Origin of the sequence: Corallococcus sp. AB038B, from assembly GCF_003668955.1 — a bacterium.
Lineage (GTDB): Bacteria > Myxococcota > Myxococcia > Myxococcales > Myxococcaceae > Corallococcus > Corallococcus exiguus.
This window is the reverse complement of the sequence record NZ_RAWO01000008.1, coordinates 339,429-396,850: the sequence shown is the minus strand read 5'-3', so window position 1 is coordinate 396,850 and position 57,422 is coordinate 339,429. Positions and strand designations below refer to the sequence as shown.

The following is a 57,422-nucleotide window of genomic DNA, read 5'->3' as shown; positions in this document are numbered from 1 at the left end:
CCATCAAGAAGATCCTTCCGACGATGGCGGAGGATGACGAGTTCATCACGATGTTCATCGACGAGGCGCGGATCAGCGTTCAGCTGAACCACGCCAACATCGTGCACATCCACGAGCTCGGGAAGCACGAGGACGCGTACTTCATCGCCATGGAGTACGTGGCGGGTCGTGACGTCCGCACGCTCCTGGAGCGCTACCGCCGCCGCAAGGAGATCATGCCCACCGCACAGGCGGTGTTCATCGTCTCCAAGATGTGCGAGGGCCTGGACTACGCGCACCGCAAGAAGGACGCGCGCGGCCAGGACCTGCACATCATCCACCGCGACGTCTCTCCGCAGAACATCCTCGTCTCGTACGAAGGCGAGGTGAAGATCATCGACTTTGGCATCGCCAAGGCCGCCAACCGTTCGCAGAAGACGCAGGCCGGCATCCTCAAGGGGAAGTTCGGCTACATGAGCCCGGAGCAGGTCCGGGGCATGCCCATCGACCGGCGCAGCGACATCTTCGCGGTCGGCGTGCTGCTCTACGAGATGCTCACGGGCGAGAAGCTCTTCGTGGGCGAGTCCGACTTCTCCACGCTGGAGAAGGTGCGCAACGCGGACATCCCGCTGCCGCGCGAGTTCAACCCGAACATCTCCGCGGGTCTGGAGAAGGTCGTCCTCAAGGCGCTCGCGCGCGAGCCCGAGGACCGCTACCAGTGGGCTTCGGACCTCCAGGAGGACCTGATGCGCTTCCTCCTCGCGGGGGACGCCATCTACTCGTCGAAGCACCTGTCCGGCTTCATGAAGGAGGCCTTCGCCGAGGACATGCTCCGCGAGGCGGAGAAGATGGAGCGCTATGCCTCCGTTGAGCGCCCGGACCAGATCGAGCACTCGGGTGTGACGCTGCCTCCTCCAGTGGCCGCGCCCCCCCGCGCGACCTCCCAGAAGAGGTCGCCAGCGCCTTCGGCCACCGGTTCTCCGGTGGGTCGCGCCTCCACTGCGCCCGCACAGCCCGCGCCTGGCTACATCCCGCCGCCCAGCGCTGAAGAGCTGGCGGAGATGGATGGCGCCGCGGACAAGACGCAGATTGTCGACTCCACGCACACGTTCCGCGCCCCGGAGACGCGGATCGCGGACAGCAGCGTCGTCGTGGACGACAGCATCACCGGCCGTTCGGAGAACCCCATCGACCGGGCCGGGCACCACACGAGCGCGTCTCCCTACGCCCAGGACGAAGGAAGGGGCGGCAAGGGCAAGAGCGGTCCCAAGTCCCAGGTCATCATCGGGGACGAGGGCGGAGAGGCCTACGCGGGGGCGACCATGATTGGTCCGGCTCCGACGGCGCCGCCTTCGCGCTCCCGCGGTGGCTCGGCGGCTCCCGTGCTGGATCCCGAGGAAGAGGAGACCACGGGCAACCTCACCGTCCCGGTAGGCTCCCGCCACAACGGCCTGCGCGCCCAGGCGGCCGAGGAGGACCCGGACGGCGCCTACGACGACCAGGGCGACGAGTACGAGGGCGACGGACAGGAGGACTACGGAGACGAAGGGCAGGACTCGGAAGAGCAGCCCTACGACGACGAGGCCGACGGTCCGGCGACCATCCCCCAGAAGGCTTCCAAGATGGCGAAGCCGGCCCCGGCCGCCAAGGTCCAGAAGGCCAAGGCGCCCGCTGGACCGAAGAAGCCTCTGCCCAAGCCCGCCATCATCGGCATGGCCGCGGGCGCGGCCCTGCTGCTCCTTGTCGCGGTGATCTTCGTGGTCCGTGGCTCGTCCACGGGCTCCGTGAACTTCGTCGCGCCCGTGGGTGCCACCGTCCTCGTGGACGGTGAAGCCGTGAACGCCAATCAGGTCATCGAGCTGTCCGCGGGCATCCACAACGTGACCGCCTCGGCTCCGGGCTATCAGCCCGTGACGCAGCAGATCGAGGTCACCGCCGGACAGGCGGCGGCCCCCATCCTCCTCAGCCTGAGGGTGGCGGATGCGCCGAAGCCTCCGGAACCCAAGCCTCCAGAGATCAAGGATCCGCCGCCTGCTACGCCGCCGGTGGTGGTGGACAATACGCCGCCCACGACGCCGGAGACGCCCCCGGACAAGCCCGTCGAGCCCCCCGCGCCGAAGACGTTCACCGCCCTGTTCGAAGGACAGGAGGGCGCGGAGATCACCGTCGACGGCAAGTCGTTGGGCAAGCTGCCCGGCGCGAAGCTCGGCGACCTGGAGATGGGCAAGAAGTACACGTTCACGGCGAAGCGCGCGGGCTTCAAGCCGTTCTCCGGCGACTTCACGTCCAGCGGGAACACGGAGGTGCGCGTCGCCGTGGACATGGTGGAGGAAGCGCCGCCGCCCGAGCCCAAGCCGAAGCCCCCGCCTCCGGAGCCGAAGCCCAAGCCTCCTCCCGTGGCCGTGACGCCGACCCCGAAGCCTCCTCCGGAGCCGAAGCCGAAGCCCGCCGCTGCCGCGATGGGCAAGTTCGCCTGCAGCACGTCGCCGACGGGCGCTCAAATCTGGGTGGATGGGAAGAACACGGGTCGCTTGAGCCCCGTGACGCTGGGCAATCCGCTTTCACTGCCGGTGGGCAAGCGCAAGGTCGTCTTCAAGCTCAACGGCAAGTCGACCAAGCCCCAAGTGGTGGTCATCGAGGCGGAGGGCGTAGCCAAGCTCATCAACGTCCCGGTGAATTGAACGGACGCACTGCGCCATGGGGCATCTTGTGCCCCTGGCGATTGTTGAGCAGGGATGTCAGGGGGCAGGCTATGACGCCTCGCCCACGACGCTCCTTACGTTGAGGTGATGTGTTCATGAGCACGACGTCCACTCGAGGCAAGCCCGACGCTGGCCCCGCGCAGCAGCCTTTCACCTATCCCCTTCGCCAGGAGTTCGTGGAGCCCGACTGGCGGCGCATCCCGGGCTACAAGGACGTCACCGCGGCGGAGTGGGAGAGCTCGGTGTGGCAGCGCAAGCACACCGTGAAGAACCTGCGCGAGCTGCGGGCGACGCTCGGGGCGCTGCTGCCGGACGACCTGGCCGCGAGCATGGAGTTGGACCAGAAGGAGCGGGCGACGATGTCCATCCTCGTCCCGCCCCAGATGCTCAACACCATGCACCTGGAGGACCTGTGGAACGACCCGGTCCGCAGGTACATGTTGCCGGCGCTCGCCGACCGCCGCACGGACTGGGCCAACCACCCGCGCGCCAGCCGTGACAGCCTCCACGAGGCGGACATGTGGGTCGTCGAGGGCCTGACGCACCGCTATCCGACGAAGGTGCTGGCGGAGATGCTGCCCACGTGCCCGCAGTACTGCGGCCACTGCACGCGCATGGACCTGGTGGGCAACGACGTCCCGCAGGTGTCCAAGCACAAGTTCGCGACGGGGCAGAAGGAGCGCTACGAGCAGATGCTGGACTACCTGCGCCGCACGCCCACCGTGCGCGACGTGGTGGTGTCCGGCGGCGACATCGCGAACCTGCCCATCCAGGCGCTGGAGCCGTTCGTCAGCGCGCTGATGGACATCCCGAACATCCGCGACATCCGCCTGGCGTCCAAGGGCCTCATGGCGCTGCCGCAGCACTTCCTCCAGGACAGCGTCCTGGCCGGCCTGGACCGGCTGGCGAAGAAGGCCGTGGAGCGCGGCGTGGACCTGGCGATGCACACGCACGTGAACCACGCGCAGCAGCTCACGCCGCTGGTGGGCAAGGCGGTGCGCAAGCTGCTCGACATGGGCTTCCGCGACGTGCGCAACCAGGGCGTGCTCTTGCGCGGCGTGAACGACAGCCCGAAGGCACTGCTGGACCTGTGCTTCACGCTGCTCGACCACGCGAAGATCCTGCCGTACTACTTCTACATGTGCGACATGATCCCCAACAGCGAGCATTGGCGGCTGTCGGTGGCGCAGGCTCAGAAGCTCCAGCACGACATCATGGGCTACATGCCGGGCTTCGCCACGCCGCGCATCGTCTGTGACGTGCCGTTCGTGGGGAAGCGGTGGATCCACCAGGTGGCGGAGTACGACCGCGAGCGCGGCATCTCCTACTGGACCAAGAACTACCGCACGAGCGTGGAAGCGAACGACGCCGACGCACTTGATCGGAAGTACGAGTACTTCGATCCCATCGACACGCTGCCGGAGTCCGGCCAGGCGTGGTGGCGGGATCAGCCCAAGGCGGCGTAATGGATTCCTCCGTGGGCGCCATCGCGCCCCAGTCGTCTCCCCGTCCCTCGCTGAGTGCCGAGGGGCGGGCCCGGTTGTTTCCCTCCGCGACCGACGCGGAGTGGACGGACTGGCGCTGGCAGCAGCGTCACTCGGTGCGCAACCTGGAGCAGCTGGAGCGCTACGTGCGCCTGACCCCGGATGAGCGCGCCGGGGTGCAGGAGACGTCCTCGCTGTTCCGGATGGGCATCAGCCCTTACTACCTGTCCCTCATCGACCCGGAGCACGCGCTGTGCCCCGTGCGCATGCAGTCCATTCCGGTGCGCGCGGAGGCCCGGGTGCGGCCCGGGGAGCTGGAGGATCCGCTCGGCGAGGACAAGACGCGCCCGGAGGAGTGCATCGTCCACAAGTATCCGGACCGGGTGCTGTTCCTGGCCCTGGATACGTGCTCGGTCTACTGCCGCCACTGCACGCGGCGGCGCATCACCAAGGGCGGTGAGGCGGAGCTCACCAAGGACCAGATGCGCCGGGGCATCGACTACGTGCGCAACCACCCCGAGGTGCGCGACGTGCTCATCTCCGGAGGAGACCCGTTCCTGCTGAGCGAGGACCGGCTGGAGTCGCTGCTTGCGCCGCTGAGCGAGATTCCGCACGTGGAGATGATCCGCATCGGGACGCGGGTGCCGGTGGTGCTGCCCATGCGCGTGACGGACTCGCTGGCGCGCCTGCTGCGCCGCTACGCGCCCGTCTACGTCATCACCCACTTCAACCACCCCAAGGAAGTGACGCCGGAAGCACGCGAGGCGTGTGAGCGGCTGGTGGACCATGGCGTGCCGGTGGAGAACCAGGCGGTGCTGATGCGGCAGCTCAACTCGGATGCGCGCATCATCAAGGAGCTGTCGCACGTGCTCCTGCGCAGCCGCGTGCGCCCGTACTACCTGCACCAGATGGATGTCGCGGAAGGCTGCGAGCACCTGCGCACGCCCATCGCCAAGGGGCTGGAGATCCTCCAGCAGCTTCGCGGGCACACCAGCGGGCTCGCGGTACCGCACCTCGCGGTGGACCTGCCGGGTGGGGGCGGGAAGGTCACCCTCCAGCCCGACTACGTCATCGAGCGTGGCGAGCGGGAGACCCTGTTCCGCAACTACAAGGGACAGACGTACGCGTACCCGGAGCCGGAGGAGACGGACTGCTCCTGCCCGTACGACGAGGTGTGGCAGGCGCGGTCGCGGGAGCTGGGCTTCCGAGGCCGCTGACGGCCCCGGAGGATGCCGGGCGCCGCGGGGCTACTTGCGGCGCTTGGAGGACTTCCGGCTCATGCCCTTCGCCGTGCCGGCGCTGTCGCCAATCTCCACGGTCGGCGCACCCGCCGAGCTGTCCAGGCTGCCGTCGACGTCGACCGAGGGCTCAGCACCGTCCGCGGACTCCAGCTCCACGGGGTCCGAGTCGCTGAAGCCCTGCTGGATGTGGACCTCGCCGTCGCCCTTGCGCTTCTTCGCCTCGGCTTCCTTCTCCGCCTTGGCCTTGTCGTCGAGCCGCTTGGCCTCGTTGGCGACGCGCTGGTTGTCATCGGGGTCCATCCGGGCCGTGAAGCTGGCGAACTCCTTCGCGGAGACGCCGTGCTTCTCCAGGACCTTGGCGGATTCCTTCTGCTGGTCTCGGATGGCCTGGCCTCGCTCGGCGTTGCTCATCTCCGACGGCTTCCGGTTGCCGTGCTCCTCGTTCACCTTCGCCTGGGCCGCGGCCTCATCGCGCTGGATGGCCGCCACCTTCTCCGGCGTCAGGCCTTCCTCCTCCGCGAGGGCAGGGGTCGCCAGGACGAGCGACGAAGCAGCGAGCATCAACGAGAGACGGGTGGTCATGGGGAGGCTCCTCAATCCGACCCATCATAGGCACGGAGTCAGAGCCAGCGCATGGCGGGTTCTTCAGGGCGCCTGACACCGCGTGCAGCCGTCGTTCGCGCCCGCGCACTGCTCGCGGGCCCTGGCGCAGCGCGGCGGCAGGTCGTCCCTGTCCGCCTGCTGCTCCACGAGGCCGCAGAGTTCCTTCGCCGTGGCGCACGTCCGTGTGGAGACGTCGCACTGCTCGGCGCAGGTGAGGTCGTCACCCTGCTCGCGGGCGCGGAGCTCGTCGAGGCGGGCCTCGATGCCGTCGATGGTCGCGTCGTCGTCTCCGGCCACCCGGGTGTCCACGTGCTTCGCGCAGCCTGCCAGCGCGATTCCCGCGATGAGGAGGGCCAGCCATGACCGGATCGCTCGCATGGGCCTACCCATATGCGCCCGCTCGAGGCCGCGTCCAGTCAGCGGCGTTCCGGGGAGCGCATGCGGCGCTCGGGGCGGGGCTCCGGTTCAGGGGGACGGCTCCAGTAGAGCCAGGCCGTCAGGGCCAGGAGCGCGGCCACGGCCAGCCTCCGCAGCCATTCCTCCCGTGCCCTTCGGGGCGAGTCCGCGTCGGCCTGGGCGGCCTTGTCCAACGCGGCTTCCACTTCGGGCCCCAGGGCATGCATCCGCCGGCACAGCCAGGCCACGGGCGCGAGCGGCACCGGCACGGGCGCGGTGTCCTTCTCCACGGCCATGGCCAGCATGCGCTCCCAGGCGGTGGCTTCCTCCGGGCTCTCCGGGGACCTCGCGGGCTGTCCCAGTTGACGGGCCAGGGCCACCGCCGAGCGGAGCAGCAGCACCGAGAAGGCGTCGCTTGAAGTCCCGTACCAGGCCGCGCACTCCGCCTGGGAGCGGCGCTCCACGAGCCGGCGGACCAACACGGCGGCCGTGCGGGGCTCCAGCGCGCGGAGGGCCTCGGAGAGGACCTCGGGGGACAGGCGGGCGACGTCGGGGACGGAGGCAGTCACTGGGCTCCATTCTGCGGCATCCGCCTGGGGTTTTCGCGGGCTCCTACCGGGGAGAGGTCCTGGCGCCCGGCCGATTTCTTGAGGCGGATCGCTCCGCCCCTAGACTGTTGGACCATGTTGCAACGTGTGGCACTGCTGCTGCTCCTTCTCGCGTCATCGCGGGCGTTCGCCGTGGAGACGATGCGCATTGCCATGGACGACCCCGGCGACGAGGTCCGCGTGAGCGGCCGGGGCCTGGGCTTCGGCCCGGATGCCGAGGACGGAACCTTTGTCGCCGTCACCGCGGGACAGGCCACCGTGCGCCGCCGCAACGGCAAGCTGGAGGTCAACGGGGCTCCCGTCATCGGGGACGCCATCCGCTTCCGTGGCGGGCTGGAGGCCACCGACGCGGGCGGCCCCGGCAACGAACCCCTGAAGGCGGGCAGTGCGCAGGTTCGCGGCGACGTCGTCGTGCGCGTCTTCAAGAACAGCCTCCAGCTCATCAACGTCATCCCCCTGGAGGACTACCTCGCGGCGGTGCTCGGCAGCGAGATGCCCGTGTCCTTCCCCCTGGAGGCACTCAAGGCCCAGGCCGTGGCCGCGCGGACGTACGCGCTGCAGAAGAAGCTGGACGCGTATGGCGCCGCCTTCCACATGGGCAGCAGCGTGCTCCACCAGGTGTACGGCGGCGTGAACCGCGAGGACGCCAAGACGCGCGCCGCCGTGGAGGCCACCCGGGGCGAGGTGCTCACGTACGACCTGGCCCCCATCGAGGCCTACTTCCACGCCTCCTGCGGCGGGCGCACCGAGTCCGGCCAGGACGCCCTCCAGCGGAACCTGCCGTACCTGCAGCCCGTTGACTGCCCCTGCGGCAAGCTGCCCGCCAGCCGCTGGACCGCGACCCTGTCCGAGACGGAGCTGCGCGGCGCGCTGAAGGCCCCACCGGGCGGCATGCGCGTCACCGGCCGCACGCCCACGCACCGGGTGACCCGCGTGACGATGGCGGATGGCACCGCGGTGGACGGCGTGTCGTTCCGCCGCAAGCTGGGCTACACGCGCCTCAAGAGCCTGGACTTCGACGTGGAAGCCTCTGGCAAGAACTACGTGTTCACCGGACGTGGCTTCGGCCACGGGGCGGGGCTGTGCCAGTGGGGCGCCAAGGCCCTCGCCGACCAGGGCAAGGCGTACCGGGAAATCCTTTCCCACTACTACCCGGGCGCCGAGTTCCAGCAGCTCTACTGACGCCCTCGCCGGTTCCGTGAGGACGCGGGGGCTGCTACAAGCGCCAACCCCGTGTCGTCCCTCCTCTCCGACTACGATTTCGAGCTCCCCGAGGCGCAGATCGCCCAGGCCCCGCTGCCCAACCGGGACGCGTCGCGCCTGATGGTCGTCAGCCGCGCCACCGGCGCCTGGAGCCACCAGCACTTCACCGACCTCGCGGACCTGCTGCGTGAAGGTGATCTGCTCGTCCTCAACGACGCGCGCGTCATCCCCGCGCGCCTGCTGGGCCAGAAGAGCGGCACCGGCGGCCGCGTGGAGCTGCTGGTCGTCCGCCCCGCCGCCACGGCCACGCTCACCTCCGCCGCGCTCGGTGGCGCTCCCGAGTCGCTCGAGTGGGTGTGCCTGGGCCAGGCGTCCAAGGGGCTCAAGCCCGGCCAGTCCGTCACCTTCGCCGGGGGCCTGTCCGCCGAAGTCCTGGAGGCACTGGGGGGAGGGGAGTACCGGGTGCGCTTCCATGCGTCGCCGGGCGCCTCGCTCGCCAGCCTGTTGGACGCGGCGGGCCGGCTGCCCCTGCCTCCGTACATCACCCGCGAGCCCGAGGCCGCGGACGCCGAGCGCTACCAGACCGTGTACGCCCGCGCGTCCGGCGCCGTGGCCGCGCCCACCGCGGGCCTGCACTTCACCGAGGATGTCTTCGCGAAGCTCGCGGCGAAGGGTGTGCAGCGCGCGGAGGTGACGCTCGACGTGGGGCCCGGCACCTTCCTCCCTGTGCGCGAAGAGGTGCTGGACAAGCACCACATGCACCCGGAGCGCTTCACCGTGCCAGAGGCCACCGCCGCCGCCGTGAACGCCGCGAAGGCGCAAGGCCGCCGCGTGGTCGCCGTGGGCACCACCGTGGTGCGCACGCTGGAGTCCGCCACCGACCCGGACACGGGCAGGCTGCGCGTGGGCCCCGGCGAGACGGCGATGTTCATCCGGCCCGGCTATGCCTTCCGCCAGGTGGACGTGCTCCTCACGAACTTCCACCTGCCGCGCTCCACGCTGGTGATGCTGGTGAGCGCGCTCCTGGGCCGGGAGCGCACGCTCGCCGCGTACCAGGAGGCCGTGCGCGCGGGCTACCGGTTCTTCAGTTACGGCGATGCCATGTTGGTGAAGGAGTGAGTGCCGTGGTCGACGAGCAGCGCAAGGAGAAGGGCGATACCCGCGTGCCCCCGGGGCTGGTGCGCTTCGAGCTGTTGCACGAGGACGCCAGCGGCACCAAGGCGCGCCGCGGCCGGCTGAACACGCCGCATGGCCCCATTGAGACGCCCATCTTCATGCCCGTGGGCACCGTGGGCAGCGTCAAGGGCGTGGGCCCGGACGACCTGAAGACCCTGGATGCGCAGATCATCCTGGGCAACACCTACCACCTGATGCTCCGCCCCGGAGAGCCGCTCGTCGGGGAGATGGGCGGCCTGCACCGCTTCATCTCCTGGGACCGGCCCATGCTCACCGACAGCGGCGGCTTCCAGGTGTTCAGCCTGTCGGAGAAGCGCAAAATCACCGAGGAGGGCGCCGCCTTCCAGTCGCACCTGGACGGCTCGCGGCACTTCCTGTCGCCGGAGCGCTCCATCGAAATCCAGGAGACGCTGGGCGCGGACGTCATCATGGCGTTCGACGAGTGCCCCCCGTCCACCGAGGACCGGGCCTACCTGGAGAAGTCCCTGGCGCGCACCACGCGCTGGCTGCACCGGTGCGTGAAGGCGTGGGGCCGCGAGCGCTCGTCGCTGTTCGGCATCGTACAGGGCGGCCTCCATGAGGACCTGCGCAAGCGCCACGCGGAGGAGATCTGCGCGGTGGACCTGCCCGGCTACGCGCTGGGGGGCTACTCCGTGGGCGAGGCGCCGGAGGCCATGCACGCGGGCGTGGCCTACTCGGCGCCGCTGCTGCCCCGGGACAAGCCGCGCTACCTGATGGGCGTGGGCACGCCGCTGGACCTGGTGACGTGCGTGGAGCACGGCGTGGACATGTTCGACTGCGTGTTGCCTACACGGTGCGCTCGCAACGGCCTGCTCTTCACCTCGGAGGGCAAGGTGGTCATCCGCAACGCGGCCTACGCCAAGGACCCCCGGCCGGTGGACCCGGCGTGCTCCTGCTACACCTGCCGCACGTTCAGCCGCTCCTACCTGCGGCACCTGTTCGCGGCCGGAGAAATCCTGGCGATGCGGCTCAACACGCTGCACAACCTTCACTACTTCCTGGACCTGATGGCCCAGGTGCGCCGCGCCATCGCCGAGGACCGCTTCGCCACGTTCGCCCGGGACTTCCGGGCCAAGGCCGTGGCGCAGGAGGCCGAACGCAAAGGTGGTCGGTGAGCGGGCAAAGGGATTGCCGCGCTTCCGGCGTTCACTTGCTCACATGGGGCGCCCTTGCTAAGAGGCCACCCTTTCGGATGTTTTGACCCCACCCGTACGCCGGGTCGGGGCCGGTTTCCCGAGTCCTCCCTTCCAAACGACGAGGCAGTACGTGGCTGACAGTTTCCTGATTCTCGCGCAGGCCGGGGCCGGTTCCCCCCTGGGGACCTTCGGCTTCCTCGCCGTGCTGGTGGCCATCATGTACTTCGTGATGATCCGCCCCCAGCAGAAGCAGCTCAAAGAGCACCGCAACCTGCTCGCGGGGCTGAAGAAGGGGGATGACGTCGTGACGTCCGGCGGCATCCTCGGACGCATCCACCAGGTGGACGACTCCACCGTGACGGTGGAAATCGCCAGCGGAGTGCGCGTGCGCGTGCTCAAGACGGCTGTCAGTGCGAAGGGAACCGTTCCGGTGGCGGGCGCCCCGGCGGCTGCCCCCGCTGAGAAGAAGGAGGAGAAGTAATGGACCGCGGCTGGTGGTGGAAGTTCGGAATGATCGTCGCGGTGACGCTGGGAACGATCTGGTTCCTCGTCCCGACTTACTACTCGCTGGTGGTCCTGGACCGCGCCGAGCGCAACAACATCGCCGTGCTGGAGCAGCGGCTGCCCGCGTGGGCGCCCCCCGCGAAGTACCGCCTCAACCTGGGGCTGGACCTGCAGGGCGGCATCCACATGGTGATGCGGGTGGACACCAAGACGGCCCTGCAGAAGCGCACCGAGCGCCGCGGGACGCAGATCGCCACCTACGTCAACGACAAGAAGCTGGGCGAGGTGACGGCGGACACGGACCCGGAGCGGCTGCAGCTGGTGCTGACCGCGAAGGACCCGGGCACCATGGACGCCATCCAGAAGGAAGTGCTCGCCACCTTCACCGACTTCACCGTGGAGTCCCGCAACGGCGGCACGCTGGTGCTCAAGCCGGACGAGGGCCAGGTGAACCGCTTCCGCGACGAGGCCGTGGACCAGGCGATGCTCGTCATCCGCCGCCGCATCGACAAGTGGGGCGTGGCGGAAGTGGACGTGCGCAAGCTGGGCACGGACTCCATCCAGATTTCGCTGCCCGGCCGCAGCAACCCGGAGCAGGCCAAGGAGCTGGTGGGCACCACCGCGCAGCTGGAGTTCCGGATGGTGGACGACACCAACCCGCAGGTGTTCGCGCAGATGTACCAGCAGAACCCGCCCCCGGCGGAGAGCAACATCACCCTGGTGGAGGACGAGGGCTTCCCGCAGCTGTCCTCGCCCAACCGCGAGGCCCTGCTGGCGTACGCGAAGGACAAGACGCCGGAAGGCCGCGACGTCGTCACCCAGTGCGTGGCGAGCCCGGTGAAGAAGAACGACTGCATCGCGTACCGCACCTACCTGCTGGATAAGAACGTTCCGCTCACGGGTGAGAGCCTGGCGGGCGCGGACGCGTCCGTCAGCCAGATGAACGAGCCGGAGGTGAACCTCGCGTTCGACCCGGCCGGTTCGCGCGAGTTCGAGAAGCTGACCGAGGCCGCAGTGGGCCGCCGGATGGCCATCGTGCTGGACGACAACGTGCACACCGCCCCGCGCATCAACGAGAAGATTGGCGGCGGCCGCGCGCGCATCACCATGGGCCGCGCCAGCGGGCGCAGCTTCGAGGAGTGGCTGGGCGAGGCGCAGACGCTGGCGCTGGTGCTCAAGGCCGGTGCGCTGCCCGCGCCGGTGACGGTGGGCGAAATCCGTCAGGTGGGCGCGACGCTGGGTGACGAGCTCATCAAGAAGGGCAGCCTGGCCGCGCTGGTGGGCCTGGCGCTCGTCGTCGTCTTCATGGCGGTCTACTACCGCAAGTCCGGCCTCATCGCGGACGTGGCGCTGCTGCTCAACGGCCTGCTCATCCTGGCGGGCCTGGCGTTCTTCAACGCCACGCTGACCCTGCCTGGCATCGCGGGCTTCGTGCTCACGCTGGGCATCGCGGTGGACGCGAACGTGCTCATCAACGAGCGCATCCGCGAGGAGTTGTCCCACGGCAAGTCCGCGCGCGCGGCGGTGGACCAGGGCTACGACCGCGCCTTCTGGACCATCTTCGACGCGCACGTGACGACGCTCATCGCGGGCTTCATCCTGTTCTTCACCGGTACGGGCCCGATCCGCGGCTTCGCCACCACGCTCATCGTAGGCCTGCTGGCGTCGCTGTTCACGTCCATCGTCGTGACGCGCGTCATCACGACCTACTTCGTCCACGGCCGCAACGCGCAGTCGGTGTCCGTCTAACGGGCCTCCAGCGCCTTCGGGAAATCCGCCATGCAGATTCTCAAGCACAAGACGAACATCGACTTCATCGGCAAGCGCAAGCCGGCGCTCTTCATCTCCACCCTCATCAACCTGGCCATCATCGTCGGCATCGCCGCGGTGGGGTTCAACTTCGGCGTGGACTTCGCCGGCGGCACGGTGGTGGAGCTGAAGTACAACACTTCCACCACCGCCGCGCAGGTCCGGGAGAAGGCCCAGGCCGGCGGTCTGCACGACGTCAGCGTGCAGGGCATCGGCTCCGCGGATGAGAACTCCTTCCTCCTGCGCATGGGCGGCGTCACGCAGCTCACCGAGGAGAACGCCGAGCGCGCGAAGACGGCCATCCAGGGCCTGGGCGAGACGCGCAACGTCTACGCCGACATGGCCAACGGCATCGTGAACTTCCGCTCCTCGCAGCCCCTGTCCGTGGAGGCGGTGAAGAAGGCCGTGCAGGACGGCGCGGGCATTGGCGTGCAGGAGGTGCGCGACCTGGGCGCGAACCAGGGCGGCAACGGCTACGACTATCAGGTCGTGGCGAGCGGCATGGCGGACAAGGTGTTCACCGCGCTGAGCGCGGGCTCCGACAAGCCGAACTTCGAGCAGCGCCGCGTGGACTACGTGGGTCCGCAGGTGGGCAAGCAGCTGCGCAACCGCGGCATCATGGCGCTGGTGTACTCGATGATCGCCATCCTCCTGTATGTGGCGTTTCGCTTCGACTTCAAGTTCGGCCCGGGCGCGCTGCTGGCCATGCTCCACGACGTGGTGATGGTGGCGGGCTACTACCTGGTGAGCCGGCGCGAGTTCAACCTCACGTCCATCGCCGCGCTGCTCACCGTGGTGGGTTACTCCGTCAACGACACCATCGTCATCTACGACCGAATCCGCGAGGACATGGTGAAGTACAAGGGCAAGCCGCTGCCGGAGATCATCAACATCGCCGTCAACGACACGCTGGGCCGCACCATCCTCACCTCCGGCGTGACGGCGCTGTCGCTCATCGGTCTGCTCATCTTCGGCGTGGGCGAAATCTTCGACTTCGCCATGGCGATGCTGGTGGGCATCCTCGTGGGCACCTACTCGTCCGTGTACATCGCCAGCCCGCTGGTCATCTGGCTGGACGAGCGCGCGCACGCCCGCGAGGGTCACTCCGGTGGCGCCAAGCAGGAGCCGAAGACGGCCTGAGCTGTCTGATGGCTTGAAGCGACGAGGGCCCTCCTTCCCATGTGGAAGCGAGGGCCCTTCGCTTTTCTAGAAGCGCGCGCCCAGCGTCAGCGACGCGTCCATCAGTCCGCCGCCCACGCCGTCCGTGCTGGTGGCGCCCGCGAAGTCCTGGTCGATGAGGATGCGGTACGTGCCGCGCACGCCGGCGGTGAGGCCTCCGGTGTTGAACTCCAGGCCCACCGCGAGCGGCACTTCCTCCATCAAGTCGCTGTCGTAGAGCCCCGCGCCCGCGCCTCGCACGTCCACGTAGGACAGGCCCAGGCCCACGCCCGCGAAGGGGCGCACCGCGGTGAGGAAGGGCGGCGACACCTTCACGAGCGCGCTGCCTCCGTTGCGCACCAGCGAGGGCGCGTCGAAGAGGCGGCTGTCGCTCACCTTGTTCTGCGAGCCCTCGTAGCCGACCTCGAAGCCGAGGAAGGTGGTGGGCTGGAGGTTGAGCGTCAGGCCCCACAGCGGGCCGGTGCTGGCCACGTCGCCCAGGTCGCCCGTGTAGTCGCCGATGCCTCCGCGCAGGAAGACGTTCACGTCCCCCTGCTTCTTCTGCGCGAGCGCGGGCCCCGCGCACAACACGACGGCCATCAGGGCACCGCCCTGGAGACACCTGCGAAGCATGCGGACCTCCCTGTCCACGGGTACGTACTCAAGCTGGGCACCGCATACCCGCCGTGCAGGTTGGAGGCAGGAAGGCAGGCGAGCGCATGTCTGAACAAGCGTGCAGGAGGGTGGTGTGAGTGGACGGGTTGGACTGCCTTGGTCGGACGTCTGAGGTACTGTCCTTCTCCATGCGGTGGTTGCTTCCAGATGTCGTCGAGCAGGAGGTCGGTTCGCTCGCGGGTGAGCTGTCGCTGCACCCGTTGGCGGCGAGGGTGTTGCTCCACCGGGGCTACCGCACGCCGGAGGCGGCGTCTGCCTTCCTGTCGGACCGGCTGGCGGACCTGCCGGACCCGTTCCGGATGAAGGGCATGGGCCCCGCGGTGGAGCGCGTGCTGCGCGCGGTGCGGCTCAAGGAGAAGGTGACGCTCTACGGGGACTACGACGTGGACGGCGTGTCCTCCACGTCGCTCATGTACCTGTTCCTCAAGGAGCTGGGCGCCACGCCCTCCACGTACATCCCGCACCGGCTGGACGAGGGCTATGGCCTCAACCTGGGCGCGGTGGAGCGCATCGCGCAGGACGGCACGCGCCTGCTGGTGACGTTGGACTGCGGCATCACCTCCGTGGCGGAGATTGCTCGCGCGAAGGAGCTGGGCCTGGAGGTCGTGGTGGTGGACCACCACACGGTGCCGCCCACGCTGCCGCCCGCCACCGCGGTGCTCAACCCGCACCAGCCCGGCTGCGAGTACCCCACCAAGGTGCTGTGCGCCGCGGGCGTGGCCTTCAACCTCTGCATGGGCCTGCGCAAGCGGCTGCGCGACGACGGCTTCTTCGCCACGCGCAAGGAGCCCAACCTCAAGGCGCTGATGGACCTGGTGGCGCTGGCCACCGTGGCGGACGTGGTGCCGCTCACCGGCGCCAACCGCATCCTCGTGGCGCACGGCCTCCAGGAGCTGTCCCAGGGCCGCCGCCCCGGCATCCGCGCGCTGAAGGAGGTGGCCGGCCTGGAGCCGGACGCCACCGTCACCGCGGGGCAGGTGGGCTTCCGCCTGGGGCCCCGCATCAACGCCGCGGGCCGCCTGCATGACGCGTCGCTGGGCCTGCAGCTGCTCTGCGCGGACTCCGTGGAGACGGCGCGCTCGCTGGCGCAGGTGTTGGATCGCGCGAACGCGGAGCGGCAGGGCATTGAGAGCGGCATCCTCACGCAGGCGCTGGCGCAGGCGGAGGAGCACAAGGACTCGCGCGGGCTGGTGCTCTACGACGAGGGCTGGCACCCGGGCGTCATTGGCATCGTCGCGTCGCGCGTGGTGGAGCGCTACCACCGGCCCACGGTGATGGTGGGCGTGAAGGACGGGGTGGGGAAGGGCTCGGCGCGCAGCATCGAGGCGTTCCACCTGTACGACGCGCTCACCGGGTGCTCGGACCTGCTCACGCGCTACGGCGGGCACAAGCACGCCGCCGGCCTCACCATCGACGCGAAGCAGCTGCCCGCCTTCCGCGAGGCCTTCGCGAAGATTGCCCTCCAGCGTCTGACGCCGGAGGACATGATTCCGCGCTGCCGCGTGGACGCGGTGGTGAACCCTCGCGACCTGGACGCGACGGCCGTGGAGTCGCTGCAGAAGCTGGGGCCCTTCGGTCAGGGCAACCCGGAGCCGGTGCTGGTGCTGCGCGGCCAGCAGGCCCGGCCTCGCGTGCTGCCCGCGAAGTCCGGGGTGCCTGGCGCGGGGCACCTGAAGCTGGCGCTCGTGGACGCTCCGGAGCTGGATGCCATTGGCTTCGGCATGGCGGACCGTGTGTCGCTGGTGGAGGGTCCAGTGGACCTGGCCTTCCAGGCCGGCTTCGACACCTTCCGTGGCCAGCGCAAGCTGTCCCTGCGCCTCAAGGACGTGCGTCAGGCCGCCTGACGCCGTCCGAGGTTCCTGCTCGCGCTACGCGAGGCCCCAGCGCACCCGGCCCGGCGACATCAGCGCGCCGGCCCGCGCCAGCTCGTTGAGGCGGAAGCGCTCCGCCTGCCGCTCGAAGGCGGTGCGGCAGCCCTCCGAGCAGAAGAAGTACCGGCGCTTCTTGTACTCCGACGACGGATGGCCCTCCGGCGCCTCCAGGTGCCTGCCGCACACCGGATCCCAGTGCCGGGAGTTGCCCTGCCCGTGTTCCTGTTCGCCGTTCATCTTCCACCTCCAGCCCGACGCCCCTGACTCCCCCAACCGGCGCGAATGTAAGCAGGGGGCATGCCAGCGGTCCATCTCCTTGGAATGCCAAGCAGGGGGACGTGGCCGGGGCGTTGAAGGAGGGGAAAAAGTTCAGCCCCCGCCACCGCTTCCCGGGTGGGAAGGGCGCGGGGGCCGAAGGGACAAAAACGGGCGGTGCTTCAGAAGCCGACGCCGGCGCTGCCACCCAGGAAGAAGTCGTTGGCGTAGCCGCGCCGCAGGCCCATGGCCTCGATGCGGAAGGTGAGGTGCAGCGTGCGTGACAGGGCGGGCCGGCCGCGGAGGCCCAGGCCGTACTGGACGACGGGCTTGAGGCCGTTCACCTTGGTCTCCTCCTCGCCCACGGTGATGCCGGTGTTCTGGTACGCGAGTCCGCCACCGGCCTGAAGGTACAGACCGAAGGGCGAGTCGCCGAATTGGAACAACCAGGCGGGTGCGAGCGTGAAGTAGTGAAGCCGCGTGTCCCCCTTGATGAATTCCGTGCCGTCACTGAGGCTGCCGTAGAGCCAGCGCAGGTCCGCGAAGAGGGCCTCGCGCAGGGTCGCGTTCTCCGTGAAGAAGTTGCGGCCGAACTCCCAGGTGGCGCGCACGCCCAGGCCGGGCTTGTTGTCGGAGAAGTCGCCTCGGGCGCTGTCGATGAGCAGCAGGCCGGCCACCAGCTCCACCGCGACGCCCAGGTTGGGGTCGTCCAGGCGGGACATGCCGCGGAAGCCGTCGTCGTTGGTGGCTTCGGCGGCCTCGCGGAACTCGTCCGTTTCGTCCACCAGCCTGCGGCGGCGATCGTAGGCGTCGTCGTCGTCCTTCTGGGCCTTCTCCTGGGCGCGTTCGGCTTCCTGCTCCGGGTAGGCGTAGGGGTCGTCGTCATCCGCGCTCTGGGCGAACGCGACAGGGGTGAAGAGCAGGCTGCCGGCGAGGCAGGCCTTGAGCCAGGTGTTCAAGGGAGCGGGCCTCACTGGAAGATGCTGGGGCAGGTGGTGCCGCCCGCGGCGCTGGCCGGGCAGAGGTTGGCGCCGATGAGGAGCTCGCGCGGGATCTGCAGGTGGTCCATGAACTCGTTGCAGACGGCCTTGCGCAGGTCCAGGTCGGAGATGTGCGAGATGATGGCGGCGGCGGGGACGGCCAGCGAGAACTGGGACTGATCCCCCAGCACCAGCTGCGTGTACTGGTAGATGCCCGGCTTCGCGGGGTCCGTGTCGTAGTACGCGGAGACGATGTCGCGCTGCAGCTGGGCTTCCTGGCCGGTGGAGCGGCCCGCCTGGTAGAGCGCGGTCGCCAGCAGCGTGCCCACCTGGTACTCGGCGCCGTCAGAGGAGAAGGTGCCCACGTCCTGCTGCTGCACGCGGGAGTACAGGAGCGCGCTCATGCAGCGGTCCCCGCGCGACAGATCTCTCGCGTCCGTCACCCCGGCGAAGGGGCCGCCGTCGAACGAGGTCGACATGAAGCGGGGATCACACCCGCTGACGCTGCGGCAGGTGGCGCCGTAGGCGTGGTAGTCCGCCAGGCCCTCGTCGAAGGACTTGAGCACGTTGGCGCCCTGGCTGGGGTTCCCCGAGGACCAGTTGGACAACGCCACGGGCAGGGACTGCCCGGCGTACGCCAGCCGGTTGAACACCAGGTGCGAATACTCGTGCGCCATCACCGCCGCGTTGAGGGGCAGGGGCGCGCGCTGGATCTGATCGAACGGCAGCACCATGAACGACTGGAGCACCGGGTAGAAGATGGCGTTGTCGCGCGCCGGCTCCTTGCTCAACTGCGCCTGGATGAACTCAGGGAAGTAGTAGAGCGTCGGCGTGGGCTCGAAGGAGACGACCTTCACGTTGGCGACGGTGCGGAAGTACTCGTTGGCGCGCTCGAGGTTGTAATACGAGGTCACCATGTTCCAGGAGTGGAAGTCCGCGGGCCAGAGGACGTCATCGCCCGTCTTCTCGTCCTTCTGGCTGATGTAGCTGGCCTTCACGTCGTGGCCGGACTTCTTGAGCAGCACCTCCGCGACGTTGTCCGCGGTGGCGTTCTGGAGCGCGGGGTCGTTCGCGTCGATGACGATGCGCGCACCGCCCTGGAGGTCGCCGACGGTGCCCTTCAGGCCGACGACGTCCTCGATGGTGGTGAGTTCGACCTGCGTGGGGACGTACTGGCCATTGCTGGAGCGGGACAGGACGGAGACCTTGACGGGGGCCTCGCTGTCCGGCGCGCAGCCCGTGGCCAGGGCCAGCCCGACGGCGGCGGTGGTGACTGTTCGGAGCATGACGCCGTTTTACTCCGGACCGCTCAGAACGTGTATTCCCCTCCGAGTGTGAGCAGGCCGGAGGTGTCCGCGGGGAGGTTTTCCGGCACGTCCCGCTGGAGGGCCACGGAGGCCCACAGCCGCACCGCGTCGCCCAGGCGGACCGTCCACCGGGTGGCCAGCACGTGGGCCACGCCCTCACCCGGCACGTACCGGGTGAAGGCGTAGGACAGCTGGCCCCGGAGGGCGGGGGTGAGGCGCCAGGAGAGGGACGGCCTCAGGTCCCAGCGGACTGGGGCGGAGGGGAAGCCGGTGGTGGCGTTGACCTCGCCCAAGCGCCGCGCCACGGCCGCGCCCAGGTCGCGCAGCTGGCGGCGGCGCAGTCCCGCCAGGGCCTTGCGGGCGGCCACCCGGCTTTCGAGCTGGGCCTCCAACTGGTCCGTCTCCGCGTCGGTGAACTGGCCCGCGGTGAGCGGGTCCTCGCTGTAGAAGGCAAAAGCCCCGCGCAGCCCCAGCTCCCACTGGCCCTTCCAGAGGAGCCGCGCCCCCAGCGTGGGGCGGGCCGACCAGAGGATGTCCTCCTGGGCGTAGCGCTCCGTGGAGGCGCCGTCGGAGACGGTGAGCAGCTGGCGGCGCAGCGGGTTGCGGCTGATGCCCACGCCCGCGTCCAGGCCGTACTCCCAGGTGCCGAAGCCCGCCGAGTCCCAGGCCGCTCCCAGCTGCACCGCCTGGCTGCCGGAGCCCGTCCGGGCGGTGAGGCCGGGGACGTTGAGGCGGGGGCGCTCCTGGGTCAGCTCCGTGTCCGAGGCCTTGGACAGGCCCAGGCTGACGACGCCGGACAGGAGCCAGTGCTCGCCCGCCAGGTGGTCCATGCCCACGGAGAGCTGATGGGTGGCCGCGGTGCCGGATTCCGGACGCACGCCGGTGTAGCCCAGCGTGACGAAGGTCGCTTCCGCCACACCCACGTCGCCCAGAAGGCTCCACAAGGCATAGCCGTGGCCGCCGCTCGCCTCGAGCGTGACGGAGCTGTCCGCCACTTCCGCCCCTGCGCTTCGTGCCCCCAACAGCGCCAGCAGCACCCACCCCGCGCGCATGCACGGGGGCATGCCCTTGGGCCGGCGGCGGGTCTCCAGGTCCCCCTGCATGGAGGCTTCAACCCCGGATCCAATTCCGGGTTGCGGGGACGTGCGCGCCTGCCTGCTCATGCGCCTGTCTTCCGAGGGAGATGACGGTGAAAACACGGGGGTGTTCGGGCCATGGATTCCTTGACGCGTCGTTTCCACGATCCGCTATGGTGCCCGGCCTTCCTTCCCGAACCAAACGCAGGCGGTCTCCATGGCGGTCCCGTTCATTTCAGAGGTCAAGCGTACCCACACGTGCGGTCAGCTCACGGCCGCGAACGTTGGCGAAGAAGTGGTCCTCTTCGGCTGGGTGCACAACCGCCGCGACCACGGTGGCGCGGTGTTCATCGACCTGCGGGACCGCGAAGGGCTCACCCAGGTGGTGTTCGAGCCGGACAGCAAGGAGGCCCATGAGACGGCCGGCCACCTGCGCCTGGAGTACTGCGTCGGCATCAAGGGCAAGGTGCTGTCGCGCGGCAAGAACGTGAACCCGAAGATGAAGACGGGTGAGATCGAGGTGAAGGCCTCGGACCTGACCATCTTCAACCGCTCGGAGCCCACGCCGTTCCTCATCGAGGACAACGTGGAGACGTCCGAGGAGAAGCGCCTGGCGCACCGCTACCTGGACCTGCGCCGCGGGCCGCTCCAGAAGACGTTGATGACGCGCTCCAAGATGAACACGCTGGCGCGCTCGTACATGGCGGGCAACGGCTTCCTGGAGCTGGAGACGCCCTTCATGGGCAAGTACACGCCGGGCGGCGCTCGTAACTTCCTGGTCCCCAGCCGCCTGAACCCGGGCAAGTTCTACGCGCTGGCGGAGAGCCCGCAGCTGTACAAGCAGCTGTTCATGGTCGCGGGCTTCGACCGGTACTTCCAGATCGTGAAGTGCTTCCGCGACGAAGACCTGCGCGTGGACCGGCAGCCGGAGTTCACGCAGATCGACGTGGAGATGAGCTTCGTCACCCAGGACGACATCTTCACCATCATCGAGGGCCTGCTGAAGAAGCTGTGGGGCGAGGTGCTGGGCATCGACATCCCGACGCCCTTCATGCGCATGGACTTCTACGAGTCCATGGCGAAGTACGGCAACGACAAGCCGGACCTGCGCTTCGGGCTGGAGCACGTGGTGCTCACCGACGTCATCCGCGAGCACGGCGCCGCGGGCGGCGTGCCCATGATGTGGGACGCGGTGCAGGAGAAGGGCATCGTCAAGGCGATGGTCGTCCCGGCGGAGAAGGCGCTGTCCCGCGCGGAGAGCGACAAGCTGGAGGACTTCGCGAAGCAGGCGGGCGCCAAGGGCCTGGCTCGCGCGAAGGTGGGCGAGGGCGGTGAGTGGACCCAGTCCCCGCTGTCCAAGACGATTACCCCGGCGCTGCGGCTGGCCATCAACCAAGCCGTGAACGCGAAGACGGGCGACCTCATCCTGTTCCAGTTCGGCCGCGAGTCGCTGGTGCACACGGTGATGGCGAACCTGCGCGTGCACGTGGCGAAGAAGCTGGGCCTCATCCCCGAGTACGGCAGCGGCGGCCAGTGGAAGTTCCTCTGGGTCGTGAACCCGCCCCTCTTCGAGTACGACGACGAGACGAACACCTGGGCGGCGGCGCACCACGCCTTCACCCGTCCGCACGACGAGGACGTGCAGTACCTGGGGACCGACCCGGGCCGCGTGAAGTGCCACCGCTACGACGTGGTGCTCAACGGCTTCGAGATTGGCGGCGGCTCCATCCGCCTGCATGACCCGAAGGTGCAGAGCGAGGTGTTCAAGGCGCTGGGCATCCAGGAGGAGGAGGCGCGCGTGAAGTTCGGCTTCCTGCTGGACGCGCTCAAGTTCGGCGCGCCCCCGCACGGCGGCATCGCGCTGGGCATGGACCGCCTGGTGATGCTGCTCACCGGTGCGGAGTCCCTGCGCGACGTGATTCCGTTCCCCAAGACGAAGACGGGCACGGACACGATGACGGGCGCTCCCGGCGACGTGGACGAGAAGCAGCTGCGCGAGCTGCACGTGCGCTCGGTTCCGCTGCCGCAGAAGTAGTCAGTCACGTCCCGCCGGGAGGAGGACACTCCCGGCGTGCTGCTTTCGTTGCTCGCCGCACCCCGGGCCGTTCGAAGGGCCCGGGGGAGTGGCTGGAAGCCGACGGACAGCCCCCCGGCACGGCTGGACATCCCGGTGGCCGTGGCCATTGGGGACCCGTGGCGTGCGAGGGGGAGGGCGCGATGCGGGGACGGGCGTTCGGGGCCTGGATGCTGTTGTGGGCCCTGCTGTGCTCGGGGCCGTCCTTCGCGGCCGAGACGACGAAGATGCCCCCGGGCCTCACCGGTGGCTGGGGCGGGGCGCGCGGACTGCTTTTCGAATTGGGTGTGGCGCTCCAGGTCCGCTACGTGACGGAGCTCGCCTTCAATGCGCGCGGTGGCAAGGGCCATGCGCTGCGGCAGGCGGGTCAGCTCAACGTGGGGTTGGGCCTGGACACGGAGAAGCTGGCCGGGCTCAAGGGCGGCACCTTCCAGTTCACCTTCACGTACCGCAATGGCAACAACCTGAACGCGGACATGGAGCTGGGGAACCTCCAGCTGGTGCAGGAGGTGTACGGGCGCGGCAACGTGGGGCGCCTCACGCAGCTCTGGTGGGATCAGCTCTTCTTCGGCGAACAGGTGCACCTGAAGCTGGGGCGCATGACGGTGGGCGAGGACACGGCGGACTTCCCCTGCGACTTCCAGAACCTGTCCTTCTGCGGCGCGCAGCCCGGCAACATCGTGGGCAACTACTGGTTCAACTGGCCGGTGAGCCAGTGGGCCACTCGGCTGCGCGTGGACCTGGCGAAGGTGGCGTACCTGCAGCTGGCCGCGTACGAGATGAACCCTCGCAACCTGGAGGAGGGCTTCTATCTGGGGCGCTTCAGCGGGGCGACGGGCGTGATGTTGCCCCTGGAGCTGGGCTGGAACCCGAAGTTCCGCGGCGACCGGCTGGAGGGGCTCTACAAGGTGGGCGTCTGGTACGACACGTCCAACGCGCCGGATGTGCTGCTGGCCGGCGTGGAGCGCGATGGGAGATACGGCATCTACTTCGTCGCGCGTCAGCAGCTCACGCACGTGGCGGGCGCGGAGAACAAGGCGCAGGGCCTCAACGTCTTCGTCCGCCTGACGCACACGGACCTGGACACCTCCACGCAGGATGGCCAGTACACGCTGGGCCTGGGCTACACGGGCGTGTTCGGCCGGACGAATGACGACGTGGGCTTCGCGCTGGGCGCCACGCACACCAACGGGCGCTATGTCACCGCGCAGCGGCAGAAGCAGGCGCAGGACCCCGACACGCTCATCCCTCGCACGGAGTACCTGGGCGAGCTGTACTACAGCCTCCATGCGACGCCGTGGCTCGTGCTGCGGCCCAACTTCCAATACATCCGCCCCGGCGGTGACGAGGACGCGCGCAACATCATCGTCCTGGGCCTCAAGGGGGCGCTCACCCTGTAGGGCATGTGGGGAGAGGGCCCCCTTTCCGTGCCGCTTCGCGGGTGGCCTAGAGTGGGGCCATGGCCTTGTCACCCTCGTGGGATGCGTGGCTGTCGGAGAACCTGCTGCGGGGCGTGCCTGAGGAGGCGCTGGCCCTGGCACTGGTCGCCGGAGGGGTGGCTCCGGAGGAGGCGCGTTCGGAGGTGGCTCGCGCGCGGCGGCACCCGGTGGTGGAGGCTGGGGGCTCGCGCGGGGCGCTGGGGGCGGAGGTGGTGTCGCTCCTGGACGTGCGCGCGTCGCTGCATGCGCAGTCCCGCAGGACGGTGGAGCGGCGGCGGGGCGTGTCCGCGGAGGAGTTCCAGGCCCGCTACTACCGCGCGCACCGGCCCGTCGTCCTGGAGGACTTCATGGAGGGCTGGCCGTTGTTGGAGCGCTGGCGGCCGGAAGCGCTGGCACGGGACTACGGCGACGTGGAGGTGGAGGTCATGGCGGGCCGCGAAGCCCGTGTGGACCATGACGTGTCACCGGATGCGTGCCGCACGGTGATGCGGCTGGGCGACTTCCTCCACCGGCTGGAGCACGGCGGGCCGTCCAACGACCTGTACCTCACCGCGCGCAACTTCGCGCTGGAGCGGCCGGAGCTGCGGGGGCTGCTGGAGGACCTGCGGCCGGCTCCGGGCTTCGTGTACCCGAAGCGGCAGCACGGGAGCATCAAGCTGTGGGTGGGGCCCGCGGGCACGCACACGGCGCTGCACCATGACGTGGACTCGGTGCTGTTCTGCCAGGTCCATGGGCGCAAGCGCTTCTGGCTGGTGCCGTCGTTCGAGACGCCTCGCCTGTACAACCGCGAGCACGTGTGGAGCCCGGTGGACGCGGCGGCGCCGGACCTGGAGCGCTTCCCGGACTTCGCCCGCGCGCACGTGCACGAGGTGGTGGTGGGCCCGGGGGAGATGCTCTTCATCCCCGTGGGCTGGTGGCACCAGGTGCTGGCGCTGGACGTGAGCGTGTCGCTGACGTTCCAGTCGCTGGAGGTGCCGGGCGGAAACGCGCGGTGGCACACCTTCGGTTGAGGTGTGCCCGCCGCTTCAATGGCTTGCTTCAGCCGTTGAGGTTTTCGTCCTTCGGCGTTTCAGGAAGGGGCGGCGTGGACGGCGGCGGCGTGGGCGATGGTGTTTCAGGCGTCCGCTTCCGGCTGAGGTCCTCCTGCGCTGGGTCACACGGGGGATTGGGGTTCGGGACGATCTTGTATGAGTTCTCGGGAGGCGTCATGGAGTCCGCTCGGGGTGGATGTGAACGACCCAAATGGTTCAGCCCGATTCAAGGGGGCTGGCGATGACGTCTTCCCTCCCCCCTGTATGGAGAACGTGGCTCGCGGAGAACCTTGCGCGTGGGGTGTCTTCCGAGAGCCTCGTGGCCCGTCTGGAGACGGCTGGAATCGCGCCAGAGGTTGTCTGGGAAACGATTCGGGCCGCGGAGATACATCCGGCGGTGGTTCGGGCGCGTGAATTCACGACACGTCTGGGATTGCTTGAATCACTGCTGGAGACACGGTCGGTGTCGCGACGGCAGGCATTGCTCTCGCCGCGCGTGGAGCGGCGGTCCCGGCTGGCGCCAGCGGAATTCTTCACGGATTACTACCGGCGCAACCGGCCGGTTGTCATTGAAGGCTTGATGGAGGACTGGCCGGCGCGGACGCGGTGGACGCCCGCGTGGATGGCCGAGCGTTTCGGTGACGAGACGGTGGAGGTGATGGCGGGGCGCGATGCCCAGGAGATGCCGGACCTGCACGCGGACCGTTTGCGCCGGGACGTGCCGCTGCGGGAATTGCTGACGCGGTTCGACGGTGCGCCGGCGAACGACATGTATCTGGTGGCTCGGAACAGCCTGCTGTTGCGTGACGCGTTCCGGCCGTTGCTGGAGGACCTGCGTGCTCCGGCGGGATACATCCATCCGGACCTGCATGGGCCCGACCGCGTGCACCTGTGGCTGGGGCCGGCGGGGACGCTGTCCAACCTGCATCATGATCACCTCAACGTCCTGTTCTGCCAGGTGTGGGGTCGCAAGCAGGTGTGGCTGGCGCCGTCGTGGGAGACGCCGTGGATGTCCAACGTGCGTGGCTTCTACAGCGCGGTGGACGTGCTGGCGCCGGACCTGGAGCGCTTCCCGGACTTCGCCCGGGTTGCGTTGCACACAGTGGAGGTGGGGCCGGGGGACACGCTCTTCATCCCGGTGGGGTGGTGGCACGCGCTGCGGGCAGTGGAGCCGAGTCTGTCGGTGACGTTCGTGAGCTTCGAAGAGACACCTGGGATGAACACCTGCTGGCGGGAGGGCTGGCTGGGCGCCACGCCTCCGGAGGAGCACCGATGAGAGCTTCGCGTGAAGTGGAGGCGGGCACTTCGCCGCTGACACCCGAGTGGCGGCGGTGGCTGGTGGAGAACCTGGTGCGCGGTGCGTCGCCGAAGGAGTTGGTGGCGTCGCTGGAGAAGGCGGGTGTTGCGCTGGAGCAGGCGCGGCGGGCAGTGGAGGTGGAGCAGCAGGAGCCCTTCGTCGCGGGCGCGCTGCGTGCGGTGGGCATGCAGCGAAAGCTGGAGGGGCTGCTGGACGTGTACGCGGAGTTGTTCCAGCAGACGGAAGGACCGCCGCGCGTGGACCGGCATGACGCGCTGTCGCCCGCCGCGTTCTTCGAGCGCTACTACTTCGACAACCTGCCCGTGGTGCTGCGCGCGGAATGGAGCGCGTCGCTGGAGCCGGAGGCCTGGAGCCCCGGGAACGTGGCAGCGCTGTTGGGCGAGCGCGAGGCGAGACATGCGTGCTGCGTGCCCCTGTTCGAGGACTCACGGCTGGAACCGCTGGCCCGGGGGCTGACGCCGCTTCGGGGGTTCACGGCGGAGGACGCTCGTGCGTGCGAGCCCCGCTTGTGGTGGGAACCACCCGGCGCGGAGGTTCCCCTGCGCGCGGCGCGGCGCAACGTGCTGCTGGCGCAGGTGCATGGGGAGCGGCGGCTCCAACTCGTTCCGGCCTTCGAGTTGCGGCGGGTGGCCCTGGCGTCGCCGGAGCCTGACGACGCACCCCTGCGCCTGGACGTGACGCTGTCGCTGGGAGAGTGCCTGCTGCTGCCAGTGGGCTGGTGGTACGGCTTCAGCGCTCCCGGGGGCGGCGTTGCCGTCTCATTCGAGGCCTTCGCGCTGCGGGAGCCGAACGTGACGTGGGACGCCGACGCGGAGCCCCAGCCTTCGCCGCTGCCTCCGCGAGACTGAGGGACGTGGGCGCTACTGGTACAGCAGCACCTTGTCCACCCAACGCATGTTGGGTTGCTTCTTGTGCCAGTCGAGGCGCTCGGCTCGCAGCGCCTGGGAGGGCTCTTCGCCGGACTGGATGCGCTCGCGCACCGCGCGGAAGAAGGCGCCTGCGTCGTTGGGGATCTCCGCCGTGGCGGCGAAGACGGCCCGCGCTCCGGAGGCGACGAACGCCTGCGGCAGAGATGACGTCTCATGCAGGATGGGCGGAAGGCGGGCCGCGCTGCATGCGCCCAGCACCACCAGGGGCGCGCCGTGCAGATGCCGGCGGCGCAGCTCCTCCGCGGTGAGCGCATAGTGGCCATCCTGCTGCGGCGACAGCGCGATGACGGTGGCGTCCGACAGCGCGCGGTCCACCACTCCGTGCGCGTGGATGTCGATGTCCGTGGCCTGCTCCATCGCCTCCAGCACGCGCTCGGGCGTGGCCTGTGCTCCCTTGAGCCGCAGGAGCCGCTGCGCGCCCGCCAGGTCCACTTCCGCCGCCGAGGGCAGCCGCGCCAGCTTCAGCGTCAGGGGCGGCTCCACATCCGACACCACGACGTGCAGGGGTGGCTTCGCGGGGGACGACGCGTGCACGCCCGTGCTGACCCGGTAGCTCCAGGCCAGCTCCACCGGCAGGAGGCCCGCGCGGCTATCCAGGGGCGGCGCGGCCAGCACCGCCACGCGGGGACAGTCGCGCAGCAACTCCACCAGCTCGCCGGGCACCAGGCCCGTCAGGTCATCGCGCAGGGGCACCGTGCGCGAGGCGTCATAGTGGCCCTGCACCTGGCCCCGTGGACCGCGCACCACCGTCACCGTGCGCTCCGCCTCCACCGCCGCAGCCAGCACGCAGCCCTCCGGCACGGGCACCTGGAGGCTTTCGGCCACCACGTCCATGGCCTCCCGGAAGGCCCCTGCGTGGCCCGCGCTCACCGCGAGCGTCTGGAAGGCCACCGCCCTGGCGTCGCGCGCATCCGCATTCACCCGCAGGAGCGGCTCCGCCTCCGCGATGGTCTGCCGCAGCACCCGCTGGCCCTCGCGCCAGTCGCGGTCCACCGCGAAGCGTCCCCGGATGAGCGTGGCCAGCACGCGCCGCCCCGCGTTCTCGCGAAGCGGACTCACCCGTGCCAGCTCCGCCATCAGGAGTGCCTCGTCGGACGGACGGGGCGCCAGCCGCGCCAGGTCCGCGAGGATCCACGCGCCCTGGAGTCCGGGCGTCTGGCCGCACGCGAGTGATTCCTCCATCTCCTGCCGCGCCTCCTGAGGACGGAAGCGCATCAGCGCCAGCGAGGCCAGGTTGCGGTGCGCCTGCGTGCGCGCCACGCAGTTGTCGGGCTGACGGGCCAGGGACTCGGTGAGATAGGCCCGAGAGAGCGCGACCCGCACCTGGAAGCGCGTCGCGTTGGCCAGCATCACCAGCGCCTGTCCCTCGCGTTCCCATTCGCCCAGCGCGGCGGCCTCCTGCCACGCGGCCCTCGCGGACTCCTCGCCTTCCACCAGCCGGTTCGACGCGGTCGCGCGGCTGCTCAACCGGATGAGCAGATCCACGCAGCGCAGGGGCAGCATCTTCGCGCGGCACTCGCCCAGCGCCTCTCGCAACCGGTCCCCGGCCTGCGTCCCCTGGCCTGACAGGTCGTCCAGCCGCGCGCTCTCCTGCGCCACGCGCGAGAGGATCCAGGGATCCGTCTCGCCCACCGTCAGGGCGCGCAGCTCCTCGTGCGTGCGCGCCACGCCCGGCGTGCGCAGCAGCGCGCCCAGGAGCAGGTCCTTCGCCGTGGGCTCCTGGCGCAGCCGTTCGATGAGGCTCGCGGGGGTGAGGTGCGTGTCCAGAACCAGCTTCGCGTACTCCCGCGCGAGCGGCGCCCGGCGCGTGAAGTCCAGCGCCGCCAGACGCCGCACGGTGTCCTCCAGCACGGTGCCCCCGCCGGCCGCGTGGTCCAGCACCCCCGCGAGCGGCAGCAGGGCCTCCACCTGTGCGGAGCTCTCCGAGGTGGCCAGCAGCTCGTAGAACGACTCGCGCGCCATGCCCGGGAAGCGGGCCGCGGCCTCCACCGGCAGGGGCGCCTGGGGCGAGCGCAGCCGGGCGTGGAAGGCCTCGCGCGTGGCCTTCCATGCATCCGCCCGGGCCTGGAACCGGGCGCGCAGCGTCCGTGCCTGCTCGCGTGCCTCGTCGCTCCAGCCGGGCTCGCCCTTCACGGCCACTGCTTCGAACGCCGTGGCGGAGAGGAGCGTCAGCCCCAGCTCGCGCGCCACCACGGCGCGGTTCCAGCGCGCCTGCGGGTGCTCGGGCATGGCCTCCAGCGTGGCGTCCAGCAGGGTCAGGGCGTCGTCGTGGTGGCCGCGCAGGAAGGCGACGGCGGCCAGGTCACTGTCGCGGTCCAGCGAGGGCGACGCGCGCTTCAGGTACGCGAGCCCCTGCTCCGTGTCGGCATGCAGCAGGTAACTGACGCCCACGCCGTGCGCGTCGCCGCGCTCCTCCAGGCTGGACAGCGCGCCCAGGGGCACCGGCGGGGCCAGCGCGTCTCGTCCCTGCGGGGGCTCATGGGGGCGGTACACGTCCGCGGCGGGGAGGCTCAGCCGCACCTCCAGGGGACGGTGGGACGCTTCCGAGAGCCACAGCGCGGGCGTCTCAGGCCCGTCGCTCCGCTGCTTCCAGACGCGCACGGCGACGAAGCCCAGCGCCATGCAGAGCGCCAGGGCCACGAGTCCCCAGACGCGCGCCACGCCTGTGCGCCCCGGAAGGCGCGTGCCTGGGGGCGTTTGCCGCATGCCAGCCATCCGGGGCCTCCCGCGTGCCCCCGCACCATCTCCGCGGGTCCTGCGGGGCCCAGTCTACGGCCAATGCCCCCGGGCATGACAGACCCGGGGGCGAGGAGGTGTCCGGAGGTGTGACGCCTACTCCACCTTCAGGGGGGGACGGGTGGCCTCCACGACGCGGTGGATGGGGTACAGCTCGCCCACCGTGAGGCTGTCATCCAGGAACTGCCAGCGGCAGAAGCCGTCGTCCGAGTGCGGCTCCAGCAGGTAGGTGATGAGCGTGCCCGTGCGCTGGTCGGTGGGGACCTTGAGGGTTCCGGCGGGGAACTCGCGCTCGGAGCGCTCGGGGGCCACGGTGAGGATGGTCTCGAAGCGCACCGGCTTGGGCCTCTGGCTCAAGGGGACTTCGTCCTGGCCGGGGGGCGGCACGTTGGCGGCGACGTCCGGGCTGAAGGTCTGCTCGCGGCGGGCGATGCGGTAGCTGTCCACCTGGAAGCGCTGTGCCTTGGCCAGCTTCTCGAAGCGGATGCCGTGGCCTTCCAGCCGGGACGCGAGCGACGCGGGCACCAGGTACGCGGACGGCGTACTCACCGACTGCGTGGGCACGAAGGTGCGGTAGTGCGGCGTCTTGTAGACCTTCTTGCGCTTGCCCGGGTAGCGGCGCGCCTGGATGCTGGCCTCGTCGAAGGAGTTGATGGCCGCGATGTCCTTGCCCAGCACGTAGGCCGGGTAGTCGAACACCAGCGCCCCTTCCGCGTCGCGCTGGGCGACGCCGAAGTTGATGCCCACCCATTCCTTCGCGTCGGGGGACTTGCCGCGCGCGATGATGGCGGCCTCCTCGAAGGACGTGGCGGTGCGGTAGTCCTTCGCGTAGCGGGCGGCGTCGCGGATGAGCTCCAGCACCCACGCGCGGATGACGGCGCAGCGGCGGGGGAAGTCGATGTAGCTGTAGGTCTCCAGCAGCACGTCCAGCCGGCCCAGCAGGCCCCGGTAGTGGCTGCCGAAGCGGGGCAGCGCGGGGTAGGTGTGCCAGCCGGAGGTCGGGTCGCCTTCCTTGAGGAAGTTGCCGTACCAGAAGCTGTCGAAGCCGTGCTTCTTCTTCACGGCGGCGGACACGCGCTCGGCCAGCTCGCGGTTGGCGTCGCGCGACATATGCATGAGGTCCGCGTTGCCGTGCGGGATGTCGAAGGTGAGGTCGAACCCGTGGATGCTGCCGTCGGTGGTGTGGCAGTCCACGAACAGGTGCGGCCACCACGACTGGTACAGCTTCGCCATGGCGCGCGTCTCCGGCGCCTCCTGCTTCATGTTGTCGCGGTTGAGGTTCCAGCCCTCGCCCGTGTAGCGCATGCCCACGCCACCGGGCGGGTTGACCTGGCCCTCCAGGTTCTTCAAATCCAGCGCGCGGTTGCCCTTACTGATGCGATCATTGCCGTCCGGGTTGAAGTTGGGGACGAACACGAGGCACAGCCGGTCCAACAGCTTCTTGCCCAGCGACGTGAGCGTGAGGTCCCGCGCGAGCGCCTGGAGGGTCTCCTTGCCCTCCACCTCACCGGCGTGGATGTTGGCCTCCACCATCACGATGATCTTCTTCTGCTTCTGCGCCAGCTCCGGCGTGAAGCAGTTGCGGTCGCTGAGGATGAGCGCCATGAGCGGCTGACCTTCACCGCTCTGGCCGAAGTCCACGCGCTTGGCGAGCTTCGTCTGGGCACACAGGGCGTCGACGAAGGCGACCACGTCGGCGCTGCGGGACGTTTCCTGGTAGTCGGTGGCTTCCGCGCGGGTGAGCAGCTTGGGAGTGGGCATAGGTGCCGCGCATCCGAGCGCTCCGGACCTGCGGCGTCAAGCACGCGCGAAGGGGGGCCGTCTTGCCGCGCCGTGGCGGTGTCCCATATGAAACCCCGACGGAAGAGTGCAGTGGAGGGGGCTTCATGACGCGCGGTGATCAGCGGCGAGGGCACGCGTGGGGCGTGCTGTTCCTGGGGCTCGCGGTGGCGTGGGCCACGGGGTGCAAGAAGGAGCCGCCAGCGGAGGCGGCCGCGCCCGTGGACGCGGGCGTGGCGCCGGTGGCCGTGGTGGACGCGGGCACCCGGCGCGTGGACGCGGGGACGGTGGCGAAGGTGGTGAAGCCGCTGCGGTTCTCGGACGTGGTGATTGCGCGCCAGGGCCTCCGCGTGGACGTGACCTATACGCTCGCCAATCCCGGGACGGCGCAGGGGCGCGGGGACGCGTGCATGACGCTGCTCGATGAGCAGGGGCACCCCATTGAGGTGGTGCACCTGGGCGGCATCGTCGTGAAGGGCGGGTTGGAGGACACGTTCGAGGACCACGTGACCGTGGCCGACCTGCAGTGGAGCCAGACCCGCACCGTGCTGCTCTTCACGATGCCCTACCGCCACCTCTGCGACTCCACCAGCAGGTCGCCAACCAGTGAGCCCCTGCGGCTGCTGCCGTCAGGCAAGCCCGCGGCGGCGGACCTGGCCGTGCCCGCGCCGCGGAAGGAAACGAAACCGGAGGACCTCCAGGTGTACGACATCGAGGTGACCCAGGAGGGAACCCTGTCTTCCTACGCCATCCGCTACAGGGTGAAGAACGTGAGCGACCACCGGGCTTCGGGGAGCGGGTGCTTGCGGGCCTACGGGGGGCAGGACACGCGCGCGATCGAGGAGTCCAACGTGGGGAACTTCGACCTGGCCCCAGGCGCGTCCGTGACCCTCACGGACGCCATCACCTTCCAGGAGGACAAGCACTGGGACACCGTCACCCTTCTGCGTCTCTTCGCGAGCCACTTTGGCTGCGGGGATGAGGAGGAGTCGGAGAACCCGGGCTTCTCGTTCGACAAGCCGGCGGGAGTCCGCTCGCCCGTGGAGGAGGAGGCGGCGGACGACGAGGCGGAGGATGACGCGGCTCCGGCGGACGAGGTGACGGAATGATGCGCGATGATGGGTGGAGACGGAGCCTGGGGGTCCTGCTCCTGGGCGGCGCGGCGGTGTGGGGGGCGGGGTGCAAGAAGGAACAGCCCCAGGCGAGCGCGCCCGTGGACGCGGGCGTGGCGCGGGTGGCCGTGGTGGACGCGGGGATGCCGGACGCGGGGCCGGTGGCGAAGGTGGCAAGGCCGCTGCGCTTCTCGAACGTGGTGATTGCTCGCGACAAGCCCTACGTGCGCGTGACCTACACGCTCACCAATCCGGGGACGGCGCAGGGGCGCGGGGATGCATGCCTGGCGCTGCTCGATGAGCAGGGGCGGCGCATGGGGGTGGAGCGGTTGGGGGGCATCGTCGTGAAGGGCGGGTTGGAGGACACGTTCGAGGACCGGGCGTACGTGTCGGACCTGAAGTGGGGGCAGGCCCGCTCGGTGATGCTCTTCACGATGCCGTACGACTCCAGCTGCCTCTCCAGCAGCCAGCAGCCGACGAGCGAGCCCCTGCGGCTCTTGCCGTCAGGACGGCCCGCGCCGGCGGACCTGCCCGTGCCCGCTCCGGCGGAGCCGTCGAAGCCGGAGGACTTCGAGGTGTCCGATGCCCGGGTGAGCCAGGAGGGGATCTCGGATAGCTACTCCGTCACCTACACGGTGAAGAACGTGAGCGACCACCGGGCCTTGGGGACCGCGTGTCTGCGGGCCCATTGGACGGACCACATGCAGGACCTCGAGGAGGTCACCGTTGGAGGCTTCGACCTGGCCCCGCATGCGTCGGTGACCCTCACGGAAGGCATCTCCTTCGACGATGACAAGCACTGGGACACGGTGAAGTCGCTGCGCGTCTTCGCGAGTCCCAACGGCTGCGCGGACGAGCCGGATCCGCGGAACGTGGGCTTCCTGTTCTCCAAGCCGTCAGACGTCGGTGCGCCCCGGGAGCTGGAGGAAGAGGAGTCCGAAGTCGGTAACGACGCGGGCGACATAGCGGCCCCGGAGAACGACGTGGCTCCGGCGGACGAGGTGACGGAATGATGCGCGATGAGGGGTGGATGCGGAGCCTGTGCGTGCTGCTCCTGGGCGGCGCGCTGGTGGCTGGATGCAAGAAGGATCAACCCCCGGAGAGCATGTCCGTGGACGCGGGGGCGGTGGCCGCCGCCGTGGCCGACGCGGGTGTCCCGGACGCGGGGGCTGTGGCGAAGGTGGCGAAGCCGCTGCGGTTCTCGGAGGTGGTGTTCAAGCGGGGCTCCAGCCAACTGGACGTGACGTACACGCTCACCAACCCAGGGACGGCGCAGGGCCGCGGGGACGCGTGCCTGGCGCTGCTCGACGAGCAAGGCTTCTTCATCCGGGCGGAGAGGCTGGGGAACATCGCGGTGAAGGGCGGAACGGACGACGTGTTCACGGACGATGTCCCCGTGGACGACAAGGCCTGGGAGCAGGCCCGGACCGTGCTGCTGTTCACGGCCGCCGAGTACTCCTGTGACAGCGGCGCCCTCGGAGCGACCAGCGAGCCCCTGCGCCTGCTTCCCTCGGGACGCCCCGCGCCCGCGGATGTGCCCGCGGCCAGACGGCCGGACCGGCTGGCGAAGGGCGAGCTCCAACTGTCCGACGTCACGCTGGAGCAACCACAGGGAGACGATCGCTATGTCCTCACGTACACGCTGAAGAATGTGAGTGCCCGGCGCATCCATGGCAATGCCTGCCTGGAGGGCCACGAGGAGCAAAAGGGGGGCGAAGCCTTGTTTACCGCCAATGTGGCTGAGATCAGCCTGGCACCTGGCGCGACGGAGACACGCATCGACGACGTCACTTCCGTGGATGGCAAGGACTGGGACACGGTGGCCTTGCTGGCGCTCTTCGTGGATGAGCCATCATGCTTCCAGGCGAGCGCGAGGAGCGCGCCGGTCCGCTTCGCGTTCAAGAAGCCCGCGGGCATCCATGCGCCCGAGGATGAAGTGACAGGGATGGACGAGAGCGACAACTACGACCCCGGAGAGGAGTTCCCTCAGCGGCCACCCGAGTCGGACGACGCGTCGGAAGAGACGGCGGACTGAGTCATGGACCTGGCCACCTCCCCGTTGTTTGAACGGCTTCAGCGCGCGGACCACGTGCTCCTGGCGGGCGCGGGCGGCGGCTTCGACATCTACTGCGGCCTGCCTCTGTATTTCCGGCTGCGCGAGATGGGCAAGCGCGTGTCGTTGGCGAACCTGAGCTTCACGGCCCTGGACCGCGTGGACGGACGTGTCGTGGCCCCGGGCCTGATGGAGGTCCGAGCGGAGACGCAGGGGCCGGCGCATTACTTCCCGGAAGGCGTGCTCGCCCGCTGGTTCCAGGCGCGAGGCGAAGCGGTCTCCATCTACTGCTTCGACAAGGTCGGGGTCGCGCCGTTGAGCGCGGCGTGGGTGGCCTTGCAGAAGGAGCTGGGCTTCGACACGGTGGTGCTGGTGGACGGCGGCACGGACATCCTCATGCGTGGGGATGAGGCCGGGCTGGGCACACCGGAGGAGGACATCTCGAGCCTGGCGGCGGTGGATTCGCTGACGCTGCGGGACAAGTTGATCGTCTGCCTGGGCTTCGGCGTGGATGCGTTCCACGGCATCTGCCACGCGCACTTCCTGGAAGCGGTCGCGGACCTGAGCCGGCGCGGAGCCTACCTGGGCGTCACCGCGCTGCTGCCGGGGATGCCGGAGGTGGACCGCTACCGCGAGGCGGTCATGTTCTCCTCGGAGGAGATGGCCCGGCGCCCGAGCATCGTGTCGCTGTCCGTGGTGGGCGCCATCGATGGCGACTACGGCGACCAGCACCGCACGTCGCGGACGCAAGGCAGCAAGCTGTTCATCAACCCATTGATGAGCATGTACTGGGCCTTCGACCTGGACGCGGTCGCCAGGCGCTGCCTGTATCTGGAGCAGCTGCGGGATACGACCACGAGCTGGGAGGTGAGCGCGCGCATCGAGACCTTCCGCGCCCGGCACCCCACGAAGCCGTGGGAGGACATTCCCGTCTAGCGGCCCGGGCGGCAGGGGGCTGACAGGCGAGCAGCGCCTTGAGGCCTTCCGAGCGGGGAAGCGGGACTCCGTCCGGAAGCGGGCATGCCTACGTTTCACCCCAGAGGGCCGGGACCCTCGGGGAGACGACCATGTGGACACGCCACTTCAACGGGCTCGTCGTGCTGGGTGTGATTGGAACCGTGAGCTTCACGGCCGGCTGCAATGAGCGCCAGCAGCAGGCCGTCAACGAGAACGCCCGGCAGGCCGGGCAGGAGGTAGGCGAGGCCGCCAAGGATGTCCAGCACGGCGCCAGCCGGGCCGCGGAGAGCATCCGCGAGTCCAGCCGCGAGGCCGCCGACGGTTTCCGGGAAGGCGTGGGCGGCTCGGGTGACACGGCTTCCGAGGAACAGAAGGCCGATGAGCGCAGCGGGGATGGGCCGGACATCGGCCGCAACCCGGGCGTCATCCACGACGGGGAAGGGCCGCTGGAAGAACGCTGAAAGACGCACCGAGTCGGACACGCCGCGGCCCAGGGGTGTGTTTGAATGTGGACCATGGTTGCGGCCCCAGCCCCCCGTGGTCTTCATGCGTCCCTCGTCCGGTGGCTGTGCCTGTTGCCGTGCCTGCTGACGGTGGCGTGCGTGACGACGCAGGAGGTGACGCGCGCTCCCTCGCTGGAGGAGAAGTGCGACGGCGGGAGCGCCTGGGCCTGCGAGACCTGGGGGAAGCAGCTCCAGGTGGACAACCGGACGGAGGAGGCGGACCGGGCCCTGGGGCTCGCGTGCGCGATGGGCTCCACGTCCGCCTGCCTGTCACAGGGCAAGGATCGGCTGGCGCGCGGCGACCTGGACGGCGCGGAGCCACCACTGCGCAAGGTCTATGACGAGGACTCGGAGGAGGCGGCGCTGGCGCTCGCGGACCTCCAGGACGCGCGCGGGGATGTGGCCGGGGCCGCGCACCTCCGTTACGAGGCGCTGTCCATCGACAAGTCGACGACGGAGTTCGCGTTCGGCTGGCGCGTCCCGTTCGACGGCGGCATGGGCCTGGCGATGGACGTGAACGTGCAGCCCATGGGGCTCAAGGCCCGGCGGCTGACGCTGGGCGCCAATGCGAGCGTGGACCCGAAGCGGGTGTCGCTGAACGCCACCGTGGGCTACCAGCACTTCGTGACGAACTGGTTCGCGCCCTATGCCCGGGCGCTGGTGGGCCCGTACCTGGATGATTCGGCCTCACGGCGCGCCCCCATCAACCTGGGGGCCGAGGTGGGCATGAAGTTCTTCGCGGGGCCCCTGGGCCACCTGGGCACCGGGTTCGGCACCTCGCTGGACGGCTCCACCTACTACTTCCTCCAGGCCGGGCTGGACTGGGTGCTGACGCTGATGGTGCTCGCGCACATGTGACGGCTCAGGCCACGCCCAGCTTGGGGCACACGTCGTTGAGGAGGCACTCCGAGCACTTGGGCTTCTTGGCCACGCACGTGTAGCGGCCGTGCAGCACCACGGCGGGGCCGAAGAAGGTCCAGTCGTCCTTGGGCACCAGCTTCATCAGGTCCGTCTCGATGGCCTCCGGCTTCTCCTGCTTCGTCAGGCCCAGGCGCTGGCTGACGCGGGCCACGTGCGTGTCCACGATGATGCCGGAGGCCTGCTGGAAGGCGGTGTTGAGCACGACGTTGGCCGTCTTGCGTGCCACGCCGGGCAGCTCCACCAGGTCCTCCATGCGGTCGGGCACCTCGCCCTTGTGGGCGTCCAGCAGCGCGCGGCTCATGGCCTGCACCGTCTTGGTCTTCTGCTTGAAGAAGCCGGTGGGCTTCAAGTCCTCCTCCAGCTCCGCGGTGTCCGCGTCCGCGAGCGCCTGGGGGCCGTCGTACTTCTTCCACAGCTCGGCGGTGACGCGGTTGACGCGCTCGTCGGTGCACTGCGCGGCCAGGATGGTGGCCACCAGCAGTTCGAAGGGCGTGTTCCAGTTCAGCTCGTACTTCGCGTCGGGATACTTCTCGCGAAGGCGTTCGAGCACCACGGGGACGAGGGCGGCGGGTTTCATGGGTGGGTCCTCACATCGACCGTTCGACGAGCGCCGTCAACTCCGCGTCCGTGAGCGGAAGCGGATTGCCCTTCATGCTGCTGGCGGCGCGGGCCTTGGTGACAAGTTCAGGGATGGCCGCGTCGGTGAGGCCCATGTCGCGCAGGCCCCGGATGCGCACGGCGTGAACCAGGTCCTTCACCCAGAGGATGCCGTCCTCGGCGCGGGCGTTGGACTGGCCGGTGAGCAGCACCGCCAGCTCGCGGAAGCGGGGCAGGGCGGGGTGGTCCGGAGCACGCGAGCGCAGCGCCTCCAGGTTCAGCTCCAGCGTGGCTCCGAGCAGCGCGGCGCACAGCGCGCCATGGGCCGCGCCGAGCATCCCGCCCAGAGGTGCCGCGAAGCCGTGCACCGCGCCCAGGCCCGAGTTGGCGAGGCACAGGCCGCCGAAGAGGCTGGCGATGGCCAGATCCTCGCGCTCCGCCGGGCCGGGGCCGTGCAGCACCGCCTTGCGCAGGGAGCGCGCGGAACGCTGCATGCCTTCGCGTGCGAGCGCGTCCGTGAGCGGCTGGGCGCGGATGGACAGGAACGGTTCGATGAGCTGCGACAGCGCGTCCAGGCCGCCGGCCGCGAGCACCTCTGAGGGCGCATGCTCCAGCAGGTCCGGATCCACCAGGGCGACGCGGGGGAGCATCATCGGGCTGCGCAGGCTGGCCTTCACGCCGGCCTCCTTCGAGCCCAGCACCGCGTTGCGCGTCACCTCCGAGCCGGTGCCCGCCGTGGTCGGCACGGCCACGAACGGCAGCGACGGCTTCGTCAGGGCCTGTCCCCGGCCGATGACCTCCAGGTAGTCCAGCGGGTCGCCCCCGTTGGCGGCGAGCGCGGCGATGGCCTTGCCCGCGTCGAGCGCGCTGCCACCCCCGATGGCGACCACGGCGTCACAGCCGGAGTCCACGGCGGCGGCGGTGCCTTCGCGTGCGAGTTCGACGGTGGGCTCGCCCGGGACGCGGAAGGAGGCGGAAGGGATGCCCAGCCGTTCGAGCCCCGCGCGGACGGGTTCGGCGCGGGCGGGGTTGGTGCCGGTGACGAGCAGGACCTTCCGGCCGCCGAGGCCGCGCACGAGGTCGGGGACTTCCTGGACGCTACCCGGGCCGAAGAGGACGCGGGTGGCGGTGGCGAACTCGAAGGGGGCGGTGGGCATGTCACCAGGCCGCGTCGTCGGGGAAGCGGTTGGTGTAGCGGTGGGGGATGCGGGGCTCGGCCAGCATGGGGGCGACGGTGTCACGCCACGTGAGGTAGTGGGCGGTCTCCTTGTGCGCGGCCGGAGCTTCGGCGGTGCGGTAGGCCTCCACGAGGACGAAGCGGGTGGGGTCGTCGTTGTCCTGGCAGACGTCGAAGCGGGCGATGCCGGGCTCCTTCACGCTCTCGCGGGCGTTGGCGAGGGTGGCCTGGAGGAAGGCGTCGACGTGCTGGGGCAGCACGTGCACATGGACATGGACGACGAGCAGGCTCGTGGACATGGCGCGCACGGTAGCGCGGGCGTCCCCGAGCGGAAACCGCTAGGGTTCCGTGCCGTTCACTCCCCCATTTTCGGAGCAAGACTGCGCATGGTCTCGGACCTCTTTGACGCGTCCCGCTGGCAGCCGGTGGAAGGCCACAAGTTCAAGGACATCACGTTCCACCGCGCGGTGGATCAGGGCACGGTGCGCATCGCGTTCAACCGGCCGGAGGTGCGCAACGCGTTCCGTCCGAAGACGGTGGACGAGCTGGCCCGGGCGCTGGAGGCCACGCGGTTCATGACGGACGTGGGCGTGGTGCTGCTCACGGGCAACGGGCCGTCGCCGAAGGACGGAGGGTGGGCGTTCTGCTCGGGAGGCGACCAGCGCATCCGCGGCAAGGACGGCTACAAGTACGAGCCCGGCGAGGACGCGGCGGACCCCGCGCGGCTGGGGCGGCTGCACATCCTGGAGGTGCAGCGGCAGATCCGCTTCCTGCCGAAGGTGGTGATGGCGGTGGTGCCGGGCTGGACGGCGGGTGGCGGGCACAGCCTGCACGTCGTCTGTGACCTGACCATCGCGAGCAAGGAACACGGGATGTTCAAGCAGACGGACGCGGACGTGGCCAGCTTCGACGCGGGCTACGGCAGCGCGCTGCTGGCGCGGCAGGTGGGGCAGAAGCGGGCGCGCGAAATCTTCTTCCTGGGCCAGGCCTACACGGCGGACGAGGCGTTCCAGATGAACGCCATCAACAAGTCCGTGCCGCACAAGGACCTGGAGAAGGTGGCGCTGGAGTGGGCGGCGGAGATCAACACCAAGAGCCCCACGGCCATCAAGATGCTGAAGTATGCCTTCAACCTCCCGGACGACGGGCTCGTGGGCCAGCAGCTCTTCGCGGGAGAGGCCACGCGTCTGGGCTACGGCACGGAAGAGGCACAGGAAGGCCGCGACGCGTTTGTCCAGAAGCGCAAGCGCGACTTCAAGCGGTTCCCCTGGACGTACTGATTCCGCTCAGATGTTGATGCGGGAGCTGACCGTCCGGACATCCAGGCCCAGGGCCGCGAAGTCCGCGGCACGGGCCCGGAGCAGCTCCAGCAGCCGGGGATGCATGTCCTCCTCTTCGTTGGACAGGATGAAGCCGTAGTTCGTCTTGGACAGCATCCAGGAGATCCACAGCATCTCCGTCGCCTCGTCAGGCGTCGGCGCGACGTCCAGGTCCTCCTCCGTGGACAGCGCGCCGCCCTTGCCCCAGCGCAATCCCAGACACGAGTACAGGACCTCTCCCGCGTCCTCCCACTGGAGGTTGTTCGCCCAGGCGTGGCGGAACGTCGCGAAGAAGATGACGTAGCGGCAGAGGTGCTTCAGCGCCTCGACCTCACCCGGCTGGGGCGTATCCGTCCGAGTCACGGCGCTCACGGCTTTCGTCGCGGGCTCCGCGACCTTCGCCCCCAGGTCCATGCGCTCCGAGCGCACGAACCACGGCGCTTCTTTTCCTGGAACCGTCGCTCGCAAGTAGCGGCACACGAACGCCGGTGCGGAATGCGCGACCAGGTCGTCCGAGAATCGGCGCACCTCGTGCCACTGTGCCTCCACCGCCGCGCCGTGCTCCGCGAAGAACGTGTCGACGTGCTCCCCGAGCAGCTTCCAGAACAACTGCCCCGCCTGTGCGTAGCGGTGGCCCTCGCAGACTGGCGTCGCGGGCGCGAAGCCCTTCCAGTCGTAGCTGCCCAGCAGATGTTCCAACCGCTGGTGGATACCTGCTTCCGTCAACGCACTGGCCCGCGTGATGTACCCCGTGGGGCCCACCAGGAATCCGGTGGCGGAGTGGTTGATCAACACCACCTCCCGCAGGTGCGGCATCAGCAGCCAGCGCAAGGGATTGCGCCGCAGGTTCCGGTGCGCGGCGATGGCGTACTGCTCCACGTTGAAGTGACACTGCCCCAGGTGATTGCCCAGCTCCACGTCCAGCGTCGCGCTCACGCGCGCCATCCGCTTGGCCGCCTCCCACTCCGCGCCGTCCGCGGGCGTGTACGTCTTGCGAGTCACCGGTGAGCCGGGCGCCGTTGCTCCGGGTTCCCGCATCCCCAGGATGATCCGCTGGGGCATCAGCTTGCCATCCAACAGCCGCAGCCGGAGGTCCACGTCCGGCAGGCAGTGGACGCCGTCCTGCTCATAGGCATTCCAGGGCAAATACAGCCGGAAGGCCTGGTCATCCCCCGGCACCTCCGGGTCGCGGTCCAGGATGCTGGAGAACATCCCGTTGAGCAGGCGCTCTCCGAACCATGAATCACTCCGCGAGGAGCCTGGCGCTTCGCGCTCCATCCGGACCGTCATCGTCTCCGGGTAGTCCGCCTGGATCTTCGCGAGGCTCAGCACCTGTCCCAGCCGGATCTGCATCTGGTGCTGGCGCTTCACCAACTCGATGGGGGCGACGGCCTTGAGCATCGCCAGTGCACGTCCCGGCGCGTAGGCCGTTGGCGGAGTGCCTTCCTCCACCACGAGCAGGCGGGCCAGCGGCGTCGACGGGTCGTATTCCCAGTACGGCAGCCGGAGTGTCCCGAAGTCGTACTCCCTCCCGCCGTGGTCGTCCGGCCCCCGCTCCGAACCGATGCGCTTCCACGTCTCCACCACCCGGCCGTCCTGACGGAACGTGTGCCGCGGTTCGAAGAAGCGCAGCTCCAGGTCCGGCAGGTCCCGCTCACCCGCGTCCGACGGGTCGTAGCGGATTTCGAACGCGCCATCTGGGCCCGTGAAGGACTCGCCCAGGAAGTCGTCCGGCGTGCCGAAGTCCCGGTCCCACAACTCCACCTTGATGTGGTGCAGGGGGATGGCCCCGTGCGGTCCGTCCTGCTCGAACACGAGCCGGCCCCAGGCCCGAGCGGGCAGGGTGGCGGGATCCCTCGGCGTTCGTGGCGCTCGCACCTGCTTGACCAGGTTACGGCTGACCGCCAGCCGCTCCTTCAATCCCAGCCCCGCGTACCAGCGGGCCAGCTCCTCCGCCTCTAGGAGCGGCGGCTCCCCGGCCTTGGATGAGAACCCCAGGGAGGTCAGCAGGCGGCGCCATGCGGTCGGCATCAGCTCCGTGCCTCAATCTCAGCCAGGGGACGACGGGAAGCGGGCTTCATCGCGCGGAAAGGTACCATGCCTGCGGCAATCCCATACTCGCGCCCTCGCCCCCGAGGGCAGGTGGCTAGCGGATCCACGGCAGCCAGCTTTCGTCACATGCTCCGCATGCACTGTGACGCCTCCGCACATTGTCCGCCCCGCTTCCACCGGCGTACCTTGCGTGCCACGTGGTAGTGGGAGAATCCATGACCGTCGATTACACGCTGACGATTCGCACGAGCTCGAAGCTCGGCGCCGGAACGAACGCGGCCATCTCCGTGGTCCTGGTGGGCACGAAGGGCGAGAGCCAGCCGCAAGCCCTGGACAAGCGCTTCCACAACGACTTCGAGGCCGGCGCGGTGGACGCCTACTCCGTCAGGTCCGAGGACCTGGGGGACCTGATCCTGCTCCGGTTCTCCAACGCGGGGGGCGGCGTCGGTGGCGACTGGCTCCTCGACTCGGTGACCGTCACCGCGCTGGGGAAGCACTGGTTCTTCCCGTACTACCGCTGGGTGCTGGCCAGGACGACCGCGGAGGTCCTCGAGGGCACCGCCCGGCTGCCCCAGCAGGTCCAGCACGAGCGGCAGAAGGTCGCCCGGAACGACCTGCTCCAGGCCCGCCAGCGCATGTATCCCTGGCGCCCCGCGGAGGCCACCGCCGGGCTGCCCGGCGCGCTCGACATCACGGAGGAGCGCCCGCTGCCGAAGGACGAGCTCTACCGGGGCCTCGTGGACGGCAGCTATGAGGTCGTCATCGCGAAGACGCTCGCGGCCATCAAGTTGCACATGCCCGTGCTCGGCAAGGCGTGGAATGGCCTCGTGGACGTCTTCGACTTCTTCAAGGGCCTCGAACTGCCAACCATCGCCAGGCGCTGGCAGGACGACATCGAGTTCGCCCGGCAGGCCGTGCAGGGCATCAGCCCCGTCCACATCCAGTCCATCACCGAGCTGCCGGAGGGAATGCCCCTCCAGGACTCCGAGCTGCGGGGCCTGCTGGCTCCTGGCACGACGCTCCCGCAGGCGCTGGCCGGCAAGCGCGTCTTCCTGCTCGACTTCGAGATCCTGGGCGACGTGCCCATGTTCAGGAAGGCGGACAAGGCCGGCGTCGAGGAGCGCCGGTGGGCGCCCGCGTCCCGATGCCTGCTGTACCTGGACGACACGCGCCAGCTGCGGCCCATCGCCATCCAGCTGGGCCGCGACCCGGCGCTGGATCCAGTGTTCACGCCCAATGACAGCCCGCACGACTGGCTGGCCGCGAAGATCTATCTGCGGTGCAGCGAGGGCAACACGCACCAGATGGTGGGCCACGCGCTCCGGACCCACTTTGTCGCCGAGCCGTTCGTCATGGCGACGATGCGCAACCTCCCGGACCCGCACCCCGTCTACAAGCTGCTGCGTCGCCATTTCCGCTACACGCTCGCCATCAACGATGGCGCCCGGAAGGGCCTGCTCGCGGCGGGCGGCGTGTTCGACGATCTCATCGCCACGGGCGGCCCCGACCAGGGCCACGTCTTCCTGGGCAAGAAGGGGTACAAGGCCTGGACGCTCGCGGACAACAAGCCGCGCCTGGACATCGAGCGCCGTGGCGTGCTCGACCCGGCGGTGCTCCCGCACTACCCGTATCGCGATGACTCGCTGCTCCTGTGGGAGGCGCTGGAGGAGTACGTGGGCGGTGTGCTGGGGCACTTCTACAAGTCCGACGAGGACCTGGTGCACGACACCGACATGCAGCGTTGGTGGAAGGACCTCACCGAGCACGGCCTGCCGGTGGAGAAGCTGCCCTGCGCGGAGCTGAAGCGCGTGTCCGACCTGACGGACATCCTCACCACGGTGCTCTTCACGGTCAGCGTCCAGCACGCGGCGGTGAACTACCTCCAGTACGAGCACTACGCCTTCGTGCCCAACGCGCCCCTGTGCATGCGCCAGCCTCCGCCAAGAGAGAAGGGCGTCCTGGGTGAGAAGGACATCGACGCCATGATTCCCTCCAAGACGCAGATGCTCTGGCAGGTGGCGGTGGGCCGCGCGCTGTCCAGCTTCGGGGACGACGAGGAGTACCTGCTCCATGAGGGTGGCTGGCGCGAGGACTACTTCCAGGAGCCGGAGCTCATCGCCATCCGCGACCGCTTCCACGCCCAGTTGCGCGCGCAGAGCGAGGCCGTGAAGGCGCGCAACGCGAAGAGCGCGGTGCCCTACACCGTCCTGCAGGCCGACCGCATCCCCTGTGGCATCACCGTCTAGCGCCGTCAGGAGACTCCGCCCATGCCCAATGCCTTCTCTCGCGGCATCTTCAACCTGTTCTTCGGCGCGAAGCGCAAGCCGTTCGCGTCGCTGCCCGGTCCCCAGCCGGGGATCCTCGGCACTGCTGGGGACTTCCTGGGGGCGTCGCCCTGGGACGTCTGTGCGAGGTACGGCCGCGAGTACGGCGGCGTCACGCTCATCTGGATGGGGCCCAACCCCGGGCTGGTGCTCAACGACCCGGCGCTCATCGCTGAGGTCTACGAGTCCCCGCGCCGGATGGAGTTCGAGAAGGGGAACATCAGCGAGCAGATCCGCCCCTCCACGACAGATGACACGGCCTTCACGGCGGAGCTGCGCGGGGACTGGGTCCAGAAGCGCCAGCTGGAGCCCGGCGCGCAGCCGTGGGCCACGGAGTGGCTGGCGGATCAGGTGGGCCCCATGCAGGCGGCCATTTCCGAGTCCGTGGACGCGCTGCTGAAGCAGAGGCACATCGACCTCACGCCCGCGCTGCGCCGACTGACGTTCGACGCGTTCTCGGTGGCTTCGGTGGGGGAGAAGCTGCCGGACCAGGTGTTCGAAGACTTCATGCTGCTCGCGAGGGCGGCGGACGCGCGCATCCAGTCGAAGCTGCCGCTGAAGTTCGTGAAGCCTCCCAAGGACTTCGACGCGGTGAAGGCGCGCTTCTACGGGCACTTCGTGGACCGCATCCGCGAGGCTCGCAAGCGGCAGGACTCGCGTGCCGTGGACATCATGTCCCGCTACCTGCGGGAGACGCCGGGCATCGATGATCAGGTGCTGGCGCACATGCTCGGAGGCACCTATTTCGGCGGTGCGTTCTCCTCCAGCGTCACGCTGGTGGGGGCGTTCCACCAGCTCAACAAGTACCCCGACGCTGACGCGCGCCTCGCCGCCGAGGCTGCCTCGTTGATGGCGGACGGGCCGCTGACGCTCACGAAGCTGGACGCCGCGAAGTGGGTGGAGGCGGTGGCGTATGAGGCGCTGCGCGTCTTGCCGGCGGTCCGGGTGATGACGCGCACGCCGTCGAAGGATGCGCAGCTGGCCGGGGTCACGTTGCCGGCGGGGTCGATGATCATGATCTCGAACCAGCACCTGCACCGCGACCCGGCGCACTGGCCGGACCCGGATACGTTCAATCCGGAGCGCTGGCTGGACGGAGGCACGACGCGAGACCCGCTGGGGAGCGGCCATTTCTTCCCCTTCGGTCGCGGGCCGCGCGCGTGCGTGGGCGCGGACTTCGCGATGGTGTTCCTGAAGACGGCGCTCGCGACGATTGCCTCCCGGGTGAAGGTCCAGCTCGACTCGACGGAGCCCTTCGAGGAGGGCTTCTTCTTCGGCGTGGTGCTCCCCAGGGGGGTCACCGGGAAGCTCATCGCTCGCGCAGCCTCGTCATCCGAGGACGTGCGCGCCCGGAGCGCCTAGAACGGAGGCCACCACGGTCGCGATATTGAAGGACCGGGTCCTTTGTCACATCAGCGCAGCGCGAACCGCTTCCTGTAGGAACCCGGAGACAGTCCGGTGCGAGCCTTGAAGCGGCGGCGGAACGACGTGGTGTCGGCGTAGCCGACGGACTGGGAGATGTCCTCCACGGTTCGAGGAGTGGTCTCCAGGAGTCGCCGGGCGGCCTCGATGCGTAGGCGCTGGACATAGTCCAGGGGCGTATCGCCGGTGGCCTTGCGGAACCGACGCAGCAGCGTGCGTTCGCCCAGGCTCGCGGCCCCGGCCGCTCCCGCCAGGGTCACCGGCTCCGAGAGGTGGGCCTCCAGCCACTCCTGGGCGCGCAGCACGGCGGTGTCGCCGTGGTCGCGAGGCGTGGCGTGCACTGCGTCGGGGGCGAGGAACCGACGGCCGGGTTCCACCAGGAGCATCCTGGCGCAAAGCGCGGCCAGCTCCGCGGAGACCTGCTTCGCGACCAGGTGCAGACAGAGGTCCATGCAGGCGGTGATTCCGCCCGTGGTGAGCACGTCGCCATGGTCCACCAGGAGCAATTCCGGCTTGAGCGCCACGCGGGGATAGCGGGTCGCGAAGTCCCGGGCCAGCCCCCAGTGGGTCGTGGCCTCCCGGCCCTCCAGGAGCCCCGCCTCGGCGAGCAGGAAGGCGCCCGCGCACACCGCCGCGAGCTTCGCGCCTCGCGTGTGCTGTCCCGCCAGCCAGTCCGTGGTGGAGCGCTTCGCCACGCATTGCTCCAGGTCGCCCACGAGCGCGGGGATGATGACGACGTCGAAGCGTTCCGTCGGGGCAGGCACTCGCGCGGCGCCCAGCATCAGGCCATGGAAGCTGCGCACGGGGCCGGCGAGGGGCGCCACCAGTTCCGTCGTGAAGGGTTCTCCACCGCCCTGGTCCCGGCTCAGGCGGTTGGCCATGGCGAACACGTCCAGTGGGCCCGCGACGCTGGAGGCCACGCAGGCCTCCAGGGCCAGCACCGCGACACGAATCGACGAGGACCCGGCAGGCATGCGCGTTTGTCGGTTTCCGCCCCGGATTTGTCCATCCGGACACTCCCGCCAGGGCGCGGGCCCGCGTATTCGACGTGGCGACGCATCATGACCCGAATGAAGGAGGACGTCCGTGGAGAACACCGCGCTGCTGCTCATCGACATCCAGAATGACTATTTCCCCGGGGGACGGTTCGAACTGGAGCGCTCCGATGCCGCGGCCACCCAGGCCCGGGCGGCCTTGGACTTCTTCCGGGAGCGCGGCCTTCCGGTCATCCACGTGCGCCACGAATCACCGCAGCCAGGCGCCACCTTCTTCCTGCCGGGGACCCCGGGCGCGGAGATTCATCCTCGAGTCGCGCCTCGACCGGGTGAAGCGGTGGTGCTCAAGCACTTCCCCAATAGCTTCCGCGAGACGGACCTCCAGGAACGCCTGCGGACCCTGGATGTGAAGCACCTGGTGGTCGTGGGAATGATGACCCTCATGTGCGTGGATGCCACGGTGCGGGCGGCAGCGGACCTGGGCTACACGGTCACCGTGCTGGGGGATGCGTGCGCGGCCCGGAGCCTGGAGTTCCAGGGCCAGAGCGTGCCCGCGCCCCAGGTCCATGCCGCGTTCCTGGCGGCGTTGGGGATGGGCTACGCCAGGGTCCTGCCGACCGCCGACTTCCTGGCCCAGGCCGGACGCTGACCGAAGGGGTCGAGCAGAGCCGCCTCGATCCCCACGGGCCCGCGGACTGCTACTGGCCCAGGAGTTCGTACGGCCTGAGAGTCACCACCGCGTTGCCGCGTGCACCGCTGTAGTTGGTGTAGGTGTGGTTCTTCTCCAGGGTGTAGAACGAATCGACATAGTCGTCGTCGTTGGTGAACCATTCACCCGGCATGCGATCCACCAGCCCGCTGCCCAGGGACACCAGGGCGCCGATCTCCGGCTGGCCAATGGCGGTCAGGATCTGGCTCGCGACATTGAACAGGTAGCTCACCAGATCCTGGTAGCTGGTGTTGTCGTCGTGCTCCATGAGGATGACGTTCGCCGCCGCCCAGCGGTAACGCTCCCAGAAGATCAGGACCTGGTTCGGGGAGTAGGTCCTCCCGTCCGTGTCCAGATAGGGCATGTCGACGATGTCCAACTGCGGTGCGTCACGGCTGGGGTCGACACCATTGACGATGGCATAGACCTCCGCGTTACCGGAGATCCACGGCTCCTCGTCGTCGTTCAGGTAGATGCGATCGAGGATCGTCACCGGCGTGCTGGGCGCCGCGGCGGCCGTGTCCCGGACGGGCAGGGGACGTTGCCCGAGGGCCACGAGGTGCTCGCGCATCAGCTTGATGCCGGCGGCCAGGTCCCTGCGCGCGTCGATGTCCACCACCAACACCGGCTGTTCGGGCATGCGGTGCACGTCGAGGCGGTGCACGCGGCCAAGGCCATCAAAGGCCTCGATGAATCGCCACTGGGAGTCATTGCCATCCGGTTCGTACGCGTAGAGGGGTTCAACGCCTTGCTGCAATGCCGCCAGCATGGACGCGCTGGCCAGACGAAGCTGCAGCAGGCTGTCGAGCTCCCGATCGATGCCCTTGAGCCGACGGATGTTCAGGTCCGCTCGCTCCGCCACGCCCGTGACGGAGGACGGGGCCGACACGGTGCTCAGCCACTGCTTCAGATCCACAGCGAGGTGCTCGCCACTCAAGCGGGAAGCGAGAGCCTTTCGCAGCACCGTGTCCTGCTTCGCCAGGGTCAGCGCCACCTCGCGCTTGTCGGCGGCCAGTGACACGCTGATGCGTTCGCGCAGCGCCGCTGGCTTCATTGCCGCGGCTTGAGCTTGGCGAGCTACGTTCACGCAAACGAACAGCGCGATGACCATCCCTATCCGTTTCATTGGACTCTCCGGCGGGTGAGCGAGTGTGCTGGGCCAGCAGCCGCAGGTGCACGGCAACGCTGCCCCGGGCTATTATTCCGCACAGCCTGCATTCGTGTATATAGAAGAAAAAGCAGGATTACGTGAACCGCTCCCCGCGAGGCCGTCTCGCTCATTCGCTCCCATGATCGTCGTGCCGGCGCGTTCCAGTCATATCCATCCCCTCGCATGCCGCTTGCGCACAGCGGACTCGCGAGAACTTCAAGCGACAACTGCCGAGGCTCCAACGGCCGTTCTGGAACGCCTCCTACGTCAATCCGCGCCTTGCCTCACGCTTCTCGGTCAGACGGGAGGCATTGTTGGGATGTTCGGCGCTGTCCCAAGCCACTCCCAGTCAGGCGAAGCGTGGCTCCTCGGGACGAACGAATTCATGACGAACCCGACATCAATCGTGCGACTGACCTTTGAGTGGATCCCGAAGCTCCACCAGCGATACCCTTGCCTATGGTGCAACGTGGACAGCAGAAACGATGCCCATCTCCGTTGGTTGCGCTGGGCAGGCTTTGAACAAACGGCGACGCTCGACCCACATGGCGTCGAAGGACGGCGCTTCTATTGTTTTGCACGGTTTGCGTACACAGCCATTGGCCGGCGGTGAGGGGGCCGTCAGGGGTGAACATCCGCTGCCGCACATCCATCGTCTGGCGGATGAGCGAGTTTTTCTTGAATCATCTGGAGTGGCGGAGCAGCGCCCTGGCGAGCCCCAGCGAGCTCTACCCGGAGCCTGACGCTCGTCCCCTCAGCATCCCAGCCATCAACATCACCAGGAGCGAAGACAAAGAATTCAAACTCCGTGGGTGATACCCAGCGGCCATGGCCGTAATGATGAGGCTCGGGCAATTCCCCAGAGTAATGCAGCGTTACGAACGGAGGGCGGCGGCCTGCCAGGTAGTCTTGCAGGGCCTCCAATTCGACAATGTGATAGCCCACCGAGCGCCCCAAGAAGAGAGCGACATAGCGACAACCCGGAGAGAAGATGTTGCAGTTCCAGTCGGCAGGGAAAAGTAGTTCTTCAGGTTTGAACTCCAGTTCTTCGCCGCGCGGGAACTGAAAGCGCAGGGAGTGAAAACCGAATACAGGCGAAAACTCCCTTGGGACCGGCTCACCGAACCAGCGGGCAATGACATCCTTGGATGTCCCTGCCAATGAGCAACGCAGCGTCGCAAGAGGAATGTCTGCGGACGTTTCGATGGCCGCGGGGCTGGCATCGGTGGGCACGTCAACCCTGCTCCGTGCATCGTCGCCAGTGGGGTCTTGCCCTCGGGAGCAACCCCCTTTCGCCCCGCAGGCTACAAGGAGGCCCAAGGCGAGCAGCATACATATGCGCATGGGGTTCAAGTCCTCCAGGCCCTTTCGACATCAGCACGTGGAGCAACGATAGCGCCGCTTCCCCACCGACCCAATCCGCCCCAGGATTCGAGAGGCGTGCCTTCCATGACCTTCTCACTCTTGCTCGGTTGGTCCCAATGGACTTCGTACACGATCCCCGAAATGATGAGGCACATGTGAAAACCGCCATGCGCGGAGAACACGCCAAAAGCGACTCTCCTTAGCCGCTTCAAGTCCTTGGTGTCCTGAGGGGTTGAGCTGTCTTTCTCGGGGGCGTAGTTGACAGTCAGTTTGTCAATGCTGACTCCTGGGTAGTTCCGGGCATTCCCAGTTGCCTTGTAATATGATTTCGCTTCCCTTGCCTTCAGGTAGGCGAATGACTGCTCGGTGTTGGGGGCGCTCTTCCATTCGTATTTCGGGTACTTGGGATCTGGAGCCCAGAATATTCCCTTCCACGCCAGCTTTTGCTGGAGTGCTGCCTGAAGATCGATTCCGGAGGGCGCCGTCGCTCCTCTAAGCTTCATGTTCGCCCGCATCTGGGTCTTGATCTGGCCCCAGACCTCAGTCTGCTTTTGCTGCTTGAATGTGTCCGAGAGCACCTCGATGACGTATTCGGTGCAGTCGGTCGCAATGACGGAGGTCGTTGGATCACTGGACTTGTTCCCCTTGTACAACCCAGTCCCTTTCTCCAGGACCGCCAGACGGTGCGCGACGTCCTTGAGCACGGTGAAGGCTGCGGCAACCTCACCCAGGCTCTTTCCAGAGTCCTTCGCGGTGATGGCCTCCAGTCGAGTCTTCTCCGCCTTGAGCGACGCAATCATGGAGTGTTTGGAGTCTGTGCATCCGGCAATACACATGGGCGGCCTCCTTCTACTTCCAACCCCGGTCACGAAGCTCTTGCTGGAGGTGATTCTGAAGTCCCAAGAAGAGTTTCTCGGGGCTCCCCCTCACTTCTCGGAGCTGCGGGAAGCGAGGATCCTGGAATGCTCCTCGGCCCATGGCGAAGCTCACCGCGACTTGAACCGCCAGGCTCTTACCGGTGGTTGGTTTGTTGGAACATCCCTGGAGAAATGTCGCAGTCTGCTCCAGCGCGTCGGTTGCAGCACTCTCCATGCGCTGGGGATAGAGGTCGAGAAGCAAGCGGCGCATCCGCTCAACAAAACCGGCTCCGCCGGATGGGAGTGAATCGAGGCGAAGCTGTGTGGCTCTGAACAGGGCATTCCGCAGATGCTCTGAGTCCTTCCCCAGGACTCGTTGGAAATACTCCGTCGAGGCCCCATACAGCGAACGAACCCGTTGATGCTCGGCGATGGGATACGCGGCGGAGGGTGTGTTCCTGAGAGCGGTATGGGCCCAGGGGTGGAATGGGTCCTCATCGAAGGCGACGCCCAGTTGCATCATCAGCCCGGCGTACAACTGGAGACTGTGATCGTCAGTGAGTCCGTAGCTCCGGGCGCGATAGATTCCAAGCTGAGCGAGCTGACGAACTCCTTGAGGCCCCATGCGAGCGGAGGGGCCAGCCGCGAACTCTGGGAGATAGGTGAGGAGGATTCGCTCCGACAATCCAAACCCAGGTGCCGGAGCGATACTGTTCATGGAGACACGTCCGACGGCAGCAGGCTCCTCGATGTCTCCGACATGATAGGTCCCGCCATTGGAGGAACTTGCAGCCGAAGTCAGACGTAGAAGAGCTCCCGCTGAGAGGATCCGCTGGCGAGAGTGCGCGGGTCCGCCCTCCATTGTGAGGGTAATCTTCCGCCGCGCGACCACCAAGTCTCCCGCTTGGAGCTCTTTGAGCTTGTCTCTCGGTGCCATCGTGGGTTCCAATCAAGCATGGCACGCTCAAAAATAGCAAGATGCGGAGCGCCAGACTCAATCGCTCGACGATGCAGTGGCTGAATGCAGTCGCGAGAGGGCGAAGAGAGTCTGGGGGAACCCGCCTCAATGAGTAGGTTGATGACAATGCTGCGTCTGGTTTTCAGTCGCTCGCTCGCGCCCAATCGGCATGGCATGACAACGCGATATGCGTTGCCATGGCAGGATGTTCTGTCTGATTGATGCTCAGGCGGCGTCGTGGAAGATGATGCCCACCGTGTGCCTCATGCCGGAGCGTACGCGGCTGACACCGTGTCGCAGATTGACGCGGTAGGTGCCTCGCGTGCCCTGGACCGGGCGATGATGCACCGCGAAGACGACCGCGTCTCCCTGACGTAGGGGGACGACCTCAGCCCGTGACTGCATTCGCGGACGCTGCTCCGTCAGCACGAACTCGCCACCGGTGAAGTCCCGTCCGGGTTCGGAGAGGAGGACGGCCACCTGGAGCGGGAAGACGTGCTCGCCATACAGGTCCTGGTGCAAGCAGTTGTAGTCGTCCGCGCCGTAGCGCAGGAGCAGGGGCGTGGGCCGCACCTGCCCGGCTTCGTGGCATCTCGCGAGGAAGTCCGCGTGGATGTCCGGATACCGCACGTCGATGCCCATGGCCGTGTTCCAGCGGTTCGCGATGGGCGCCAGGCATGGATACAGCGCCGTGCGCAGTTCCGTCACGGCCTCCGGCAGCGGATGGTCGAAGTATTTGTATTCGCCCCGGCCGAACCCGTGCCGCGCCATCACCACGCGGCTGCGGAAGGCATCCTCCACGTCGTAGAGCAGCGCCAATGCTTCGCACTCGTCCGGCGTGAGCAGGTGCTCCAACACCGCGCACCCACGGGCATCCAGTTCCCCGCCCGTCGCCGCCCAATCCACCGCACGCACCCGCTCGGCGATTCCAGCCACCGAGCGAACCGCGAGTGCTCGCGCCCTCATCGCTGCGCCTCTCGCTCCAGCAGCGCACGCTTGCGCTCCACGCCCCACCGGTAGCCAGACAGCGCGCCGTCGTTGCGCACCACCCGGTGACACGGAATCACCACCGCCAGCGCGTTCGCGCCACAGGCCTGCGCCACGGCCCGCACCGACTTCGGCGAACCAATGCGCTCCGCGATGTCCATGTAGCTCGCCGTCTTCCCGGCCGGGATCTCCCTCAACGCCTGCCACACACGCTGCTGGAACGCCGTGCCCCGCACGTCCAGGGGCAGGTCCAATCCCACGCGCGGTGCCTCCACGAAGCCCACGACCTTCGCGACCAACTGCTCGAACTTCGCGTCCCCGCCCACCAACGTCGCCTGCGGAAAGCGGTCCTGGAGATCCTTCGCCAGCGCGTCCGGCTCATCCCCCATCAGGATGGCGCACACGCCCCGGTCGCTCGTGGCCACCAGGATGGGGCCCAGCGAGCACTCCGCGACAGCGAAGTGGATCTCCGTGTTCGCGCCCCCGGCGCGGAAGTTCGTCGGTGTCATGCCCAGGACCTGGCTGGAGGTTTCGTAGAAGCGACCGCTCGAATTGAAGCCGGCGTCGTAGATGGCCTCGGTGACGGAGCCGCGCTTCGTCAGCCCCGTGCGGATCCGCTCCGCCCGCTGCGCCGCCGCGTAGCCCTTCGGCGTCAGCCCAGTGACGGCCTTGAACACCCGGTGCAGGTGATACGGCGACAGCCCCGCACGCTCGGCCAGCTCCTCCAGGCTCGGCATCTCTTCAGCGGCCTGGATGAAGCGGCACAGCTCGGCCACCCGGTCCGCGTGCTTCACGGCGAGCGAGGGCTCCCCCGGCTTGCACCGCTTGCACGCCCGGTACCCCGCCTGCTCCGCCGCCGCCTCCGTCGCGTGGAACCCCACGTTCTCCGGCCGCGGCGTCCTCGCGCCACAGGACGGGCGGCAGTACACACCCGTCGTCCTCACGGAATAGAAGAAGCGCCCATCCTCCGCCGCGTCCCGCGCGACGACCGCCGCCCAGCGCGGGTCGCCCACCGTCGCCGCCGCGAGGGCCTCCGTCTTCGTCGCCATGCTCTGCCTCCTTTCGATGACCACGAGGCGAAACCTAACCCCCGGTTCCCAGGCCAGCACTCCGCGCCTTGCGGTCGAATTCGGACCGTCATGGAACAGGGCGTCATGTCGTGAAGCTGTCCAATCGCGCCGGGAGTGAACCTCTCGCCATGCTCACGCAATGCGTGCCAGCACGCCCGCGTACGACGTGACAGGATGCCGCACCCTTTCCTCCTTCCCATGAGCAAGCCATGTCCCACCTGCGTCTGATGTGGAAACGCTCCCGTCTGCTCTGGCCCACCCTGGCCGCCTGCGCCTCGGCCACCGCCTGGGCCGCCCCCGCGTCCATCGCCGTCCCCAACGCCGGCTTTGAAACCGCCGCCGCCACCGGCCTTCCCCAGGGATGGACGTCGTCGGGCCAGGGCAAGGTGTCCGCCCGCACCGACGCGAAGTCGGAGGGCAGCCGCAGCCTCGTCATCGAAAGCCCCCAAGGCGGCGCGGAGACCACCGTCGTGTCCGAGCCCGTGAAGCTCCAGGTGGGCCGCCTCTACCGGCTCTCCGCCTGGGTGCGCACCAAGGGCGTGCAGGCCGATGCGCAGGCCCGCTACCCCACGGCGCTGGGCGCGTGTCTGTCCATGCAGAGCTTCCCCTTCACCAACTGCTCTCCTCCGCAGGGCGCGGACTCCAGCGGCCGCGTGCAGGTGCTGTTCTTCGCCACCCAGTCCAGTGATCGCGTGCGCGCGCACCTGGGCCACAACGGCAAGGCCACCGGCACCGCGTGGTTCGACGATGTGAAGGTGGAGGAGGTGGACGACATCACCTCGTACATCCCCATGGAGAGCGTGCGGTGGGCCGGCAAGGGCTTCCGCTACGACGACGGCGGCTGGGTGTACGTGCACATCGAGGGCGAGCCCTACGAGCGCGGCCGGCAGTACGGCGAACTCGTGTCGCAGGAGATCGTCCGCTACATCGAGAAGCTGGGCATCCAGAAGGACAAGGCGGACGCCGCGAAGGGATGGGCGCAGGTGCGCCTGCTCGCGGACTCGCTGTTCCTGCGCCGCTTCGACCCCGAGTACCTGGAGGAGATGAAGGGCATCGCCGACGGCGCCAACGTGGGCGGCGCGAAGTTCAAGGGCCCGGATGGCAAGGAGCGCGACCTGGACGTGCTCGATGTCGTCGCCATCAACTCCGCCGTGGACCTGGGCCAGCTGGAGGACGCCAACCGCGTCACCGCGTCTCCGCTCTCCGGCCGCACCTTCCTCAAGGGCGAGGATGAGAACGGCCGGGCAGGGGAGGGCGACCACTGCTCGTCCTTCGTGGCCACCAAGTCCGCGACGAAGGATGGCCGCGTCGTCATGGGCCAGATCTTCATGTGGAACGGCTACACCGGCGTCCACTGGGACGTGATGCTGGACGTGCAGCCCACCAAGGGCCACCGCTTCGTGATGCAGACCTTCCCGGGCGGCATCCACAGCGGCTCCGACTGGATGCTCAACGACGCGGGCATCGTCATCGGCGAGACGACCGTCGGCCAGACGCCCTTCAACATCGACGGCACCCCGCAGAGCAACCGCATCCGCAAGGCCGTGCAGTACGCGAACTCCATCGACGACGTGGAGCGCATCCTCAAGGACCGCAACAACGGCCTCTACACCAACGACTGGACGCTCGCGGACACCAAGACGGATGAAGGCGCGTGCCTCCTGCTGGGCACCGCGAAGACGCGGCTGTGGCGCACCGGCAGCAAGGGCAAGGCTTCGGACACGCCCGGAAACCTCAAGGACTTCATCTGGGCCAACAACAACAACCGCGACCCGGAGGTCCGCAAGGAGTCCGTGCCCAACTCGAGCAACGCTCCGGTGGACCTGGCCTTCAACACCTGGAACCGCGACATCGCCTTCCAGGAGGCCTACGCGAAGTACGGCAAGGGCGGCTTCGACGTGGACAGCGCCACGCGCATGATGGCGTCCAGCCCCATCAACCGGCCCCACGCGTGTGACGGCAAGGTCACCACGTCGGAGATGACCGAGAAGCTGATGTTCCTGGCCCACTACGGCAAGACGACGCTGCGCGAGAAGATGGTGGGCAGCCGCTGGATTCCGGACCTGCCCGGCGCCACCCCGCACCTGTCCCTGGGCTACACCGCCTTCAGCCCCATCTACGTGGCGGATCAGCTGAAGGCCGCCAAGGCCAAGCAGAAGCCGGAGCCCAAGGCGGACAAGCCCAAGCGCGACTTCGCTCGCGTGAAGGATTCGCTCGGCTTCGACGAGAAGAAGCTCTGGGCCAACACGGTGTTCCCCGCCACGGACGCGGACAACTGGTTCGGCAGTGGCTCGGCGGCGTACTGGACGCTGCTCCGGGACCTGCCGGAAGGGGATGACCTCTCCAAGGCCTTCGATGCCCAGCGTGACGCGCTCGCGGACCTCAACGCCCGCTACCTGTACGTCACGGCCCGCGAGGGCGACGTGGTGCCCACCGCCGCTCGCACGGACTACGGCCGTTATGGCCAGTACGCGGTGCCTCGCATCAAGGGCACGTACCTGCTGCACCAGCTGCGGCTGACCCTGGGCAACGCGAAGTTCGCCAAGGTGATGGACGCGGTGCACACGAAGTTCGCGAACAAGAAGCTCACCACCCAGGACTTCATCCGCACCGCTTCGGAGGCCGCGGGCCAGGACGTGGGGCCGTGGGTGAAGCAGTGGGTGGAGCGCGGGGGCCTGCCCGCGCCGCGCCTCACCTCCCGCGCCCAGAAGGCGAAGGAGGGCTTCGAGGTGACGCTGAAGGTGGAGCAGTCCGGCACGCCCTGGCGCTTCGCCACGCTGGTGGAGGTGCAGACGGAGAAGGGCGCCGTGCTGGAGCGCGTGGAGGTGAAGGGCGGAAGCGACACCTTCACCGTGAAGGTCCCGGACCGTCCGGTGCGCGTGGTGTTCAACGTGGGCAACGACATCCCCGTGGCCCGCGAGCGCTACCAGACCCTGGCCAACACGCTGGATGACTGGGACAAGCTCCTCTTCGTGTACGGCTCCGCGCGCCAGGTGGAGTCCATGCGCACGCTGGCGACGAACTACCGCGAGCAGCTGGCGGACGCGTCTCCGGAGCGCCTGGCCCCGCTCAAGCCGGACGCCGAGGTGACGGACGCGGAGCTGGCGGACCGCGACCTCGTCGTCTTCGGCGGCCTGGAGGACAACGGGCTCATGGCGCGCCTGGCGGCGGAGAAGAAGCTGCCGGTCGAACTGGGCCGGCGCTTCTTCCGCTGGCAGGGAAAGACGTACGGCCGCGCGGATGACGGCCTCGCGCTGGCGCTGCCCAACCCCTGGAACCCGAAGCGGACCATGTACCTCTTCGTCGCCAACAGCGGCCTGGAGCTGTGGCACATGACGCGCTCGTTCCAGCGCGGCCTCCAGAGCTGGGCGCTGTTCCGCGCGGGCGAGGTGAGCGGCAAGGGC

The 57,422-nt window shown here is 68.7% G+C and carries 46 protein-coding genes (2 of these 46 cut by a window edge); 26 read left to right on the top strand and 20 right to left on the bottom strand.

Features of this window, described 5'->3' with window-relative positions:
* The 3 genes from D7Y04_RS28855 to D7Y04_RS28845 all read left to right on the top strand — a co-directional run.
* On the top strand, positions 1–2,660 hold the 3' portion of the coding sequence (locus D7Y04_RS28855) for a serine/threonine-protein kinase (RefSeq protein WP_120597228.1). It extends 118 nt beyond the left edge of the window; only the last 2,660 of its 2,778 coding nucleotides appear in the window; its start codon lies beyond the left edge, outside the window; the stop codon is at positions 2,658–2,660.
* Between the two features lie 116 nt (positions 2,661–2,776).
* Complete coding sequence (locus tag D7Y04_RS28850) at positions 2,777–4,147, top strand: KamA family radical SAM protein (RefSeq protein WP_120597229.1); 1,371 nt, start codon at positions 2,777–2,779, stop codon at positions 4,145–4,147.
* Positions 4,147–5,382: a KamA family radical SAM protein gene (locus D7Y04_RS28845; protein WP_120597227.1), complete on the top strand. Its 1,236-nt coding sequence runs from the start codon at positions 4,147–4,149 to the stop codon at positions 5,380–5,382. Before D7Y04_RS28850 ends, D7Y04_RS28845 begins: the two co-directional genes overlap by 1 nt.
* Positions 5,383–5,412: 30 nt before the next feature.
* Here D7Y04_RS28845 and D7Y04_RS28840 read toward each other — a convergent pair whose 3' ends face one another.
* From D7Y04_RS28840 to D7Y04_RS28830, 3 genes are all read right to left on the bottom strand, one after another.
* Positions 5,413–5,988, bottom strand: a complete 576-nt coding sequence (locus D7Y04_RS28840) for a hypothetical protein (protein ID WP_121761350.1) — start codon at positions 5,986–5,988, stop codon at positions 5,413–5,415.
* Between the two features lie 63 nt (positions 5,989–6,051).
* Positions 6,052–6,387 (bottom strand): hypothetical protein, encoded by a 336-nt coding sequence (locus tag D7Y04_RS28835; RefSeq protein WP_233601619.1) that lies wholly within the window; start codon positions 6,385–6,387, stop codon positions 6,052–6,054.
* A 38-nt stretch (positions 6,388–6,425) separates the two neighbouring features.
* A complete protein-coding gene (locus D7Y04_RS28830; RefSeq protein WP_121761349.1) occupies positions 6,426–6,974 on the bottom strand; it encodes a hypothetical protein in 549 nt (182 codons plus the stop codon).
* A 114-nt stretch (positions 6,975–7,088) separates the two neighbouring features.
* Here D7Y04_RS28830 and D7Y04_RS28825 point away from each other — a divergent pair, with 114 nt between their 5' ends.
* From D7Y04_RS28825 to secF, 6 genes are all read left to right on the top strand, one after another.
* Positions 7,089–8,195 carry a SpoIID/LytB domain-containing protein gene (locus D7Y04_RS28825; RefSeq protein WP_120597223.1) on the top strand — a complete coding sequence of 369 codons (1,107 nt, stop codon included), beginning with the start codon at positions 7,089–7,091 and terminating at the stop codon, positions 8,193–8,195.
* Between the two features lie 51 nt (positions 8,196–8,246).
* Positions 8,247–9,335 (top strand): tRNA preQ1(34) S-adenosylmethionine ribosyltransferase-isomerase QueA, encoded by a 1,089-nt coding sequence (gene queA, locus D7Y04_RS28820; protein ID WP_121761348.1) that lies wholly within the window; start codon positions 8,247–8,249, stop codon positions 9,333–9,335.
* A gap of 56 nt (positions 9,336–9,391) precedes the next feature.
* Positions 9,392–10,528: a tRNA guanosine(34) transglycosylase Tgt gene (gene tgt / locus D7Y04_RS28815; RefSeq protein ID WP_216669597.1), complete on the top strand. Its 1,137-nt coding sequence runs from the start codon at positions 9,392–9,394 to the stop codon at positions 10,526–10,528.
* Between the two features lie 151 nt (positions 10,529–10,679).
* Positions 10,680–11,030, top strand: coding sequence for a preprotein translocase subunit YajC (yajC, locus tag D7Y04_RS28810; RefSeq protein ID WP_120597220.1), 351 nt, complete (start codon positions 10,680–10,682; stop codon positions 11,028–11,030).
* Complete coding sequence (gene secD / locus D7Y04_RS28805; protein WP_121761347.1) at positions 11,030–12,802, top strand: protein translocase subunit SecD; 1,773 nt, start codon at positions 11,030–11,032, stop codon at positions 12,800–12,802. Before yajC ends, secD begins: the two co-directional genes overlap by 1 nt.
* A 30-nt stretch (positions 12,803–12,832) precedes the next feature.
* Entirely contained in the window at positions 12,833–14,002 is a 1,170-nt protein-coding gene (gene secF, locus D7Y04_RS28800) for a protein translocase subunit SecF (RefSeq protein ID WP_121761346.1), read from the top strand.
* Between the two features lie 66 nt (positions 14,003–14,068).
* Here secF and D7Y04_RS28795 read toward each other — a convergent pair whose 3' ends face one another.
* On the bottom strand, positions 14,069–14,653 hold the full coding sequence (locus D7Y04_RS28795; protein WP_120597217.1) for an outer membrane beta-barrel protein: 585 nt from the start codon (positions 14,651–14,653) through the stop codon (positions 14,069–14,071).
* 170 nt (positions 14,654–14,823) lie between these two features.
* On the opposite strand from D7Y04_RS28795, the gene recJ reads away from it, so the two are divergent.
* Entirely contained in the window at positions 14,824–16,539 is a 1,716-nt protein-coding gene (recJ, locus tag D7Y04_RS28790; protein WP_120597216.1) for a single-stranded-DNA-specific exonuclease RecJ, read from the top strand.
* 24 nt (positions 16,540–16,563) lie between these two features.
* Here the strand turns inward: recJ and D7Y04_RS28785 are convergent, their stop codons facing one another.
* The 4 genes from D7Y04_RS28785 to D7Y04_RS28770 form a co-directional block, all read right to left on the bottom strand.
* Positions 16,564–16,803, bottom strand: a complete 240-nt coding sequence (locus tag D7Y04_RS28785) for a YHS domain-containing protein (protein WP_121761345.1) — start codon at positions 16,801–16,803, stop codon at positions 16,564–16,566.
* Between the two features lie 200 nt (positions 16,804–17,003).
* A complete protein-coding gene (locus D7Y04_RS28780) occupies positions 17,004–17,780 on the bottom strand; it encodes a hypothetical protein (RefSeq protein WP_120597214.1) in 777 nt (258 codons plus the stop codon).
* A gap of 11 nt (positions 17,781–17,791) precedes the next feature.
* A complete protein-coding gene (locus D7Y04_RS28775) occupies positions 17,792–19,087 on the bottom strand; it encodes a hypothetical protein (protein ID WP_120597213.1) in 1,296 nt (431 codons plus the stop codon).
* A gap of 23 nt (positions 19,088–19,110) precedes the next feature.
* Complete coding sequence (locus tag D7Y04_RS28770) at positions 19,111–20,211, bottom strand: hypothetical protein (protein ID WP_121761344.1); 1,101 nt, start codon at positions 20,209–20,211, stop codon at positions 19,111–19,113.
* Positions 20,212–20,401: 190 nt separating this feature from the next.
* Between D7Y04_RS28770 and aspS the strand changes: the two genes are divergently transcribed.
* The 5 genes from aspS to D7Y04_RS28745 all read left to right on the top strand — a co-directional run bounded on the left by aspS (position 20,402) and on the right by D7Y04_RS28745 (position 26,894).
* Complete coding sequence (gene aspS / locus D7Y04_RS28765; RefSeq protein WP_121761343.1) at positions 20,402–22,219, top strand: aspartate--tRNA ligase; 1,818 nt, start codon at positions 20,402–20,404, stop codon at positions 22,217–22,219.
* Between the two features lie 182 nt (positions 22,220–22,401).
* The gene (locus D7Y04_RS28760; protein ID WP_121761342.1) at positions 22,402–23,658 is read left to right on the top strand and encodes a carbohydrate porin; all 1,257 of its coding nucleotides are present in this window, start codon (positions 22,402–22,404) and stop codon (positions 23,656–23,658) included.
* 59 nt (positions 23,659–23,717) lie between these two features.
* Positions 23,718–24,707: a cupin-like domain-containing protein gene (locus D7Y04_RS28755; RefSeq protein WP_121761341.1), complete on the top strand. Its 990-nt coding sequence runs from the start codon at positions 23,718–23,720 to the stop codon at positions 24,705–24,707.
* A 484-nt stretch (positions 24,708–25,191) separates the two neighbouring features.
* A complete protein-coding gene (locus tag D7Y04_RS28750) occupies positions 25,192–26,004 on the top strand; it encodes a cupin-like domain-containing protein (protein WP_121761340.1) in 813 nt (270 codons plus the stop codon).
* Positions 26,001–26,894, top strand: a complete 894-nt coding sequence (locus D7Y04_RS28745; protein WP_147477212.1) for a hypothetical protein — start codon at positions 26,001–26,003, stop codon at positions 26,892–26,894. Before D7Y04_RS28750 ends, D7Y04_RS28745 begins: the two co-directional genes overlap by 4 nt.
* 12 nt (positions 26,895–26,906) lie before the next feature.
* On the opposite strand, the gene D7Y04_RS28740 is transcribed toward D7Y04_RS28745, so the two are convergent.
* The gene (locus tag D7Y04_RS28740; protein WP_147477211.1) at positions 26,907–29,681 is read right to left on the bottom strand and encodes a CHAT domain-containing protein; all 2,775 of its coding nucleotides are present in this window, start codon (positions 29,679–29,681) and stop codon (positions 26,907–26,909) included.
* Between the two features lie 126 nt (positions 29,682–29,807).
* Positions 29,808–31,472 (bottom strand): M14 family zinc carboxypeptidase, encoded by a 1,665-nt coding sequence (locus tag D7Y04_RS28735; protein ID WP_121761337.1) that lies wholly within the window; start codon positions 31,470–31,472, stop codon positions 29,808–29,810.
* A 125-nt stretch (positions 31,473–31,597) separates the two neighbouring features.
* Between D7Y04_RS28735 and D7Y04_RS28730 the strand changes: the two genes are divergently transcribed.
* The 6 genes from D7Y04_RS28730 to D7Y04_RS28705 all read left to right on the top strand — a co-directional run bounded on the left by D7Y04_RS28730 (position 31,598) and on the right by D7Y04_RS28705 (position 36,973).
* On the top strand, positions 31,598–32,599 hold the full coding sequence (locus D7Y04_RS28730; RefSeq protein WP_121761336.1) for a hypothetical protein: 1,002 nt from the start codon (positions 31,598–31,600) through the stop codon (positions 32,597–32,599).
* Positions 32,596–33,615: a hypothetical protein gene (locus D7Y04_RS28725; RefSeq protein ID WP_121761335.1), complete on the top strand. Its 1,020-nt coding sequence runs from the start codon at positions 32,596–32,598 to the stop codon at positions 33,613–33,615. Before D7Y04_RS28730 ends, D7Y04_RS28725 begins: the two co-directional genes overlap by 4 nt.
* The gene (locus D7Y04_RS28720) at positions 33,612–34,637 is read left to right on the top strand and encodes a hypothetical protein (protein ID WP_147477210.1); all 1,026 of its coding nucleotides are present in this window, start codon (positions 33,612–33,614) and stop codon (positions 34,635–34,637) included. The genes D7Y04_RS28725 and D7Y04_RS28720 overlap by 4 nt, the downstream gene beginning before the upstream one ends.
* Before the next feature lie 3 nt (positions 34,638–34,640).
* Positions 34,641–35,591 carry a DUF1152 domain-containing protein gene (locus tag D7Y04_RS28715; RefSeq protein WP_121761333.1) on the top strand — a complete coding sequence of 317 codons (951 nt, stop codon included), beginning with the start codon at positions 34,641–34,643 and terminating at the stop codon, positions 35,589–35,591.
* 131 nt (positions 35,592–35,722) lie between these two features.
* Positions 35,723–36,073, top strand: coding sequence for a hypothetical protein (locus D7Y04_RS28710; protein ID WP_199749745.1), 351 nt, complete (start codon positions 35,723–35,725; stop codon positions 36,071–36,073).
* A gap of 54 nt (positions 36,074–36,127) precedes the next feature.
* A complete protein-coding gene (locus D7Y04_RS28705; RefSeq protein WP_147477209.1) occupies positions 36,128–36,973 on the top strand; it encodes a hypothetical protein in 846 nt (281 codons plus the stop codon).
* 4 nt (positions 36,974–36,977) lie between these two features.
* On the opposite strand, the gene nth is transcribed toward D7Y04_RS28705, so the two are convergent.
* Genes nth through D7Y04_RS28690 form a run of 3 tightly spaced genes read right to left on the bottom strand, consistent with a single transcriptional unit; the run spans position 36,978 to position 39,109 of the window.
* Complete coding sequence (gene nth / locus D7Y04_RS28700) at positions 36,978–37,613, bottom strand: endonuclease III (protein ID WP_120600034.1); 636 nt, start codon at positions 37,611–37,613, stop codon at positions 36,978–36,980.
* A 10-nt stretch (positions 37,614–37,623) separates the two neighbouring features.
* Entirely contained in the window at positions 37,624–38,790 is a 1,167-nt protein-coding gene (locus D7Y04_RS28695; RefSeq protein WP_121761331.1) for an iron-containing alcohol dehydrogenase, read from the bottom strand.
* A gap of 1 nt (position 38,791) precedes the next feature.
* Entirely contained in the window at positions 38,792–39,109 is a 318-nt protein-coding gene (locus D7Y04_RS28690) for a putative quinol monooxygenase (protein ID WP_121761330.1), read from the bottom strand.
* Between the two features lie 87 nt (positions 39,110–39,196).
* On the opposite strand from D7Y04_RS28690, the gene D7Y04_RS28685 reads away from it, so the two are divergent.
* On the top strand, positions 39,197–40,090 hold the full coding sequence (locus D7Y04_RS28685) for a 1,4-dihydroxy-2-naphthoyl-CoA synthase (protein WP_120577562.1): 894 nt from the start codon (positions 39,197–39,199) through the stop codon (positions 40,088–40,090).
* Positions 40,091–40,096: 6 nt separating this feature from the next.
* Here the strand turns inward: D7Y04_RS28685 and D7Y04_RS28680 are convergent, their stop codons facing one another.
* Entirely contained in the window at positions 40,097–42,160 is a 2,064-nt protein-coding gene (locus tag D7Y04_RS28680; RefSeq protein WP_121761329.1) for a lipoxygenase family protein, read from the bottom strand.
* 236 nt (positions 42,161–42,396) lie between these two features.
* Here D7Y04_RS28680 and D7Y04_RS28675 point away from each other — a divergent pair, with 236 nt between their 5' ends.
* Positions 42,397–44,427 (top strand): lipoxygenase family protein, encoded by a 2,031-nt coding sequence (locus D7Y04_RS28675; protein ID WP_121761328.1) that lies wholly within the window; start codon positions 42,397–42,399, stop codon positions 44,425–44,427.
* A gap of 21 nt (positions 44,428–44,448) precedes the next feature.
* Complete coding sequence (locus D7Y04_RS28670) at positions 44,449–45,867, top strand: cytochrome P450 (RefSeq protein ID WP_121761327.1); 1,419 nt, start codon at positions 44,449–44,451, stop codon at positions 45,865–45,867.
* Positions 45,868–45,917: 50 nt separating this feature from the next.
* Here D7Y04_RS28670 and D7Y04_RS28665 read toward each other — a convergent pair whose 3' ends face one another.
* Complete coding sequence (locus tag D7Y04_RS28665; RefSeq protein ID WP_158627601.1) at positions 45,918–46,901, bottom strand: GlxA family transcriptional regulator; 984 nt, start codon at positions 46,899–46,901, stop codon at positions 45,918–45,920.
* A 112-nt stretch (positions 46,902–47,013) separates the two neighbouring features.
* On the opposite strand from D7Y04_RS28665, the gene D7Y04_RS28660 reads away from it, so the two are divergent.
* Complete coding sequence (locus tag D7Y04_RS28660) at positions 47,014–47,571, top strand: cysteine hydrolase family protein (RefSeq protein ID WP_121761365.1); 558 nt, start codon at positions 47,014–47,016, stop codon at positions 47,569–47,571.
* A gap of 49 nt (positions 47,572–47,620) precedes the next feature.
* On the opposite strand, the gene D7Y04_RS28655 is transcribed toward D7Y04_RS28660, so the two are convergent.
* The 5 genes from D7Y04_RS28655 to ada all read right to left on the bottom strand — a co-directional run bounded on the left by D7Y04_RS28655 (position 47,621) and on the right by ada (position 53,997).
* Positions 47,621–48,685, bottom strand: a complete 1,065-nt coding sequence (locus D7Y04_RS28655) for a DUF3103 domain-containing protein (RefSeq protein WP_233601618.1) — start codon at positions 48,683–48,685, stop codon at positions 47,621–47,623.
* 717 nt (positions 48,686–49,402) lie between these two features.
* On the bottom strand, positions 49,403–50,014 hold the full coding sequence (locus D7Y04_RS44135; RefSeq protein WP_147454572.1) for a hypothetical protein: 612 nt from the start codon (positions 50,012–50,014) through the stop codon (positions 49,403–49,405).
* 116 nt (positions 50,015–50,130) lie between these two features.
* Positions 50,131–50,946: a hypothetical protein gene (locus D7Y04_RS28645; protein ID WP_147454571.1), complete on the bottom strand. Its 816-nt coding sequence runs from the start codon at positions 50,944–50,946 to the stop codon at positions 50,131–50,133.
* 1,240 nt (positions 50,947–52,186) lie between these two features.
* Entirely contained in the window at positions 52,187–52,927 is a 741-nt protein-coding gene (locus D7Y04_RS28635) for a 2OG-Fe(II) oxygenase (RefSeq protein WP_121761323.1), read from the bottom strand.
* Positions 52,924–53,997 carry a bifunctional DNA-binding transcriptional regulator/O6-methylguanine-DNA methyltransferase Ada gene (ada, locus tag D7Y04_RS28630; protein WP_121761322.1) on the bottom strand — a complete coding sequence of 358 codons (1,074 nt, stop codon included), beginning with the start codon at positions 53,995–53,997 and terminating at the stop codon, positions 52,924–52,926. Before ada ends, D7Y04_RS28635 begins: the two co-directional genes overlap by 4 nt.
* Before the next feature lie 230 nt (positions 53,998–54,227).
* Between ada and D7Y04_RS28625 the strand changes: the two genes are divergently transcribed.
* Positions 54,228–57,422 carry the 5' portion of a C45 family autoproteolytic acyltransferase/hydolase gene (locus D7Y04_RS28625; protein WP_121761321.1) on the top strand. 78 nt of this gene lie beyond the right edge of the window, so 3,195 of the gene's 3,273 nt are visible here — the first part of the coding sequence; the start codon lies at positions 54,228–54,230; its stop codon lies beyond the right edge, outside the window.

Excerpts from the sequence above, each read along its gene's own strand:
- D7Y04_RS28740 (WP_147477211.1), bottom strand. The coding sequence starts at position 29,681 with ATGCGGCAAACGCCCCCAGGCACGCGCCTTCCGGGGCGCACAGGCGTG.
- D7Y04_RS28745 (WP_147477212.1), top strand. The coding sequence starts at position 26,001 with ATGAGAGCTTCGCGTGAAGTGGAGGCGGGCACTTCGCCGCTGACACCC.
- secF (WP_121761346.1), top strand. The coding sequence starts at position 12,833 with ATGCAGATTCTCAAGCACAAGACGAACATCGACTTCATCGGCAAGCGC.
- D7Y04_RS28690 (WP_121761330.1), bottom strand. The coding sequence starts at position 39,109 with ATGTCCACGAGCCTGCTCGTCGTCCATGTCCATGTGCACGTGCTGCCC.
- ada (WP_121761322.1), bottom strand. The coding sequence starts at position 53,997 with ATGGCGACGAAGACGGAGGCCCTCGCGGCGGCGACGGTGGGCGACCCG.
- D7Y04_RS28715 (WP_121761333.1), top strand. The coding sequence starts at position 34,641 with ATGGACCTGGCCACCTCCCCGTTGTTTGAACGGCTTCAGCGCGCGGAC.
- D7Y04_RS28655 (WP_233601618.1), bottom strand. The coding sequence starts at position 48,685 with ATGAAGCCAGCGGCGCTGCGCGAACGCATCAGCGTGTCACTGGCCGCC.
- D7Y04_RS28685 (WP_120577562.1), top strand. The coding sequence starts at position 39,197 with ATGGTCTCGGACCTCTTTGACGCGTCCCGCTGGCAGCCGGTGGAAGGC.
- D7Y04_RS28775 (WP_120597213.1), bottom strand. The coding sequence starts at position 19,087 with ATGCTCCGAACAGTCACCACCGCCGCCGTCGGGCTGGCCCTGGCCACG.
- D7Y04_RS28835 (WP_233601619.1), bottom strand. The coding sequence starts at position 6,387 with ATGCGAGCGATCCGGTCATGGCTGGCCCTCCTCATCGCGGGAATCGCG.
- aspS (WP_121761343.1), top strand. The coding sequence starts at position 20,402 with ATGGCGGTCCCGTTCATTTCAGAGGTCAAGCGTACCCACACGTGCGGT.
- D7Y04_RS28680 (WP_121761329.1), bottom strand. The coding sequence starts at position 42,160 with ATGCCGACCGCATGGCGCCGCCTGCTGACCTCCCTGGGGTTCTCATCC.
- D7Y04_RS28845 (WP_120597227.1), top strand. The coding sequence starts at position 4,147 with ATGGATTCCTCCGTGGGCGCCATCGCGCCCCAGTCGTCTCCCCGTCCC.
- D7Y04_RS28735 (WP_121761337.1), bottom strand. The coding sequence starts at position 31,472 with ATGCCCACTCCCAAGCTGCTCACCCGCGCGGAAGCCACCGACTACCAG.
- nth (WP_120600034.1), bottom strand. The coding sequence starts at position 37,613 with ATGAAACCCGCCGCCCTCGTCCCCGTGGTGCTCGAACGCCTTCGCGAG.
- D7Y04_RS28695 (WP_121761331.1), bottom strand. The coding sequence starts at position 38,790 with ATGCCCACCGCCCCCTTCGAGTTCGCCACCGCCACCCGCGTCCTCTTC.
- D7Y04_RS28730 (WP_121761336.1), top strand. The coding sequence starts at position 31,598 with ATGACGCGCGGTGATCAGCGGCGAGGGCACGCGTGGGGCGTGCTGTTC.
- D7Y04_RS28770 (WP_121761344.1), bottom strand. The coding sequence starts at position 20,211 with ATGCAGGGGGACCTGGAGACCCGCCGCCGGCCCAAGGGCATGCCCCCG.
- D7Y04_RS28710 (WP_199749745.1), top strand. The coding sequence starts at position 35,723 with ATGTGGACACGCCACTTCAACGGGCTCGTCGTGCTGGGTGTGATTGGA.
- D7Y04_RS28645 (WP_147454571.1), bottom strand. The coding sequence starts at position 50,946 with ATGATTGCGTCGCTCAAGGCGGAGAAGACTCGACTGGAGGCCATCACC.
- D7Y04_RS28755 (WP_121761341.1), top strand. The coding sequence starts at position 23,718 with ATGGCCTTGTCACCCTCGTGGGATGCGTGGCTGTCGGAGAACCTGCTG.
- recJ (WP_120597216.1), top strand. The coding sequence starts at position 14,824 with ATGCGGTGGTTGCTTCCAGATGTCGTCGAGCAGGAGGTCGGTTCGCTC.
- D7Y04_RS28850 (WP_120597229.1), top strand. The coding sequence starts at position 2,777 with ATGAGCACGACGTCCACTCGAGGCAAGCCCGACGCTGGCCCCGCGCAG.
- D7Y04_RS28840 (WP_121761350.1), bottom strand. The coding sequence starts at position 5,988 with ATGACCACCCGTCTCTCGTTGATGCTCGCTGCTTCGTCGCTCGTCCTG.
- D7Y04_RS28725 (WP_121761335.1), top strand. The coding sequence starts at position 32,596 with ATGATGCGCGATGATGGGTGGAGACGGAGCCTGGGGGTCCTGCTCCTG.
- D7Y04_RS28720 (WP_147477210.1), top strand. The coding sequence starts at position 33,612 with ATGATGCGCGATGAGGGGTGGATGCGGAGCCTGTGCGTGCTGCTCCTG.
- D7Y04_RS28795 (WP_120597217.1), bottom strand. The coding sequence starts at position 14,653 with ATGCTTCGCAGGTGTCTCCAGGGCGGTGCCCTGATGGCCGTCGTGTTG.
- D7Y04_RS28635 (WP_121761323.1), bottom strand. The coding sequence starts at position 52,927 with ATGAGGGCGCGAGCACTCGCGGTTCGCTCGGTGGCTGGAATCGCCGAG.
- D7Y04_RS28760 (WP_121761342.1), top strand. The coding sequence starts at position 22,402 with ATGCGGGGACGGGCGTTCGGGGCCTGGATGCTGTTGTGGGCCCTGCTG.
- D7Y04_RS28825 (WP_120597223.1), top strand. The coding sequence starts at position 7,089 with ATGTTGCAACGTGTGGCACTGCTGCTGCTCCTTCTCGCGTCATCGCGG.
- D7Y04_RS28675 (WP_121761328.1), top strand. The coding sequence starts at position 42,397 with ATGACCGTCGATTACACGCTGACGATTCGCACGAGCTCGAAGCTCGGC.
- D7Y04_RS28785 (WP_121761345.1), bottom strand. The coding sequence starts at position 16,803 with ATGAACGGCGAACAGGAACACGGGCAGGGCAACTCCCGGCACTGGGAT.
- D7Y04_RS28670 (WP_121761327.1), top strand. The coding sequence starts at position 44,449 with ATGCCCAATGCCTTCTCTCGCGGCATCTTCAACCTGTTCTTCGGCGCG.
- D7Y04_RS28705 (WP_147477209.1), top strand. The coding sequence starts at position 36,128 with ATGGTTGCGGCCCCAGCCCCCCGTGGTCTTCATGCGTCCCTCGTCCGG.
- D7Y04_RS28665 (WP_158627601.1), bottom strand. The coding sequence starts at position 46,901 with ATGCCTGCCGGGTCCTCGTCGATTCGTGTCGCGGTGCTGGCCCTGGAG.
- secD (WP_121761347.1), top strand. The coding sequence starts at position 11,030 with ATGGACCGCGGCTGGTGGTGGAAGTTCGGAATGATCGTCGCGGTGACG.